The organism is Paenibacillus sp. GXUN7292 (assembly GCF_050864975.1).
GTDB lineage: Bacteria > Bacillota > Bacilli > Paenibacillales > Paenibacillaceae > Pristimantibacillus.
On the sequence record NZ_JBOZWO010000022.1, the window covers coordinates 1 to 57,671 of the forward strand.

A 57,671-nucleotide genomic window follows, 5' to 3' on the forward strand; every position below is an offset into this window, starting at 1 on the left:
ATGCGGACACTTATGACCATTAGAAGAACATTCCGCCGAATTTTCTAGCTTTTTTCCCGCTAACAGACATTTCTGTCCGCTAGAAAGTGGAAGTTGGCGAAACATGAGCGCTAACGGCCATCAGTGTCCGCATTATTAGGATCAATTCAAGCTCGACATACTTATCCACAATTTTATCTGGCTCATAATTTCCTAAAAAATGAACAAAAAGCCTGCCGGATAATTTCCAGCAGGTTTTCCCATTTTATTCTTAACGACACTTCTTTCTTTTTAATTAAATCGTATTGGAGATGATTGTTGCCATTCCGGCAATACTTATCCATACTCCCCAATGATCCCCGCGCCATAAGAAGAAACTGCCGCCCAGCACTCTTCAAAATGATCTCACTTAGAAAATCCAAGATACCCAGTAGCTCAATAAAACTAACGTGACGATAGCGGTAATTGGTATGACGATTATGGTCACCTTCAAATACTGCCCCCAGCTGATTTTTACACCGCCCTTCTTAATAATATGCATCCACATGATCGTAGCTAATGTACCGATTGGCAGCAGAAGCGAGCCGATATCACTGCCGATGACGCTTGCGAGATAGGAAATTTTCAGCGTCAGCGGATCGAGTCCCATATTCGTCAATGTCAGTGTTCCAACCATCAAAGCCGGATGATTGTTAAACAGGTTGGACAATATGCTAAGAAGGAGCCCCGTCAGTACGCTTGCTTGCAGCAGACTGCCGGCGACAAGCGGCTGCATGATCGTAATCAGCCATTCCGTAAGCCCAAGGTTGCTTAATCCGTAAATAATGACATACATAGCAAAAGCAAAGATAAGAATATACCATGGTGTTTTTTTAATCATATCGGTCGGAGGAATCTTCAAGAAAGTCCAGCGCCATGCGAGAAGGAAGGCGGATCCAAGGACAGCCATTATTGAAACTGGGAAGTGAAAGTATGAGGCGACGAATAAGCTGATGCGCACACAGAATACGAAAATAAGCACATTCCGCATAAACTTCGTGTTTATTTCTTTTAAATGGTCCCCTTTTAACGGATGTCCCCCAGGCATTAAGCTCCACTGCGCGACTTCTGGCAATTTTTTTGGCAATGTCTTATAGAAGATTGCAAAAAGGAGCAGCGTCAGCAGCACCAGTCCGAACGATGCGGGTATGAACATCATCGCTGTGTGCATATAAAGATCCATATGAACGATTTTAAGCGCAATTAAGTTAACGATATTGCTTACTCCGATCGGTGCACTGGAAGCTGTCGCTATAAGCGCGCCAGAAAGCAAATAGGGTATTTTTTGATGATTTTTAAGCCCCATGCTTTTAAGCAGCATTAATAAAATCGGTGTAGTAATTAGAATACTCCCGTCATTATTAACAAAGAGCGTCATAAGAAAACAAAAAAAGTTGGTTAACCAGAACAGCCTTATGCCAGACCCGCGTGCTTTCCTTAGTAAAATTTCGGCGGCCCAATGAAAGAAGCCAAAGCTTTCAAGTACAATCGCCATCACGATGGTTGCCATAATCGTAATCGCAGCTCCGCTTATCGTTTCTGTTATTGCCCCCAGGTCGGACAACGATACAGTACCCGTCAGCAGCACGATTAGAGCACCGGCAGATGCCGGTATAGCTTCGTTAATATTAGGTTTCCAGAATATAAATGCAATTGTAAGGAAAAAGGCACAAATAGTGATTATACCCATTAATTCATGCATACTTTAACCTCTCTTCATTTCTCTACTATCTCATTCTCCTTTCAAAGCCATATAATTGCCATGAAACAGGGAGATTTATTTCATAGATTCGCCTCCTTCTAATTTCCGCTAGAGATAAGATGTAATATATAGATATGTGCTGCACAAATAGCTCGTACTGGTCAATAACCCCAATTCTTTGAAAAATCATCTCCTATCATTTATTGATAGATATCCCCTATTGACATTTGCCAGCTATGAAATCTAGCTTTTCGCAGCTGTTGATGCGCGACAAAAACATTGACGCAGAAGCGCCGGTCAATTAACTGCCGACATACTTACAGTGGTGATGTTTGCAGGGTCTATTGCAATGCCCGCTCCCCTTTCTATTTCGCAAAAAAATATACCCCCTAGCGCAGCTTCAGCGGTTCCTTTTACGGGTTTTCCACTGTTTGCTTTAGGGGGTACACTCAATTCAATCTACTCACATAAGTTTTCACATTATTTTAACTAACAAATACAGGCGATATCCATGCAAATTGGTTGTTCGCTTGACGAATTTCTACATGATAAGCATCCGTCTCCAGCTCCTTCTCAGCATCTGTCCATTCTAAATGAACCTTGTACGATGTTTCGGGAACAGCGCGATGAATGAGTATAGCCTCAGAGTTATATGGTTGAATATGCATGGAGCAGGAGCCTTCAAGCAGCTCACCCAAACTAATTTGCTTTTCCATCCCGTTTGCTTCCACAGTAAGCGTAGTATCCTGGCCTCCTTCAATTTCCAGCACAACCGCTGCTGTCGCAGGATGCAGAGTCGAAGGATTCTGGAAGGTGGTGCAGGTCCAGGCAAGCACCGCTTCTGTCTGCTCGACAATTTGATTGCCGAGCTTGTTAATATTCGGATTTTCTCTCATGCCCGGTTCAGGCGCCAAGACGCTTTGACCGCGGAAGCAGCTGTCTGCCGACAGCAGCTTGCCGCCGCTCACTTGAGCTTTGGCGGTCCAGCTGTAGCCTTGCTTGGAATCGCCCCAGCCCAGCTCTACCCTCACTTTATAGGCTTGTTTGCCGCCGCTGTGAGTTGGCTGCTGTAAACTTTCCCCTGCGACTACCTTCCATGGCTTTGCATTTTTGTAGATCGTAACTTTATCAACATAATCGACGCATTCCGCATCCAGCACAATATGTCTTGGCTCAGACGTTTGAATACTGCTGCCCATCTCCGCTCCATTTATTGAAAACTGGCACGCAATTTTATCACCTGTAACCGCATAAGTACGGCCTGCTTTAATCGCTTCCCATATCGCTTCGCGCGTTTTCTCCTTCGCCCAGACAGCTGCACGCCCATCTCCGTATGAGCCTGGATAGCCTGCATGATGATCAGTAGAGCCGACAAAGCTGAACGTTTTGCCTTTCTTAAGACCAGCAATTACAGTATTGCGTGAATCCTTTGGTCCCATCGTATGATAATAGGGATAACTGCTTGAATCCGACATGCCGCAGCCATGCTTGGAAAACACTTCAACGATCGGAGAATAGTCGGAGCGGAACGCCTCCCAATTGATGCCGCGATAGCCTGGCGTATACCCAATGTGATGCGGTACTGCAATCACATCATAGGCAGCGAGCTTCTCCACCAGCTCTTGCGGTGAAGCAGCATATTGTAGCGGCAGCTCATCGTTTGGCGACAAAATATGATGATCGCCAAACTCGCTGGAATGAATTTCATAGCCTTGAAAGGTGACAAACTGATGCGCTTCATTGGCTGCTTGAACCTTGGCGCGAACCGCCTCCCAGTCTGCTTTCAATTTCGCAAATCCCTCGTTATGAAAATCAACCAAAAATGCCGTCGCATCTGTTCGCTCGGGCATATCCGGCCACATCGCATGTCCGATAATTGCGCAAAAGTCCAGCTGGCTTTGGGCTGCTTCAAGAGCATTGTTCAATTCTCCAAACCCATAAGTAATCCCGCAATGATTGTGCAGGTCTCCCCAAAATAACTTCATATGGTTTGCTCTCCTTTTTTCTCCTTAAAAATCTCTTATTTTTTGTCTAGCAATGCTAGTATTAAAACGACAGCTTCCGCACGAGTAGCAAGCTGATTCGGTGCGAATTGATTATTGCCCTTGCCTTTAATCAAACCAGCCTGTACAGCTGCAGCAATATAAGGCTTGGCCCAATCTGCAATCTGATCCGCATCTGCAAAAGTAATATCCGCTCCTTCTTCAAACGGCAAATTCAGCGCTCGAACGATAATAGCCGCAAGCTCCGAACGGGTAATCGCCTTGCCAGGACGGAAGGTTTGATCGCCATAGCCGCTAATAATGCCAGCTTCTATACTTTGGGCAATGTAGCCTTTTGCCCAGCCTGGAACATTTGCCGCATCGTTAAATGGCAATTCCTTATCGTCAGACTGCTCCATTTGCAGCGCTCTGCCCAACATGACCGCGAATTCAGCACGCGATACATTCGCTTGCGGACGGAAAGATTGATCACCGTAACCATTAACAATGCCTAATTTAACGGCGCGTTCAATGTCATCTAGGGCCCAGTGTCCTTTAATATCTTGAAGAATTGGCGGCTTCTCCTCACCGCTATTGTTGCCGTTGTTGCCATTGTTGCCGTTGTTGCCGTTGTTGCCGTTGTTACCATTGTTACCATTGTTACCATTGTTACCGTTGTTTCCGTTGTTTCCGTTGTTGCCGTTGTTGCCGTTGTTGCCGTTGTTGCCTTCGCCATTTCCATTGCCAGGCTGCTCAGGCTCAGTTTTTTTCATTTGATACACGCGAACCTCTGCATAAGAATTCCATTGGTTTACGGAATTGCCGTGGCCTGTTATGCGCACATAACGGGCTTCATGCTGTCTTAAATATGTTTTTTCAATGTCCAGGCTCTCTCCGCTGCTTTGACCCGAATAAGCTTTGTACCAGGTTTCACCGTCTAAAGATGTTTCAATTTCATACTTGAAGCTGCGCTCGTTGCCGCGAATAAAGGCAATGCCGACACTATTCACCGTTTTAGCCTCGCCCAAATCGAGCATAATCCATTGATCGCCTTCCGCTCCCCAATACGTGTTGAAGTCGCCGTCGATCGCTTTATCTTCCGTGTTCCCCTGTTCCGACTGCGATGCGCTCGCAGATACAGCTGCAATCGCCAATTCTATCAGGCTTTCATCCTCGCCGTTGTTCGGAACTAATTTGTAGTTGAATCGATAGACGCTCTTAATTTCCGGACTTTGCAAGGAAGAAACAATTACCTTTGTAACGCCTGGAACTTCAGCTGCCGGCGTAACTTGAACCTGATACAAAGACTCGTCGTACGTAATTGCCAGCTCAGGCACATCTGTATAATCGAGCGGCAAAGCAATATTATAGTTAAATGTCTGTTCCGCAAAGCCTTCTACGCCAGCGCCGTCCACACTCGCGCTTTGAATAACCGGAACGATCAAATCGCCGTCCGCAATATTCCATTCATCAAGAGCTGCAGGCGTCACCGTTGTATCGATATCCTCCGCATCGCCTACGATCGGAATCATCGTTACCGTTAAACGCATTTCCTTCACGCCGTCCAGCTTGACGAACAGCTTGCGGATGCCGTCATTCTGGTGCTGTTTCGCAGGATTTGGAGATTCCGGCAGCGGCTTCGCGTCCATCACTCCGAACCTAGCGGCAACCGGCGCACCGGAAGCATCGCGGGCATCACTATCGAGGCCTACCCACAGCTTTTCTCCACCCTTTGTGAAAATCGCTGATTGGCCGTCATCGCTTACTTCAATCTCGGCCTCTGTATGCATAAACCAATAAGCCGTCGAAGGTGTCAGGAACGTTGCCTCATCCTGAATGGTTGCTCTCATCCGGTTGGATGCCAGCATAACGCCTCGTCTTGCTTCGGATACTTGCTGGTTATAGGCTTCGGTTAAATTAGCAATTGCAAATCCGCCAAGCGGCTTGCTTTCTACCTTTTCGATCTTTGAGAAGGCTTTAATATTTTGCTGCGCGCCTCCGTCCGGGTTAATAACAAGCGTGTTATGGCCCTCCGGATTCAAACGGTAGTAAGTTAATCGCTCTTTTTCATAATTTGAATAACCCGGCAAGTTATAATCATCTTTGCCAAGATCAATCGCCCACTGCTGGCCAAGCGCCTCAAATACAAAGCTGCCGAGATCATAGTGGCCATGGCTCACAACATTATTGCCCGCTTTGAAGCCAAGGAAGCTTGCGGCAGGATCGTCCCATTTGCTTCTGAAGGTTGCAACCTCTGTCCCGCTGAAATATTGATCCGGCTCAAGTGTCTGATTCGGCATATAGAAGCTTGGCTCATACCAGAGCATTTCCAACTCCGAACCGGCATTTTTGTATTTTATTTTGTTGTCCAAATGAATCGAGGCGAGTAGTTTATCCTCATATTTCTTGGCGATCCAAAGCTCCTCCGCAGAGATCACCTTATTGTTTGAAGCATCGCCATAGTTCAGCGAGCCGACAGATCCGCTTAAGTATGTTGGGAAGTAAGCTGTTTTGTTAAAGCCTGGCGTCTGATCATAACCATAGCTTGTCCCTAGCGCCGTTTCCATGGACGCTATAAAGCGAACCATATACTCCAGTGTGTATTTCCAATAGCTAGGCCCCTCTGCCCATGCACCGTCCGGTGTAAATTCCAGCAAAATATAATCTTCTAGCGCATTGAATGCGATATCCAATATTTTGCTGCCGAATTGATGCATCGAAACCGTTTCTTTTGAAGGCAGCATAATTTGCTTATCGATGTCTCCTATAGCCATTAAAGCAAGAATGGTAGAACCGTTGCTTACCGCATTCCAGTTATTTGTTCTTGGATAGGTATGAATCCACCATACATTTTTATTGTAAGCCTCTAAAGATTTCACAAGCCCTTTTTGAATAATCGCGTCTTCAAGCAATTGTCGCTGTTCAGGCATCCACGCGTCATACAACCAGTCATAGGCAATCGCTACGCCTTCCATAAACTCTGCTGTATTCAAAAATTCATTATCTTCATTCCAGCTAGGGAATTGCGATACGGTATAAACTTCATCCCAAATGCGCTGCTTATACTGCTCCTTCTTAGCCGCATCATCACTCAAATGGTAGAGCATACCTAAATTAATGACGAGCGGACCGACCTGTCTGGAGCCGATCATACGTCTGCCGTCCGGCAAATCATCCGTCGGAACTGCCATAGCCAGATGCTTCTCACCCTGCTTTTGAATATCCGCAAACCATTTGCTTATCGTTGCTTCTCCGGCCCCGAGCATCGATTTGATTCGGCTGAAATCCGATGCCGTAGCTATAATTCTTGGATGTTGTGCATTGTTATCGATTAATTTGTCCATTGCCTGCTCGCCGCTTGGACGGTCATAAACGATTTGCTTTACTGCTTCCTCAATATAAAACTTTTCATTATTTTGCGGCTTAATATTTTCATCCACTTTATCCAGCGCGTCATTGAACGGCTGCGCATTGTCGCCTATTACGATAAGCCCTCTGCCTTTATAGTCTGTATAAGCCTGCTTTTGCAAAATGCCTGCAGCTATTTCTAGCGGCACCATAACCTCGCCTGTCATGAACGAGATATTTGAAGATGGATGTTCTACACCCGCGATAACAGCGCGTTCCTTCTCCACCTCATTTTGCACGCCATTAACTTCTACACTGGCGCTCTCACCGTTAATTTGCACATCTACGCCAAACAGCTCGCCAACTTTACGCAGCGGCACGACAATCGTACCTTCCACTTTTTGCGGTTTAGTTTGGTCGTTGAACATACCATTCATTTTGACATTATCCATTAATGCATTCGAATTGTTCAGCATCATCGCCAAAGAGCCAGCCAAGCGATCTGTCACGGAAATGCCCAGGTCATTATCGAAATTCATCAAGGAGTCCGGCTGCTGAAGATCCGCCAGCTCTTCCATCGTCTTCAGCTCCGTGCCTTCATAGACACGCATATTGTCAAGCAGAGTGGTAAAGTGCTTGTCGCCTGCCGCATCTGGCTGCAGGCTAGCTGTAGCAGATCTTTTAGCACGAACTCTGAGATAATTTATACCCGCTGCTTGATTGCTGTTATTGATTGCAATCGAATCCAGCTTTTTTACTCCGTCTACATACACAGATACCGTTGTCGCGCTTGCCTCCACATTCATCGCAAAGGAAAGCCTGTACCATTCATTCGCTTGCAGCGGCACCTTGCCCGTTCCAACCTTCAGCACGCCATCTGCGCCAATGTTTCCAAGTGTGATGCCTTTATTAGCGCTATCCTTTATTTCTATAAACCTGCCGCCATTTGTATCCAGCAGCTTGATATCGAAGTCAAAAATAAGCTGGCCTGTCAAATCATCCGCTCCAAAACGCTTGGCCAAACCTACATCGGGCTGCTCGGCAGCCACGGTTTCTTCAATGCGAAGCGACGCGCTAGTGCCATTCGGAGCCGTACTTTCATTATTCAAGGCGCCGCTTGTGCTCTTCACCTCCGCAATGCCTGTCATTTCAAAGCCGCTCGGCGGAGCCCCTGTTTTCGTATAATCCTCAAAATCCTGATATAAGTGCACTGCGATACTCGCTGCTGAAGCTGCAGGCGGCAAGGCGCCCAAAACTCCGCTGAAGCCTAATGCAAAGCATAGCAGCAAGCTGATTTTTTTTACCCAAGTTCTTTTTTGTCGCATCCTAATTGCTCCTCTCAATCTAGTTTGCTAATGCGCATATCGTTATCCTTTATTGCAACTTGGTAACGCTCACCATACAAAAATTCGAAAATGCCATCTCCCGCTTCGATCATCTGAACATTGGGATGCCCTTCCCCTTGATAAGGAATAAGTACCGTCAGGAACGAAGCTGTGCCATTGTACGAGTCTTGGAAGCGGACTCTAGTAGACGGTCTAGCAATATCGTTAATATCAGACAGCCTTCCCGGCAGAAAATCTGTTTTCCCCTGATCATTCGTTATAATGGCAAGATTTGCGATATCGCTTTTGGCGATAACTGCATCCGAGCACTCCCTAACATCCGTGAAATCAAGATGGAAATAGCGCTGAACGCTATGTCCCTCCAGTCCTTCTACCCAATCCGCCACGACAAGGAAGCGGTTATCTACAAGCGAAATATGGCGGTGGTGGATGACTGGCTCGTAATTCATATGGTAAGCGCTTGCGAGCTGATAGAAGCCTCTGTCTTCTACCTTGTAAATGGCTCCTGTTTTCTGAGGGCCATAGCCAAATGAGCTAATATATTCAAAATGGTCCCGCTCATCGATAAGCAGAGTAGAGTGATAATTGGAGCTTTTAAATTGCTTGCGGTCCTCATCATCCCTGTAGCAGAAAATGCCGGGATCGCAAACCATATCCTTGCCGAGCGCTGTAAAGTCAAAGCTCATTAAATCGATATGGGCGTGAAAATTTTGAATCGGGCTTCTGCACGTGAACAGAAAGCTAAGAGCCTGCGAATCCCAGCCGCTGCGGATAATCGCTTGATGCAAGGTACGATTCCAAAACGTTGTCTGCTTGTCGCACTCAAACTGCTTGCCCTGCAAAGATCGTAAATCCTCCACGAATTGCTGCACATCCAGCGCGCGCCATACATGCTTGCTTGCCTCCTGCATAATCTCGGCCGGATCAATCAAGTTAGTGGCAAGCCCGAGCCAAGTCATATCATCAAGCGCAAAGTATCCATAAACGCCGCCCATAATAGCTAGATTGTTGGCGTGTGAATCCCCGACCGGTACGCATTTTCCTGTAGGCCTTAACGAATAAATCGAATAATCCAAGTTATTCTTGAACCGCTCCGTATACGAATCCGAGAACTGGAAGCCGAAGCGCTTGGCCAGCACTACCGCAAGTCCGAACCAGAACATGCAGCCATTATGATAGGACGGGCAGCCCTCGATTTGTCCGCCATCCTCCGTCAGCTGCGCCTCGCAGCATTTTTCAATGCCATCGATTGCAAAGGCCTTCCATTCATCCGCTTCTTTAAGCTCCGGGAAATAAAGCGCTGTTGTCAAAATGCCCAAGCATTCCATCAAATAATGATTATGATCCGCTTTTGGCCATAACTGCGGCGAAACTTTGCGTAATATTTTAATTTGTTTATAGACAGCGGTTACATATTTCTCCAAAACTTCCTCTGTGAACAGCTCGGTATGCCCCAAATGCTCCAGCAAAAGCGGCCACGTCTTATAAGCGCGAATGCCTAGCTCCAGCGCTCGCAATGGATGGCACTGCGAGTAATAGTCCAGCGGCAGATCGATCATATCTTCCGTAATATTAACGGTCTTAGTCCAATCCAGCATCTCCTCTATTACTTTGCGCCCATACTTTTCTTCCTTCGTCAACGAGTAAGCTTCCAGCAGCTCCTGCCAATAGTTCATGCGGTTCAGCTGCCATAAAAATTCGTTATCATTATGCCTGCGTTCCAGCCAATTTGGCGGATTGCCGACAAATTCCCTTACGCCGCCAGTACCAGGGAGCTTGATCATTCCTTTTAAGGAAAGCTCAGCATTGTCGATCGTCTCCCGTACTAGCTCAGGCATATGGCTGGCAATATAAGCTGCCTTTGCATCCATCGGTTCAAGCCGCGAACGCAAATTGGCCAGCAGCTCCGATGTCGATATCGGCTCCTTCATCCATGCTTGAATGCTCATTTTTTCATCTCCTTATTCGAGGATAAACGGCTCCGCCGTCCTTTGGACAGTCGCGTTTACCGATGAAATATAGGAACATGTATAAAGTGAAAACTTATACTTTCCTACATTTTCAAAAAGACTGCAAACCTTTCAGCATCATTGCTATATTGCTAATGAATCGCCTTAAGTTTGCAGCCCATTCTACTGCCTGTTATTGCTTCATTTCAGCTACGTAACGGTCATAAGCAGCTTGGTTGATTTCTACCAGACGACCCGCGCCAAGCTTCTCAAGCTCTTTTACGAACGCCGCATGGTCTACCGGCTTAGCACCCAAAATCCATTGCTGTCTTGTTTCTACAATATAAGTGTCTACTTTAGGCGTAATCTTCTGGATTTCTTTTTGCTCTTCCTCTGTAAATTTCAGAACAGGATACTTATCCATAAATACATTGTTTTCTTTGTATTGATTAATACCTTCTGTTGCCAAAGGCAGCGTCCATTGCTCTTCATAGAAGTAATCCTGCTGGAATCCAAAATTAGATTGTGCTCCTGTCTCACGAATAACATCCACAGGCGCTTTGTCTGACTTCAATACTTTATCTGTAAAGATCGGCTTGCCGTCTACCATCGTATACGTATCGCCCTCGATGCCGAAGTTCGCCATACGTCGTCCTTCTTCTGAAAACCAGAAATCAAAGTACTTAATCGTTGCTACCGGATCAGGATTGCTGTGGGAAATTCCCCAGCCGTAGTTTTTAGCACGGTCGCGCTTGGACGGCTCTTTCACTTTGCCGTTAATGTCGGCAGGAGGAAGCATAGGATCGAAACGGAAGCCTTCGATTTTGCCATCCAGCTGATCGTTATAGTTGCCTGTAGAAGCAAAGAAATCATGCGTCAGACCACCGACATTGTCAGCAAGCAAAATATCTCTCGCTTTGCTGCCGCGGGTAAAGATTTCCTTGTCGATCAAGCCTTCTTTATACCATTTCGCCATATTCGTCATAGCATCGCCATATTCCGGCTCAAGCGGCCCATAAATGACTTTGCCGTCGAATACGCGGTAATCCAGGAAACCGTTCCAAAGCGCCATCAAGCCTTCAATGCCGATTGACGTATTTCTATGGAAAAAGCCAACCTCGTCTTTTTTGCTATTGCCGTTCGGATCATTGTTTACGAATGCAGTCAGTACATTGTATAGATCTTCAACTGTTTTTGGCTCTTCCAGGTTCAGCTTTTCAAGCCAATCCTTGCGGATAAACCAGCCTTTTTCAGCTTCGCCGTCCGCAATAAAAGGAATGAACCAAATATTGCCTTCATTATCAGACGCCGCGCTCCTTACGTCCGGGTTCTCGTCAAGAAACTTTTTCAAGTTAGGCGCATGCTCATCAATCAGCTTGTTAAGGGATTGAAACGCACCTTCAGGTCCATATTGCAGGAAGTCCTTGGACAATGCCTGCATAATATCGGGAATCGAGCCGGATGCGATAACGATGCTGAACGTCTCGCTGAAATCAGCTACCGTGCTTGGCAGTGTTCCTTCCAAAGTAACATTCGTCAATTCCGCCGCTTTTTTAAAAATCGCCCAATCATTTTTAAATACGCCTGAATCCTTCGTTCCCATATGAACCGTCAGCTTCAACGGCTTTTCAGAAGCCAAATAAGGGTTAGCGTTTTCGCTTCCTTGCACATCAGCAGACTGCGTCGGCTTTGGTTCGGCATTTTTTGGCGTTGACGAGCATGCTGCAAGCGCTCCTGCCAATAATGTTGTTGCTGCAAGTACAATAACTAATTTTTTTATTTTCATATATAACACCCCGTATTTATAATGTAGTTTTCCTTCACAATGGCTTCCTTAATAACGCTAAACAAATTACCGAATCGTCACTTTTGTTATCCTTTTACCGCGCCAACCAGCATACCTTTAATGAAATACTTTTGGATGTATGGATAGACAAGCACGATCGGCAATATTGAAACTATTATCGTAGCATAAGTTACGGTTTCTGCCGAGACAGTAGATGTAAAATCTAGCGCTGCAGCAAACTCCGATTGGATGTCGTTTTCTACGATCATCTTTTTCAATAATACCTGAAGCGGAATTTTATCCATATCCGTCAGCATGATCATCGACCAGAAGTAGCCATTCCATCGCTCAATTGCATAGAAAAGACCAACTGTTGCGAGCGCCGGCTTCACTAGAGGCAAATATACATGCCACAGCACATGCAGATCATTACCGCCGTCCACCTTCACCGATTCCTCCAGCTCGTCAGGCAGCGCTTCAAAGCTTGTACGAAGCAAAATCACTTTAAAGGCGTTGCTTGCAAAAGCGATAATAATGCCCGTTCTTGTATTAAGCAGCCCCAAATCTCTAATTGTCAAATAAAAAGGGATCATGCCCGCGTCAAACCAAAGCGTCAGTGTAACAAAAATCGTAAACCATTTCCGTCCTCTTAACCGTCTTTTTGATAGCGCATAGGCGCCGCATATCGTTAAAAACATCGACACCGCGGTTCCTACAACGGTATAAAAAATCGTATTGCCGTATGCCGTCCATATTTCTGGATTGCCCAGCACCTTCTTATAAGCATCCAATGTGAACCCTTTTGGAAACAGAAGCACTTTGCCTGTTACTACATGATAAGGCAAGCTTATGGATGCAGATAATACATATACGAAAGGATAGAGCGCGGCTATCGCCATAATGGCCAACAAAATATTGTTGACGATTTTAAATGCTTTTTCTCCTCTTGATTCAATCATATCGATCACCTACCATAAGCCTGCATTAGTTACTTTTTTACTCCATTTATTAGCCAATACTACTAATACGAGAGCTACAACAGAGTTAAACAACCCTACGGCTGTAGCAAAATCATATCTTCCGTCAATGAGACCGGAACGATATACATAAGTGCTGATGACGTCTGCCTTCTCATACGTCGCCGGCTGATAGAGCAAAATAATCGTCTCATATCCAACACTTAGCAAACTTCCGATTTTCAAAATAAACATAACGACAATCGTAGGCAGAATGCCCGGCAAAGTAACGTGGATAATCTGCTTGAACTTATTAGCCCCATCCATTTTAGCCGCCTCATACAGCTGAGTATCGATTCCAGCGATAGCTGCAATAAATACAATCGAGGCAAAGCCCGTTTCTTTCCACAAATTCATAATGGTATAAATGCCCCTGAAATAATCCGGATTCGTTAAGAAATATACACTCTCAAAGCCCAGCTTTTCCAGCACTAAATTAATTAACCCGCTTTCCGGTGACAGAAAGGTCGTCACAATTCCCGCAATGACGACAACCGAGACAAAGTGCGGCAAATACGTTAGAGTTTGCACCACTTTTTTAAAGGTATTGCGAGTAACCTCGCTGATCATAATCGCCAAAATAATTTGTGCCGGGAAGCAAATGATAAGTCCATACAAGCTAATGATGACGGTATTTTTAAATACCCGCAAAAAGTATTCGCTTCCAATAAATTCAGTAAAATACTCAAAGCCGATCCATTTGCTGCCGCCTATTCCTTTAAATAAGCTAAAATCCTTAAATGCAATTTGGATTCCCCACATGGGCAAATACTTAAAAACTAAAAACCACAGCAGAAATGGAATAAGTAAGTAGTACAATATTCGGTCTCTAAATATATCTCTTTTCAAATTTCTGAAGTACATGCCAAGCTTTCCGTCAGACCCTCCCTTTTTTAAATTCGGAGATGGTTCAATAGATGCTTCTATTTCGTTTGCGCTGCTCATGCTCATGTCTCACCTCCTGCTGTTTGATTTGCTGCTTGCTCAATCGCTTGCTTATTTGAATCGTATAGGAGAGCGGATGAAAGCGATATCTTTAATATTTGTCATGATCCCTGTTTTATTGATTTACGACCAAAAAAGAGGATTCGCATTCCGTTTTGATGATGAACAAAAAATCGATATACATCGCCGTAAACCGCTCTAAAAGCGCTTTCTGCAAGGGTTTCAGCGAGGTCAAAAAATGAGGATGAGGGCTAATTGTTAGATTATGTTTTTGAAGAAAGGATTAAAGTGATGTAGACTAATTTAGAATTCATACTTAATAAAAATAGAAAGAGAAATAGAGACAGCGACTGATTATGCTAAAAGGGGAGTTCGTGAAATGATAGTAAAGAGGAAGTTTTTGTACAAGATGCTGACCTTTTTTATTATTATTGTTTTGCTTTATTCGATCATCACATCATCGATTATTTTTTACAAAAGCTATCAAATGCTCGACGCGCAGAACAACCACAATCACCAGCTCTACATAGACCAAAACAGCAACTATGCAGACTACAAATTTCGTACTGCAATGGAGTTTGTTTATAAAGCTTCTACCATGCAAAGCGTGATCGATTATCGGTATAGCGATCATACAAACTACCTTAATGTTGCAAACCTTTACAATGACCTGATTGAGCAGCTGCGCGGCTTCGGTCAGCTGGGGTTTACGCTCGGCGTTTCTAAGCTTACAGATGATTTGATCATTACGGGTACAGGAACATTCAGCATTAAACATTACTTGGATGATCTAGGAATTCGGCCTGCTGCCCTTGAACAATTTCAACAGCAGCAAAATGAAGCCTTGGCTACAGGAACCTATGTTGTTCCGCAGTCGCAAATGACAGCACCGGGCAGAATTGTCCTGATCCATCAGACCGTAAACTCCAAGCTCGACCCTCTTTACTTCTTTATCGTTGTTGACAGCGTTTCCTTGCTGCCCAAAACAATCGATCAACCGGAGGGCAATTTTTATTTGTACACAGATGAAATGATTACTTCTTATACAAATAATCAAAATTTGAATCCCGTTATTTTACAGCGGACCGATATGCTGAACGTACCATCTGATCAGCATCATATAAAAATAGGTTCAACGATCAACTATATTCATCATTCCAAGCTGGTACCGAATTTACACTACGTATACATTAGCGAGCTGACTACTTTTAGCACGATCTTTTTTGCTTTATGGAAAACCGCCTTGTTCCCTAGCGTGCTGCTTCTGCTAATCGGATTGATCATTGCCTATATGGCTACCAGATCAAGCTATAAGCCAATCCGGCAGCTGCTGCAATTTTTGGATGAGCATAATAAGGCTAGAGTAAAAACAGGCAGCAAAACATCTGAAGGCAGTGATCAAGCTGCTGCCCTTCCATCTTTGGAGAAATCGCGAAGCCAATTACAAATAAACCAAATTCATGAACTCGCTTACATTCAATCCAGTATTGAACAAATCTATTCTCTTAACCACGCGCTGCAAAATAAACTCGATCATTCTGTCGTGCATTTGCGGGAGGATTTTTTCCGAAAGGTTATTTATGGGATCGCGAGCGAGGAATTTATAAACGATAATATAGCTGCCCTGCAGCTAGAAGCATTTCAAGAGCGGCTGAATATGGTGCTGTTTGAGTGTGAAGGGCTGGAAGCTCTGCATGAAACCGTTCCGGTGCCTAACCTATCGGCTATTTTCCATTCGATAATTAAAGAGAAGTTACAACATGAAGAGCACTTTTTTGTACTGCCGCTGGACCGCAATAAATATTGTGTTATTTTCCATGGTTTGAATGCGGATCAGCTTAAGGAAACGTCCGAGCATATGATAAGCAGCGTCGAAAGCAATTTGGCTTTGGATATCACCGCTTGCCTATCAGAAACCTATTCGCTGACCGAGCTCACATCCGCGCTGCAGGAGCTGCTTCGTTTAAGCAATTATCAATATGCTGCCGTAAGCAAAATCATCACATCAGAAGGTGTAAAGCATGTCGAGGAAGTCGCCTGCTATTATCCGATCGAGGTTGAAAATTTACTTCTTAACTATGTAAATACGAACGACCTGGGAAAAGCCTATGAGCTGCTTGGCAATTTAATAGAAGAAAACGAAAAGCAAAATATGCTGGGCCCGGCCAATCTGTCGAGCTTGAAGCATTCGCTTTTGACTACGTTCAAGCGCTGCTTGAATACCAACAATAAGACATTGAATCAATTTATGAAACAATATCCGAACGCGCTCGACGAGTTTATGGATAGCACTTCAGGAAAGTTTTCGGAGAAAGCTTTCGGCCTGTTCGAACAAATATTCAACTATTGCAACAAAGATAAATTCAGCCTGGAAAGCTCAACTGCGTCGCAAATCTTTATTTATATCCACCAGCATTTTGATAAGGATCTATCCCTTACTGATATCGCGGAGCATTTCAATTTGTCGGAAAGCTATGTAAGCAAGCTGCTGAAAAACTCATTGGACATTAACTTTAAGCAGTACGTAAATACGTTGAAGGTTAAAAGAGCCAAGGAGCTGCTCAACCAAAAGACATACAAGGTGCATGAAGTAGCAGCTATTGTCGGCTGTAATAATACGAATACGTTTATACGAATTTTTAAACAGTATATCGGCGTGTCGCCTGGCGAATATTTGAAAAATTTAGGCTGATGACAAGAAAGAGTGATGAAAGGTGCGCAAAGACAAGCTCGAAAACTATGACTATGAAGTTGAAAAATAATTCTAACGAAGCTGGCAAGCGCTATTTCGACGAAAACAGCTTTTAAATTGTAACGAAGATTAGCTACCCTATATGTGAACAAACCACGTTTTTAGGTAGCTTTTGCCCCAATAAGGCCGTCAAGCTTCGTTAGATTTCTATTCAAGCATTTTTGGTTTAATAGCACTTCTGGTCCCCGCTAGATGGTCAGTCATTCCGCTATTTGGCCCAAAACCGCAGTTTTGAGGAGGTAAAATGACAGACGTTCCGCTATTGGTCAATAAATCGAAGAAAAAGTCCCATTTAGAGACGAATAGCGGAATGTGTGTCCGCGAAATGAAGAAAATGGCGGTTTTTAGGCAAATAACGGAACGTGTGACCATGTACATTCATCTTGGGCAAATAGCCAGCAATTTTGCACCTTTGAGCGTATCACGATTTTTTACGATATATTGATTTTTTGCTATTTTAACGATTTGGCAGGCTGCAGTGTCATTTTTGACGATCATTATAAATACTGGCGATTGTTTGCGCTTCCCTACACCGCTACAATAAAGTCGATCATATCGATACTAGATTGCTAGAGAGGGGTATTTCGTTGACACAAACAATGGAGCAGCAAATGGATTGGATGAATGACGCTTATTCGCAAGCCCTAATCAAAATAAATCGTTTAAACGAAAAAATCGGAGCAAGCTTTCCTCATGTTTGCTTGGATGGCAATTATAACTGCGAGGACGCCTCCTTCTGGACATCCGGTTTTTGGGGCGGTCTGCTATGGCTTGCCTATCGTGAAACGAAGGAAGAAGCCTTGCGGGAAACAGCTGAGCTTATTGAGCAAAAGCTGAATGTGCCTTTGCAGCAATTTTATGACATTCACCATGATGTCGGCTTTATGTATTTGCCAACCTCTGTTATCAACTATCAGCTAAGCGGCAATGAGGAATCCCGCCGGATGGGTCTTATCGCAGCGAGTCATCTTGCAGGCAGATTCAATTTGAGCGGCCAGTTTATTCGGGCATGGACAGACCGCGTTGATCCAAACAGCACAGGCTGGGCTATTATTGATTGCCTTATGAATTTGCCGCTTCTATTCTGGGCGTCGAAGGAAGAGAACGATCCTCGCTTCAAGCAAATCGCAGTCGCACATGCCAATACGGTGCTTAAGCAATTTGTTCGCGACGATTGGACCGTTCCGCATATCGTAAGCTTTAACCCGGAAACTGGAGAGAAAATAGAAAACCTTGGCGGACAAGGTCTCGGACCTGATTCCGCGTGGTCCAGAGGGCAAGCGTGGGCTATTTATGGATTTGCTATTGCTGCGCGGGAAACTGGTGATCAAGCGTATGTAACAGCTTCTAAAAACATCGCCAACTACTTCCTCTCTCATCTGCCTGAGGATAAGGTTCCTTATTGGGATTTCCGTACGGCAGATAAGGACAAGCATGTGCGTGACTCTACTGCTGCCGCTTGTACGGCAAGCGGGCTGATCGAGCTTAGCAAGTTGATAGAGGATGAAACGGAAGCCAGCTTCTACTACGAGAGCGCCATTGCTATTTTGAAAGGCTTGTACGACAACTATGCTGATTTCAGCGATGGACAGGACGCCATTCTGACTAAAGGCACCGTTTCTTACCCGGTGAATCGTCATGTGAACGTGCCGATTATTTATGGCGATTATTACTTCCTTGAGGCTCTAGTGAAGCTGAGAGGGCAGCAGGGCTTGTTCTAGAACTAGAACTGGGGCAATTCACATCTGAGCAGTACTGTTACAGCAAGCAGGGGCTGGTTCACGAGCAAAAGTCGTAATGCCATTTGATTAGAATTGTAACGGAACTGAGAGGCTCTATTTAGCAATAAGAAGGTGTTTTAAAACTGTAACGGAACTGTGGAGCGCTATAGGTGATCTTTTCCCCGTTTAGGTAGTGATTTTGAGTAAATAAGGTCTCTCAGTTGCTTTAGATTTTAAAATAAGCTGATTTCCGTACAATAGCGTGTCTAAGTTCCGTTAGCGTTTTTCAACGGCCCAAATAAGCAATAAGCCCCGTCCATTCGCCTGGCTCTCTCAGCAAATGTACAGGGGCTTTGCTTATCTCAAATTATAACCCGGCCCAAACATCCTTGGCATAGCGTCCTTCCTGCTGCAGATCATTCAGCCATCTGCCGGCTTCTTCTTCGCTCACATGGTGAGTTTCTTGGTAAGATGCTTGCAATACGCGTTCTACATCGGGAGCCATGCGGCTTCCGTCTCCGCAAATGTACAGCTTGCCACCTTGATCCAGCAAAGCAATCATTTCCTGAGCATTTTCGCGCAGCAGATGCTGGACATACGTCTTCTCCGTCCCTTCTGCCCGTGAAAATGCCGTGTGCATCGTTACGAGCCCCTCTTGCTGGAACTGCTCCATTTCATCGTGATAGATTTGATCGAGACTATTGCGGCATCCAAAGTACAAATAGGCTTTACCAAGCGTTTTTCCTTCCTGCTTCATGGAACGCCGAGCCTGCAAAAAACCTCTAAACGGAGCAAGCCCCGTTCCCGGACCGATCATAATAATTGGCGTTTCCGGATTTTCAGGCAGCCTAAAGCCAGAATCTGGCTTGCTAATAAATATAGCGATGTCATCTCCAAGCTTGCGTCCAGCCAAATAATTCGAAGCAACGCCATAGTATTCGCCGCTGCCGCTTTTTGCAGCGCCGCGCACAACGCTTACGGTAATGCTGACCCGCTCCTTGCTTGCCCTAGGAGAGCTTGAGATCGAGTAATACCGTGCTCTTAGAGGCGGAAGCAGCTCTACAAATCTTTCGAACGGCAGCTCGCATGCCGGATACTGCTCCAGCAAATCCAGCATGCTTACCCGTTTTGACAGGATATCGTCGCGGTAAGCCTCTTCATCCAGCAAAGCCTCTAATTGTTTTTTATGAGGCGGACATGTCGTGAAGGCAGCTAACTCGCGAAGCTGGGCACGAGTGGCCGCCTCCTGCAATTCCAAGCTATTGCTGAGCAGGTCATAAATGCTTATTGGACGATCTAGCGGCAAATGCGCAGCGCTGCGCCCGCTGGCGCTAATAATGAGATGATCGCTGCCCTGCAGCCCGTAGCGGTTGAGTACGCGCCCTACTATCGCCGGATTATTTTTGGGAATGACACCAAGATGATCGCCCTCTTCATAATCCGTGCCTTCCGGCAAAGCAATCTCGATATGCCTTGTACTGCGTTCACTGCCTTCGGCCTGCAGTTCCCTGTTATCCGTTACGGTTGCAAGAAAAGCGCCATGGTTCTGTGCGAGCGGGCTGCCAATCAAGCCGCTAACAAATTGCACGCTTAGCGTGCTGCGTTCCTGCTGCGGTACTGCTTGAATTTTCAGTCCTAATGCATGCAGAGCTTCCGGCCATAGCCGCTCATTCCATTCCTCGACCTGCTTCTCGAAATCTCCGCTGGCATCCGACTCTCCGCGAACAGCGATCCGCTCTGCTCCTTTGGCAGCTAGCTGATCATCGATAAATCGCGGAATATGCTGATAGGTGCTGGCCCAATTGTGATCGCCGCAGCCAAATACTGCATAGCGCACGCCTTTCAGCTCGCCTTGCCCGACTCCATCCAGCCATTGCACAAACTCGCGCGCATTGCTTGGCGGCTTGCCGTTATAAGAGGCGCTAACAATAAAGACAGCTCCTGATTTGGGCAGCTTGCCCGTATACTCGTTGAGCGGCGCAACCTCGCTTTGAAAGCCTTGGTAACGCGCTGTATCCGCGATCTCTCTAGCAATCCCTTCAGCTGTGCCCATATTAGAGCCATAGAGCACAAGCAGCGGTGTATTATGAGTTTCTATCGACGGCATCGCTGCCTGCGCCTTATTCGTCTTCTTCGTTTCCTTTACTGCTGTTTCAGCTGGAGAAAACATTAAGCTCTGCGCTCCGCGCGGGCGGACACGCATTTTGAAATCTTCCGGCTTCAACGTCAGCGATTCCTTCACCTTCAGCTGATAATCGGTATGGTCGATAATTTCGAAATATCGAAGCACCATGCCGAGCACTAGCGTCGCTTCCTGAAGGGCAAACTGCTGCCCGATGCAGGCACGTTGACCATTCCCGAACGGCTTGTAAGCATCGTATGGAATAAGACTCGGATCTTCAAAGCGCTCAGGGCGGAACTCCTCCGCATCTTCTCCCCAAACCCCGGTATCCCGATGCAGCTTAGGAATCAGTACGGTTACGCTTTCCCCTTTTTTTAACGGATATTTTCCTGCAAGCAGCGTATCCTCTTTTGCATACAAAGAAAATGCCGGTGCTGTCGGCCATAAACGAAGGGATTCATTAAGAATCATTCGGATGTACTTCAGCTCCCGAACCTGGGTATAGCTCGGGATAGGGTCAGTTAGAACCTGGTCCACCTCTTCATAGGCCTTTTTCAGCTTATCCGGGTTTTTCAGAAGATAATAGAGCGCGAAGGACAGCAAGCCGCTTGTCGTTTCATGACCGGCAATGAGAAAGGTAATAATCTGGTAGCGAATATTTTCATCATCCAACGGGTCTCCCGTTTCCGGATCCTTTCCGCTCAGCATATGCCCGAGCAGATCATCCCCTCCCGTTTCTCCATGAGCCTTTCGTTCAGCAATGATCGTATCAACCAACGAGTACATACCCTCGATGTCATGCTTGAATTGCCGCTTCGTAATAACCATCAGCTTATCTTGAATGCCGAGACGCTGCAATTGATTCATCGCTTCGCTCAGCGCCCGGATCATGCTCGTTATGAAAGGATGAGGCTGTTCGCGGTAAAAGCTGTTAAAGCGATAATTAAAGCCGCAAAGGCCGATCGTGTCCAAGGTCAGACGAGTCATATCCTCAGGCACGTCTATGCTTTCATCGGGATTGAGGCGCGCCCATCTTTGGATGAGCTGAACGGCAATATCCACCATCATGTCATGGTAACCGCGCATGGCGGATTGACTAAAGCTGGGAAGTAAAATATTGTGTGCTTTTTGCCAATTCAATTCACTTGTTTCGCTAGTGAACAAGCCGTCCCCTGCGAAAGCGCGAACCTTCTGCAAGGGAGCCCATATATTTTTGTCAAACCGGGATTCGTCGCATGCATCAGCCACCAAATCATGTCCAGAAATAAACAATTCTGTTCGGCCGGGAAAGTCCATTCGAAATATCGGGCCAAATTCATTCGCCAGCTTAACGATGGATTGAAGCGGCTGATCCAAATCCATTAATGGGAGATTTCCTAATGGTCCATATGTTTTTGGCTGTGGAATCATTGTCATACTAATCATTTCCTCCTTTGGTCATGATTAGTATGAGATTCGAACGGCGTCCTTATCCGCTACTCACATCCACTTTATTGTGCCATATACCATTCATTCATAGCATCAATTGCTGCTTTACCACCTTTTGCGTTGAACTCAGTGACAAATTTCACATCTTTATTAATCGCAAACTCCTCGTCCAATCAAGCCCTCATCATGCCACTTCTTCATTGTTATCAGAAATTGCTTGTATTCAGGCTGCAGCCAGGCAAATTCTAATTTTCCATCCTTCACGATCGTCGTGGTACCGACATCGTAAGTACTGGCAAACACTTGGAACTGTCCCATAAAGCCGCCAGGATTAGAAGCAGCCGCAGTGAATGGAATTATTCCTTCCGCTTTAATTTTCTTCATCGTATCGTACAAATCATCCATTGTTTTCGGCTCTTGCAAATTTAATTTCTCCAATATGTCCCCTCTGACCAAAAGTCCACTGCCAACCTTTTGTGCTACACGAACAGGAAGGCCGTAAGTAACGCCATGACCATATAAAAAACCGTTTTGATTTGAACGATTCTACTGTCTTCGGAGGAAAATTATTTTTTTGGGGAAAGGGAATATGAATATTGCTAACGCAAGAGGAAAATCGATGGAAACTTGAAGAGGGCTTATAGAAACAGAAAAAAGACTGAAAAAATGGTTAAGGAAATCGTTCAACCAGCTTCCAGCCTCAGTGCAGTTAGAGACGGTTATTTTTATTTGCTGAACCCCCGCTGCCGCATCGCTTCAAACAGCAATACCGTGCTGGCCATCGCCACATTAAGCGATTCGGATTGGCCGGCCATCGGAATAATGATCGTCTCGTCCATCATGCTCTCCACCTCAGCAGACAAGCCTTCGGACTCACTCCCCATCAACAGCCATGTATCCTGCTGCCAATCATAGCTGTAGCAAGTATTCGTCGCCTGCAGACTTGTGCCGACCAGCTTTACGCCTTTGGACTTTGCCTGTGTCAGCAGCTCGCTCAAATCCGCTTCTATAATTGGCAAGTGGAATAAGGAGCCCATCGTTGAACGAACGGTTTTAGGATTATATAGATCAACGCAGCCTTTACCTAGAATAACAGCATGGGCTCCAGCAGCATCTGCGCTGCGGATAATTGTGCCTGCATTGCCCGGATCACGTATGCCATCCAATACGACGACGAGAGATTGCTTTGCAAACAATCTGGCGACATCTGCTTTAAGCTTGCTGACTACCGCAAATACTGGCGGAGTCGTATCGGTGCCAGTGCATTTAGCGATAACAGCAGAGGACGCTTTGACCCATTCCACTCCCGCAGCGGATTCTTTATATATTGGTGTAAGCAATTCAGTCGGAATCCCACGATCCGCATCATATACAATGACAGAAATGGACGCGCCTGATTTTAAAGCTTCCTGTAGCAGATGTACCCCTTCAATAATAAATTGACCGGTTCGGTCACGGTATTTTTTGTCCAGCAAGGAGGACCACTGCTTCACCCTCATGTTATGGGGCGAGGCAATATAGGGATGATTATTTATTGACATGCATGCAGCAACCTTCCGTACATATGATCATTAACAAGGAAAAAACGAGCTGTTTTCCCAGTGAAATATTGAGATACGCTTTATATTTTAACATAATCTGTGCCAATGTTTATGGATGAAACGCTTATTTCCAGGGGATATTAAGAAAGTAAATTTGATTGCTTCAGGAGGTCAATATCCATTGGTCAATATTGATTTGCGTCAAGCTATTTTGTTGCGCGTAAAAGACAAATCAAACAGTGAGCTAAGCGAAATTATCGATGGCTCTGTCGACCATGACGAGCTCGCCCTGCCTGGACTTGGAGTGTTGTTCGAGATGATCTGGAAACAAAGCTCCGAGGCGGAGCAAGGGCATTTGGTCCAGACGCTGTACAAGCATTTGCATCCTGAGAAATAATTCAAGGATTCCAAACTTTCCGTGGAGCAGCGCTGTAAACAATTGTTCCATCAACTATTGTTGTCGAAATCCACGGGATACCCTCGTATTGATCCACTACGATCAGATCAGCATATTTGCCAGGAGCAATCGAGCCAATCTCATGGTCCACTTGCATAGCAATGGCAGGATTGAGAGTAACCATTCGAACAGCTGCTGGCAAATCGTTGACTGTCTGTTCATCTGCCAATTTAAACACAGCTGCCAGCATCGAGGAAGGATGATAATCAGAACAAATAATTTGCGCCGCCTGTTCGCTGATTGCGTCTGCTGCCCGCAAATTTTTGTCATGCGATCCGCCACGTACAATGTTAGGCGCACCAACGCATACCTGCATCCCTTTTTCAGTCGCATACTTGGCTGTTTTCATATTAATTGGAAACTCGCTGATTGCAGCTCCTCTGCTAATCGATGTATCTACCTGCTCAGTAGTATCATCATCATGCGAAGCGATAATTATACCCTGCTGTCTTGCCAAATAAGCAAGCTGCTTCAGTTGGCCCCAGTCAATCTGCTCGCGTCGGTCCATTAAATCCGCAATGATTTCCTGAACCTCATTGACATCCACTCCTTGATTTTTCATTACATATCGCTCGAAGGAACCAGGAGCTCGATATTGTCCCTGGCCAGGAGAATGATCCATAAAGGAAAGCAAATCAATTGTGCGCTCCTTTAAATACTTCTCAACAATAGGCAGCCCGGATAAATAAGAAACCTCGTAGCGTAAATGGATACGGTTGCGTACCATCGAGCGCTGCTTGCGGTATTCGGTAATCGTTTCCACCATTTGAGTCAGCAAATGCTCTCCCCGCACACTTAATCCAACACCAAGCGATAAAGAATGATACATCGTTGTAATGCCGTATAAAGGAAGCTTTCTTTCAAACTCCATCAGCGCCATTTGCAAAGGAAAAATCGTATTGGGACGAGGCTCAACCTCTTTCTCAATCGCATCGCAATGAATATCAATCATGCCAGGCATAACTAATTGATTATGTACGTCAATAATTTCTGCTTCAGGATGCTGATGCAGCCATTCGTCTACTGCGTCCTGATCTTCAATAATACGCTCGATTACTCCGCTGTTGATTGCGATCGCTGCATGTACAACGTCTTGCTCCAATATTAGCCGGCCATTCGTAATTAATACATTTGGGCGTTCTGAATCCATACTCATCCTGCAACCCCCTCCATACAAGAGTTCTAAACTAACTTAAAATGGTCGGTGCCACCTCTATATGGCCATTTGTATATGAAATTTCATACACATTATGCTGAAACGCCTCGAAAATCACAATTGTATATGAAAAATCATACAGAATCGGTCGGTGCCACCTCTAAACGGCCAATTGTATATGAATTTTCATATACATTACGCTGATATGCCTCGAAAATCACAATTGTATATGAAATTTCATACAGAATCGGTCGGTGCCACCTCTATACGGCTAATTGTATATGAAATTTCATACACATTACGCTGAAACGCCTCGAAAATCACAATTGTATATGAAATTTCATACAGAATCGGTCGGTGCCACCTCTAAACTACTTTTAGTCGGCACTTTTCAAGATAGAAGGTTTTTCAACAGTCCGATAAATATTTATATTTTAAATAAGTTTATCATATATGATCATGAATGAAAGCTGCAATATATTACTCTGTTCAAATATAACGATTTCAATTAAAACTGTCGATTATTATGGGCAAGCGTGTGGATTGACTGCCTTCCAATTTTATACTATCGCGAAAAAAAAGCCTGAACAAAAATGTTCGGGCTTTATCTATGCTAAATAAGTTACACCGCTATTTTTCGCTGGTTTCCTTCGGAATAAAGTTGAAAATATCACCTGTCTCAAATGATTCGATCAAGCGCTCCAGCCAGTCGTAATATTTGAGTGCATCTTCAATTTTAGCTTTATCATGCTGAAGGACAGCAACAAAAGAAGCATCGGCGGAATAGTCCTCCATCATCTGATCAATTTCATTGCGGGAGCGTTTAAGAGCTGACATATTTTGCTCAACCGCTTTTCTCCAGCGTATAGAAAAATAATCAGAAAAGTTCTGATGCCAATCAGGCACTACCTCATATAAGTCCTTGCGCGAGCCTTTTCCCCATACTTTGTTAATTAATTTAAGATTTTGCAGGGTACGCATGCCAGTGCTCATTGAGGTTTTGCTCATCCCCATCGTTTCGCTCATCTCGTCGAGCGTAGCAGGATGCTCATTAAAGTACATATGACCATATAAATGTCCAATTGATAGCGTTATGCCGTATAGATCCATATTTTTGCCAATGGAATCAATGACTCTGCTTCGCGTATGCTGCAGCCTTAATAGCTGCTCCTCTGTTAAATTCGCAAGTTCCTTCATGATCTTCCTCCTGAGCCAATCCTTCTTCCTTCCCCATTGTAAGCTACCTTGCACACATAGTAAAGATGGCGTCACTGGTGAAAAAGGGAGTTATCGGGAGCATACTGTACATATAGTACGTAAAGTTAAAACTGTACAAAGTATACGCTCACTCACGCACTTTGACCATTTTCAACCAAATCTTTTACACTTAGGAAGTTGAATTTTTCCACAAGGGGGGAGCAAGAATGAGCATTATTGAAGCCAAGAAGCTGACCAAAATTTTTGGATCCGATCCAAAAAGGGCTATCCCGCTGCTGGATAAAGGCTTATCCAAAGAGAGAATATTAGCAGAAACAAAATTAACAGTAGGAGTAAACCAAGCCAGCTTTTCTATAGAGCCTGGTCAGATCTTTGTCATAATGGGCTTATCTGGAAGCGGTAAGTCTACCCTTGTCCGATTGCTTAATCGCTTGATTGAGCCGACAAGCGGACAGCTTCTATTTAATGGGAAAGATGTTTTGAAAATGTCTTCTGAGCAGCTAAGACAGTTCAGACGCAAAAATGTCGGTATGGTATTCCAAAAATTTGCGCTGTTTCCACATCGGACTGTTATCGAGAATATCGAATACGGTTTGGAGGTGCAGGGCATTGCCAAAAAAGAACGCAGAGAGATGGCGATGCGCTCGCTTGAGCTTGTCGGATTGAAGGGCTGGGAAAACAGCTATCCGGATCAGCTTAGCGGAGGCATGCAGCAGCGTGTCGGCCTTGCTCGAGGGCTAGCCAACGATCCAGAGGTATTGCTGATGGATGAGGCGTTCAGCGCACTTGACCCGCTTATCCGCAAGGATATGCAGGATGAGCTGATCGAGCTGCAATCAAAAATGAAAAAAACGATTGTATTTATTACACATGATTTGGATGAAGCGCTTCGTATTGGCGATCAGATCGCATTGATGAAGGATGGCAGCATCGTTCAAATCGGCACGCCTGAAGAAATCTTAATGAATCCGGCCAACAAATATGTGGAGCGCTTTGTCGAGGACGTAGATTTGTCTAAAGTTTTTACAGCCTCGCATGTCATGGCTAAAGCCGAGACGATAACGCCCGACCGAGGTCCTCGCGTCGCTCTGCAATTTATGCGGGAACGCGGCGTTTCAAGCTTATATGTCGTCGACAAGTCGATGAAAATGCTTGGAGTCGTTACGGCTGAGCAAGCTTCAACAGCAGTAGCGCACAATAATAAGCTAGATGAGGTTATGATAACCGGCGAGGAAATTCCAAGCACCTCAATGGATACGGCTCTAAATGAGCTATTTGAAATAATGGGACAAAAGCTTAACAAGCTGCCTATTGCGGTTGTCGATGACGACGGCAGGCTGCGCGGCGTAGTTATTAAAGGTGCTGTATTCGCTGCACTTGCTGGAAATCAAGATACAGAGGCTGGTGATCATAATGAACCTGCCTAAAATTCCAATCGCTAGCTGGATAGAAGCTTTGGAAAATTGGCTGCAAAGCAATTTTGGGCCATTATTTGATGTATTTCGCATTGCGATCGGCAAAACGGTCAACTCCATTGATGCTGCGCTAAACTTTTTACCGCCTATTGTCATGATTGTATTGTTTGCACTATTAGCGTGGTATCTGGGCAAATGGAAGATGGCGGTGCTCACTGCGCTTGGCCTCCTGCTCATTGAAAATCTGGGGCTTTGGAGCCAAACGATGCAGACGCTTGCGCTCGTAGTAACCGCAGCTTTTATCTCCGTCCTGATCGGAGTTCCGATCGGCATACTATGCTCCCGGAGCAGCAAGGTGCAAAAGATCGTTACGCCTATTCTGGACTTTATGCAGACGATGCCTGCTTTCGTATATTTGCTGCCTGCTATTACCTTCTTCCGGCTTGGCGTCGTACCGGGCGTTATTTCATCGATAATTTTCGCTATTCCGCCAACAATCAGGCTTACCAATCTCGGAATAAGACAAGTGCCTGATGAGCTCATCGAAGCTGCCGATGCATTCGGCTCAACGCCTTCACAGAAGCTGTTCAAGCTGCAATTGCCGCTTGCCATGCCAACCATTATGGCTGGTATTAACCAGACGATTATGCTCTCGCTGTCGATGGTTGTTATTTCCTCCATGATTGGCGCGCAAGGCGTCGGTGCGCTAGTATACCGTTCTGTTACACAAGGCAAGACAGGCGTAGGCTTTGAGGCTGGTCTTGCAATAGTCATACTCGCCATTATTCTGGATCGCATGACACAGAAGGTCATTACGAAGACGAAGGCTCAACGATAACAGCTTCGCCGTTCTCATCTGAGCGGAGAAGGCGCGTTTATCCAAAAAATAATGCTTAACAGGAGTGATCGATTATGAAAAACAAAAAGTGGATAATTTTAATTAGTGCGATTATGGTGCTGGCTTTAGTTGCAGGCTGCTCCTCCTCTGGAGGCGGCGGTTCAAAAAAGGAAATTACACTTGCCTATGTTGCATGGGATTCTGAAATTGCCAGTACAAATGTCGTAAGAGAAGTGCTGGAGCAAAAGCTTGGCTACAAGGTAACGATGCTTCAAGTGGATGCAAGCCCAATGTGGGCAGGTATTGCCAACGGTAGTGCAGATGCGATGGTCGCAGCCTGGCTGCCAACTACGCATGCTGACTTTGCAGAAATGAATAAAGGCAAGTACGAGGATTTAGGAGTTAACCTGACAGGCACGAAGCTGGGCCTAGTTGTTCCTCAATATATGGATATCGACAGTATTGAAGATTTGAAAAATGATGATGTTGCCGCATCATTGAATCATACGATTACAGGTATTGAACCAGGCGCGGGCATGATGGCAACGACTGCTGTTTTGATGGATGAATACGGCCTAACAGACAAATGGACGCTATTGGAAAGCTCCTCCGCTGCTATGACCCAAGAGCTTGAAAGAGCTTATGCGGCTAAAGAACCGATTGTAGTAACAGGCTGGACACCACACTGGAAGTTTGCAAAGATGGATTTGAAATACTTGGATGACCCAAAAGAAATTTACGGTAAAGCCGAAGAGATTCATACTATTGCGCGATTGGATCTCGAAAAGGATCAACCCGAGGCTTATAAGTTTTTGAAAAACTTTAATTGGGAGCCAGCAGATATGGAGAAGGTTATGATCGATATCGCTGATGGTGCAACACCTGAGGCTGCTTCTAAAAAATGGGTCGACGAAAACACAGACAAAGTGGATGCATGGTTGAAATAATGGATAGACAACACTAAACAGCTTTGCCGCTTTAGTCAAAGCGAGCGCTTAGAGTACTTCTCCTAAGCGCTCGCTTTTTTGATTATTTTCAGGCTGTTGAAAAGCTCGTTTGGATTATCTAACGAATGCTGGTTGCGCTATAATACCGATAAAGCTTGTATTAAATTTGTAACGAATCACAGCGTGCTTATTGGCTGTAAAATGCTGCCCAAATGAGCATTTGTTCACAGATAGCGTCTCTACGATGTGTTAGAATTTCAAAACGTGCATTTTATGCGAAATAGCGCCTTCAGAATTCGTTACAAAATGAATGGCTTCTCGAGCTCCGCTCTAAGTCAGTTATCAAAGCTATTAAGCAGCGGCAGAGTTTTTCAACAAGCTCTTATTTATACTTAGTCCAAGCAAAATGGCCGTAAACCAAGCGGCAGCGCTGCCGGTCTCTCGCAGCTGCTCTTCATCGTGTAGTGCGCGCCGCTGCTAGCTGCATCATGAAAGCCATGCATAGCTTCCAGCACATGGTAAGCAAGCTGTCCATTCGCGCGGTGCTTGCGGCCCGTCACAATTGCCTTGGCCATATCCGCGGCGCCAATGCCGCGTGCATTTTCAGTATTCGGATACGCGTAAGGGATTTCCGACCAATCGCTAGCACCAGCACGCTTCACACGAATCTCGCCGCCAAAGCGGTTAGGGTCGGGCACAATAATCGTACCTTCGCTTCCATACACTTCAATGCGCGGCAAGGTAGAGCCTCCCTTTACATCGAAGCTCGTCAGCAAGGTGCCGATTGGTCCGGCAGCAAATTCAATGATGCCCGCTATATGCGTAGGCACTTCTACTTGAATCGTTTGCCCCAGCTTTGGCTCGCTCGTAATCGTTCTCTCCGGGAATGAAATACGTGTCATGCCAGTTACGCGCTTCATAGGGCCAAGCAGCGCCACAAGCGCCGTCAAATAATAGGGTCCCATATCAAACATAGGCCCGCCGCCTGCTTGATAATAAAACTCTGGAGCCGGATGCCACGATTCATGACCGCCGCTCATCATAAACGCCGTTGCACCGATCGGCGTTCCGATCCAGCCATCCTCTATCAGCTTAATACATGTTTGAATGCCGCCGCCGAGGAATGTATCAGGAGCACCGCCGACATAGAGCCCTTTTTGCTCCGCCAGCTTCAGCACCTGCTCTGCTTCCTCGCGAGAAACGGCAAATGGCTTTTCCACGTACACATGCTTGCCTGCTTCCAGCGCTCGCAAATTCACTTCGGCATGGGCCTGAGGAATTGTTAAATTAATAATCATTTGAATTTCAGGATCAGCCAGCAGCTCGTCAACGGAGCAGCCGCGAATGCCATGCTCCTCTGCTTTTTGCTTTGCCCTTGCTACGTCGAGATCAGCGCAGGCTGCAACCTCCATTGCATCAAAGCTGCTTCCGTTTTTAAAGTAAATGCCGCTAATGTTTCCTGTACCGATAATGCCTGCTTTCAATTTCGTCATATAGCTCGCCTCGGATTCTATTGATTATGTTTCTACAATTGATTGTCAGCCATGCCAGTGTATGCTTCGCTTGCTGCTGTATGCTTTTGCGCCTCTGACTTGCCTTCCGCGCACCAGAGGAAGCCGCGCTTCATTAATTCTTTAACTGTTGCAATATCCATAATATTGGCCTGATGGCCCAAGGAGTTGTAGTAAACGCGCCCTACACCCCAGCGTTTTGTCCAAATGACAGGCATATCAACTGCTTTATTTAAGGAGTGCGGACCAGGTACAGTAGGAAAGCGTGTCGTGGCAAGCACTTCTACCGCAGGATCGACATGCAAGTAATACTGCTCCGATTTTACAGAAAAATCTTCAATGCCTGCTGTAAGCAAGCTCGATGTATTACTAATATTAACTGTATATTCTACACCGTCATTGCCCGGATGAGCTACCCATTGTCCGCCTGTCATAAACTGCCAGTCCACATTTTCCCGGAACGCATCGCACATCCCGCCATGGCAGCCTGCAAGCCCCACGCCGCTTTGCACAGCCGCAGATACGTTTTTGACAAGCTGCTGATCGATTTTGCCCATCGTCCATAACGGAATAATTAAATCCAGCTGCATTAATTTATCCGCGTTCGCGAAAGCTTCCAGCGTATCTGATACTTCGACCTCAAAGCCTTCCTCTATAAGCTGCTGGCGAAAAATTTCTGCTACCTGCTTCGGCTGATGGCCATCCCAGCCGCCCCATACGATAAGTGCTTTTTTCATATTGTAGCTCCTGCCTCTCTCATGTTTTTCAGCCTTCCTGGGCCTACTCCATCTCGTCAATTGAAATCCAGCGCCGCTCAGCGATAGATTTGTCGACTGCTTCAAGCACTGCTTGGCATTTCACGCCGTCAACAAAGTTCGGAACAGGCTGGCGATCCTCCGCGAACGCCTGCATCAGCTCATGCACCTCATGCGTAAACGTATGCTCATAGCCGATCGTATGCCCTGCCGGCCACCATGCATCCATGTAGGCATGCGCAGGATCAGTAGCAAGCACACGGCGGAAGCCCTGCACATCCTCTGCATCATCCGTAAAAAACACCTGCAGCTCATTCATCCGTTCAAAATCGAATTTTATGCTGCCTTTGCTGCCGTTAATCTCGAAGCTATTCGTGCAGCGGTGACCGGCTGCGAAGCGCGTTGCTTCGAAGCTGCCCAGCGCGCCATTGTCAAAGCGGGCCATAAACAGCGTAGCATCATCGACGGTTACGTCGCCCTTCGGCCCCCCGCCGCCGCCTTTGGCGCTAAGCCCCGTCATTGCCTCGGCAATTGGCCGCTGCTTAATAAACGTCTCGCTCATGCCGATCACTTCCTTGAATTCACCAACGAGAAAGCGGGCCATATCAATAACATGCGCGCCAAGATCGCCATGCGAGCCTGAGCCGGCAATTTCCTTCTGCAAGCGCCATACGAGCGGGAAGCTAGGATCGATGATCCAGTCCTGCAAAAACCAGCCGCGGAAATGATATATTTCGCCTAGCCGGCCTTCAGAAATGATTTTTTTAGCAAGCTGCACTGCAGGAGCAAAACGGTAATTGAAGCCTACCATATGCTTTACCCCTGCTTTTTCCGCTGCTGCCAGCATTTCTTTGGAATCCGCAAGCGTAAGGGCTAGCGGTTTTTCGCAAAACAAGTGCTTGCCTGCCGCAGCAGCTGCTAAAGCAATTTCCTTGTGGGCATCGCTCGGCGCATTGATATCGATAAGGTCAATATCCTCTCTCTTAATCAGCTCACGCCATTCCGTCTCCGAGCTTTCCCAGCCGAATTGGGCACGAGCCTGCTCCAGACCATCCGGATTGCGGCCGCATATCGCTTTCATCTCCGGCTTGATCGAGTCAGGAAAAAACATCGGCAGCGCGCGATATGCATTACTATGTGCCTTCCCCATAAACTTGTAGCCAACCATACCAACTCTAACGCTTTTCATTGCTCCAACATCCTCTCATCCCTATTTATAATAAATGACGACGTTTCTCTTGGAATTAATTGAATCGGCAATGTTAGCTGCTTCGAATCAGCCTCATTATTACTTTCTATCCCCTGAAGCAGCAGCTGAGCAGCCTGCCTGCCCATTTCATAAAAAGGCACTGCGACCGTAGTAAGCGGCGGAGTAACGATTCTGGCGCCATCGGAATCATCGTAGCCTGCTAGGCCATAATCCTTGCCTGCAACAAGTCCATGCTCCTTAAGTCCATTCAACAAGCCAATCGCCATCCTGTCATTAGCTGTAAAGACAGCATCGATCTGGCCGCTCTTAATACGCTCAGCAATGAATTGTGCCGATTCATAACCGCTCTTCCGACTATAATTGCCCCAAAAAACCAGATTTTCATCCGGCTTTTTTTTCGCCTGCTCAAGCGCAAGCAAATAGCCTTTATAACGATCAATACTATTCGAAAATTGCAAGGGTCCATTCAGAAATGCGATGCGGCGGTATCCCCTCCCAATAAGATGCTCTGTTGCAAGCCTGCTGCCTTCTACATGATCAGCATCTACCGTACAGTAGCTTTCATTTTCAAAGCGCTGATTAACCAGACAAAATGGAAAGCCTTCCTTATGCAGCACAGCGAGCGCTTCTCTCTCTTCCGGCACATCCTGCGAGCCAAGCATAATGCAAGCGTCGATTTTTTGTGCGCGGAACAGCTTGCTGTAATCCCTTTCTACAGACGGCTCCCGATAAATAAGCAATAAATTGTATCCATAGCTTTGGGCCGCCTCGCCTATGCCGCTTAAAATTTCTGAGAAATAATACGTAGAGAACAAGCGGACCTTGGGAACAAAAGGCAGGATCACGCCTATATTCCCGCTTTTTCTGCGGGCAAACTGCTGCGCCAGCGCACTTGGGACATAGCCAATCTCAGCTGCTGCCTTCAAAACCCGCTCCTTCGTTTCCGGCTTAATCGGACCTACATTATTCAACACTCTGGACACGGTTGCTTCTGATACGCCTGCCAGTTTAGCTACTTCCTTCCTGCTAATGACACACAGCCTCCTAACATCAAAATAATCAATAACCCAAAACTATGTACACGCGTACATTGTTGCATAGAATGCAGGCTTCGTCAACCATTTTTTTGCAAAACTAGCTTCAGGGATTTACCATACAACAAAAGGCAGAACTTTTGGCTACCATATATTGCTCTAACGGTTATCAGAGCTGCTATTTCGATTAATTGCTCATTTGAGCATTTAAAGGTTGCCACGAGCGCTATTGTACCATTTATCGAGAAAAATCAGTGCTTTTTGGGAAAATAAGCGCAATAGCATCCGTTAGAAAATTCAAACTGTCATTTTTACACGAATAACGCTTATGGCAACCCTTAGAGTTCATCATTGTTATATTAAGGATAAACGGCTCCGATGTCCTTTGGCCAGGCACAATTACCGATGAAAAAAATATAAAAACAGATATAAGATCACAAGAACTTATACTTTCTTATACTTTCTAATATTTTTTAAAAAAAAGCGGCAAGCAAAGACTGCTCTTTGCTCGCCGCTCTTCATATTTAAGGTGCTGTGTCCAAAAATTTAAAATCAGGGAATTTCTCCACCGCTGTACGCATTGCATACTCATTCTCAAACAAAACGACGAAGTTTTCCTTTTTATCCTTCACAAGCGTTGTATTAATTCTAAATTTAGCCGGGTCAATTTTATCCCCGATAATCCAGCGGGCAAATTGGAACGGCATACGCTGTAAAATAACATCTACGCCATATTCCGCCTTCATCCGATGCTCAAACACCTCGAATTGCAGCTGTCCGACAACGCCAAGAATCGTTTCATCAAAGCCCGTTGTCGACTGGAACACCTGAATCGTGCCTTCTTCCGTAAGCTGGTCGATCCCCTTCTGGAACTGCTTATATTTCAAAGCATTTTTGATCGTTACCTTCGAGAAAATTTCTGGAGAAAATGTCGGAAGCTCATTATAAATAATACTGGAGCCTTGCGATAAGGAATCGCCTATCCGGAAAATGCCCGGATCAAATAATCCAATAATATCTCCCGGATACGCCTCATCTACAATATCCCGGTCTTGGGCAAGAAATTGCTGCGGCTGAGCCAGCTTGATCTCTTTGCCGTTGCGGACATGGCGTACCGCCATACCGCGCGTAAACTTGCCGGAGCAAATTCGGAAAAACGCAATGCGGTCACGATGCGCAGGGTTCATATTGGCCTGAATTTTGAATACATATCCGCTGAACTTTTCCTGCTCAGTCGGATCAATAATCCCCTCCGAGCTATCGCGCGCAGACGGTTGAGGCGCCAGCTGCAGGAAGTTTTCGAGAAATGTTTGCACGCCGAAATTGTTAACTGCGCTGCCAAAGAAAATCGGAGTGAGCTCGCCGCGCAGCACCTTTTCCAAATCAAACTGGTCGCCGGCAACGTCAAGCAGCTCCAAATCCTCGATCAGTTGGTCCGTCAAATAATCGCCAGCCATTTCTCTAATAGCTGGATCGTTATAATCGCTTACCTTTTTAACCTCGATTTTGGAATGATCATCGCCTTGGAACAGCTCTACTTGCGTCTTCATGCGATCGTATACGCCGCAAAGCTCGCGCCCCATGCCGATCGGCCAGTTCATAGGCACGGAACGAATGCCAAGCACCTGCTCCAGCTCTTCCATCAGCTCAAACGGATTTTTACCTTCACGGTCCAATTTATTAATAAATGTAAAGATTGGAATTCCACGCTGGCGGCATACCTGGAACAGCTTGATCGTTTGCACCTCGACCCCTTTGGCGACGTCAATAAGCATAACTGCGCTGTCGGCGGCAGTAAGCGTGCGGTACGTATCCTCACTGAAATCCTGGTGACCCGGTGTATCCAAAATATTGACGCGGTGTCCATTATAATCAAATTGCATAACGGATGAGGTTACAGAAATACCGCGCTGCTTCTCGATCTCCATCCAGTCCGAGGTAGCATGCCGATTCGCCTTGCGCGCTTTAACCGAGCCTGCCAGGCGGATTGCGCCGCCAAATAACAGCAGCTTCTCCGTTAGTGTTGTTTTACCGGCATCGGGGTGAGCTATAATTGCAAAGGTGCGTCTTTTTTCTACTTCATGCTTTAATTCTTGCGATAAAGATTGACTCATACTTGCCTTCCTTCCCTTAAAAAAGAGTGAAACAGCGGCATTACTTGCCGCTGTTCGTTACCCATATTACATTATCTTCATCCTGGCCATTAACCGGCCACCAGTGGAAGCCATCCTGAGCAAGCAGCTGATCTGCTTCCTTCGGCCCCCATGATCCCGCTGGATAATGAAGAAGATCGCTGCTGCTTTCCTTCCAGGCTTGTGCAATACGATCAACAAACGACCACGCCTGGGCAACCTCATCCCAACGTGTAAAGTAAGTGGAATCGCCGCGGGCAGCATCATAAATGAGACGTTCATAAGCTTCCGGCGTATTCAAGCCAACGAGACAGCTTTGACAAAATTCCATCGCAACGGGTTGAATCGTGCTGTCAGCCCCTGGTGTCTTCGCATTCACTTTAATGTAGATGCCTTCCATCGGATTAACGCGAATGACTAGCAGGTTAGGAGCCAGGTCTTGCTTCTTTGCAAACAGTACATTTTGCGGCATAGACTTGAACTCAATAACGACCTCCGTCGTTTTGACCGGCAGCCGCTTGCCCGTTCTTATGTAGAAAGGAACGCCTGCCCAGCGGAAATTATCTACAAAAACTTTAGCTGCAAAATAAGTTTCTGTCGTAGAAGCTTCTCCTACAGAATCCTCTTGACGATAGCCTGGCAGCTGCTTATTGCCAAGTGAGCCTTCGGCGTACTGCGCGCGAACGACATTGCTGCGGACCTCACCGCTGTTAGCGTAATTGCGCAGTGAACGAAGCACCTTCACCTTCTCGTCGCGAATATCCTCGCCGTGCAGCCGGCTTGGCGGCTCCATCGCGATCATGGTCAGCATTTGCAGCATATGGTTTTGTCCCATATCGCGCAGTGCTCCCGATTTGTCATAATAACCGCCGCGCTCTTCAACCCCGACCGTCTCGGACAGCGTAATTTGCACGTTAGCGATATAGTTATTATTCCAAAGCGGCTCGAAAAAGGCATTGGCGAAACGAATCATTTGAATGTTTTGCACCATTTCCTTGCCAAGATAATGGTCGATGCGATAAATTTCCTCTTCCTTGAACACTTGGCCCAGCTGTTCATTCAGCGCTTCTGCTGAAGGCAGATCATAGCCAAATGGCTTCTCGATTACTAGGCGGTGCCAGCCTCGCGATTCCAGCAAGCCTCCGTCACGCAAATTCAAAGACACAGGACCGAACAAGGATGGCGCCAGCGCCAAATAAAATAAACGGTTGCCTTGAATATTGAATTTTTGCTCCAGCTGCTCCGATAGGCTGTTTAGCTCTTTAAAGCCATCTACATTATTAATGTCAAGCGACATATAAACGAAATGCTCCGTAAATCGCTTCCACAGTTCAGAATCTTGAGCTTTATAACGACAAAACTCATTGATGGATTCGAATAAATCTTCTCTGAATTGCTCGTTCGTGCGTGGACGGCGGGCTAATCCTACAACTGCAAAATTATCGGCTAACTTACCTTCCTTATATAAACTGAACAACGCCGGGAACAGCTTGCGCCGCGCCAGATCTCCTGTTGCTCCGAACAAATAGTATACAGCGCCTTCAGCAGCTGCAGATTCTATTGAAATTGTATTGTTGTCGGTCATTTGCCTCATTCTTTCTTATAAATTTTGGTTCAACCCACCCACATGTTATGTAGTTTAGCATATTCATTCCTTTTACGCCATTAAGAAGCCTATAAAAAAAAGTGATTGATGTACCAAAAATTACAAATTGGTTAAAGCAAAATGACAGACAGCTTCATTATCAAATTACGCATTGTTACCCGCAATTCGTTAAAATTCTCCGCTAATAGCCGGCACTCCTAGCGTCAGCTTATATGTATCAGATTCTGTATGTTTTTTAAGCGCGACTTGCATATTGGCTTTGTAGCCTTCCTTCATCCAAGCATAGCTTCTAAGATTGGCCGAGTAGTAAAGCACGCTTTTAATTCCGTCTTCCTCGTAGGATTGAAGAGTTTCTGCTTGTGTTAGTCTGTCCCAATCCTTTTTGATCCAATCCGAATGAGCATTTCCTTGCAGCTTTACTGCAATCGCAGGTGCAGATGAATACGGGGTTATCGCCTCACTGATCATTGCCGCAGCTTTAAGCAGCTTTTCTTCTGTTAACGCCTCTGCCTGCTTGCCCGCATAAGACCAGACGATCATATATTTATTGCTGTACTCAGTTTCTTCCAGATCATGAATGGCGATTTGTCCCATGCCTTCAATGATGCCAGTTATCGTTTTTCCGTCATTCGTTATCCGCTTTGGAACGGGGCCTTCATATTTATCATTCGGCAGCAGCGCTTCAATCAGCTTATTTTTGGCAATCAAAGACTGTGTCGTAAACTCCCAGCGAATCGACCATTCTGCATCCTTCACGCCTGCTGCAAAATATGAGGGGGTCATAAGCCACAGCTGCTTTAAATCATAATTAAGCTGATTATCGATGCTGTCCGTTGATGCTGCCTGATCAGCCTGCCACCAAGCAGTAACCATTAATACGGCCAGCAGCAAAAGGACGGTTCGAATGCGAATTCTTCCTCGAGCAGCCTTCTCTTTACGGTTTTTTTTTGGAGCCGGCACCAACGTACTTGTCTTGCAATACATACGAGCATGAGACATAGACACATTACTCCCTTCCAAATATACCTAGGAGCTTCATTATGTCTGAATTTTGCCCGTATTTCTACCTATTAGTGGAAACTTCTAAAAACTAGTGAAAACTAGTGATAATGTCTTTTTTTTCTTAAAAATACGCTACATTTCGACTGCCGGCTGAAAGAGGATATGGAACGCGTTTATGACAGCATCAGCAAGCAATTGACATCGGCATCAAATGCTGTCAGTTACTCTGCAATTCCTTGCTTATGCGCATATATTGCCGCCTGAGTGCGATCCTCGACCTGGAGCTTGTTGAATATATTCGTAATATGAAATTTAACTGTTTTTACACCAATAAATAGCTCATCCGCAATCTCTTGATTGGACATCCCCCTGGCCAGGCGCTTCAGAACATCCATCTCGCGATCCGTCAGATCATCATGAAGACGCACCTGCTCCTGCGCCTTTGGCTGGCGAATACGGTTCATCATTTTGGCTGCGACCTGCGATTCCAAAACAGATTGCCCCCTTGCTGCTGCGCGAATCGCTTCGGCAATTTCTGTAGCACGCGACGTTTTTAACAAATAGCTGAAAGCTCCAGCTTCAATAACTGGATACAGCTTGCTGTCATCCAAATAGCTGGTCAGCACGATAACCTTGCAGTCAGGCAGCTGCTCCATCAGCTTAGCAGTTGTCTCTACGCCATCCATGCCTTCCATTACTAAATCCATGAGCACTACATCCGGCTTATAAGCAAGTGCTAGCCTTATACCGTCCGCCCCGTTGCTGGCCTCCCCTACTACCTCCAAGCCATCCTCCGTATCCAGCACCGCTGCAAGTCCGATACGAACCATTTCGTGATCGTCCACTAAAAGTACTTTTACAACTTGATTTTCCCCATCGTTCGCTTTCATCGTACTATTCCGCCTTCCTTATCCCCATGCATGATGCCCGGCACAGGAATCCACAAATGAATAGTTGTACCAACGCCAGCCTCCGACATGACCTGAAAAGCGCCTCCGAGCTCATTTACACGCTCTTCCATCGTAAGCAGCCCGTAGGAGGATTGCTTCTTCAGCTCGACATCAAATCCGACTCCATTATCCTGAATGGTCATATGCACCTTATTATCATAATTTAACAGCTTAATGAGCATGCGATCTGCCTTGGAATGCCTAAGCGTATTAGACAGCGCCTCCTGCGCTATGCGGAACAAATGATCCTCAGCCTGCGGCAGCATGGAAATCGATTCGTCAACCTCAAGCTGGATCGCCATTGGTATTTTTTGCTTCAGCTCCTCTACTAGAGAAGCAAGAGCTTGGCCCAGGCTTTTTCCGTCCAAATGAACAGGGCGAAGATGCAGCAGCAGCGCTCTCATCTCTGATTGCGCAACAGCAGCCATCTCTTCAATTAGCTGCACCTGCCTTTTGGCTCTTTCCCAGTCCTTCTCAATCGTTCTGCTTACAGCAGTTGCCGTCATCGAAATAGCGAATAATTGCTGGCTGACAGCATCATGCAATTCTCTCGCCAGACGCTGGCGTTCTTCAATAACAGCTGTAAATTTAACCTTTTCCGTCCACATGGGATCCGCTTCGGCCGTCTCTGCCCGCTGCCCCGTCTCACCTTCCGCATGAGGCAAAGTAACTGCAAAAGTTCTCTTTTTTTGCTGATCCTTCATTCTTTCAATGGCGGCCTTCAGCCTAGAATTTTGCAAATAGCTGTTAAAGGTGGCCGCAGCAAGGCCGAGGCCAACCGCTGTCAAGCCGATAATCGGCCATTTCCCTTGCAAGGTTACAATTTGAACTAGTCCAGTCGCTTGCAAGACAATAACTGATAATCCTATTATAATAAGCAGCCACAATACTGTCTCCTTGTAGTTTTTTCTTCTTTCCAGCATTTGCTCCTGCTTCGTTTTATTCATCTGGTTCGATTGCACAACAGTCACAGCTCCTTGCTAGTGAACAGGTATATTTTCAAGAAATTTCTGTAGTCAGCATGAAGCAGCAGACCGTATACGGCCTGCTACTTCAGCAATTCACCATTTATTCAGCTTCTGTTTTTGAACCATTCAATTTATTTTTCAATGCTTCAAGCTGAGCGTCAACCTTCATTTGCTTTTCCAAATCAACCGGGCTTACTTGGCTGGACGAAGATTTGCTATAGGAGTATGGCATTCTGAATACGTCTGCCTCCGCCTCCATCTGCATAATTTTTTCTTCCATGCGCTGGAAGCCTCTCGATGCAGTGCCATTGTCGATCGAGTGATTGCTGGACAACTGCGCCATTTGCTTTTGCGCTTTTGCAATTTGTGCGCGGGATACCAGCTCATTGCGCTTGTTGCGCATTTGATAAAATTCTTCCTTCATGCCGTGCAGCTGCTGCATAAGCTCGTCTGCCTGTGCTTTGGTCTGGCCATGAAGCTCCATATACTCATTAGCTTTTTGCTCAAAATATAGCTTTTCTTCAAGCATTTGACGTGCAAGCTCTTCTTGTCCTGCTCTCAGAGCTGCCTCTGCCTTCGATTCGCGTTCTGTTACACCGCGAACTGCATCGTCAAGGCGCTGCTTCATGCGGCGCTCATTCGCCATTTGCTTGGCTACTGTAACCTCAGCCTGATGAATCTCCACTTCCATGTCTCGCAAGTATTGATTAAGCATAACTACAGGATCTTCAATTTTGTCCAAAACCTCATTCACCGATGCTTTTGTCATATCCTTCATACGTCTGAAAATACCCATTTTATTATTCTCCCTTCTCGTACTTCTCAATTTTTGATTTTAATTGTTCAATTTCACGCTTTAACGCTTTTTTCTCCAAATCATCCATCATACTATCGAACTGCTTATCTACAGCAGGGTCAGCTTTGTATGCCGGTTCAGACCAGTCTGGTTTAGGCGGCGTTTGATACATATTGGTTTGATGCTGTGTTTTGTAGCGGTAAGGATCATATCCTCCAGGTCCCGGGCCTGGACCTGGACCTGGTCCTGCTCCGTATGGCGGAACATAATTATTATTGGAATGATGATTCGGTCCAAAATCTCCGTAATACGGCGGTTCTTTCGGTACAACTAACGCTGCAATAATATAAACCGCTATAATCGTTCCTCCAGAGAAGGCAGTAACTACGACCAGCAATATGCGCAGCAATGTAGCATCGACATTCAAATATTCACTCAATCCACCGCATAGGCCAGTAATCTTTCTATCTCGACTAGAGCGGTATAATTTATTCACTGTTATCAACCTTCTTTCTGAAGCTTTTTCTTAAGCTCAGCTAGCTCGCGTTCGATTGTCGACTGAATCGTTTCACCCAAGCCTGAAAAATGCTGCTGAGTGCTTTGTCGAACATCGCGCAGGCTTCGCGCCTCAAGCTCCATATCGCTAATGCGGTCTTCCATTCTGCGGAACATAGTGCCTGGCTGGTTGCCGTTCATCCCTTGACCGTAGCGATGATTCATTCTTTGCTGCAAGCGCAGCGACTCCATTCGAGCCGCATAGTACTCACGCTTGTCATACACCGTTTGGTACTCGCTTCTCATTTGGCGAAGCTGATCCTCCAGCTCCAGCATTTGTCCGTTGCTTTGCTCGTACAACTCTCTATATTGGGCCGCTCTCTCTTCCGCTCCTGCTTTTTCTTGCAATGCAATTCTGGCCAAATTTTCTTCGCCAGCTTTCAAAGCCGTTACCGCTTGCTGCTCGCGGCGCTCCTTCTGCTGCTCTGCCTGCAGCCATTGCGCTTTAAGATGATTGCTGTGAGCAGCATATTGCTGGTAAAGCCTTTCGGCTTGTATAATTTCTTCTCTCGTTGACCAAAGGAATTGATCGATCATTTTAACAGGATCTTCGGCTTTTTCCAATCTTTCATTTAAGGTTGCAACTGTAATGTCGCGAACTCGTTTAACAATGCTCATTCATTTCTTCCTCCTAACGATACGTTCTGCGTCCGTTATTTTTGATTACTGAATATCCGGCGACTACTAGGCCGATTGCGATAATCCACATGAACAAGCCGCTTAGTTTGGCTAGTAGCATCAAGGAGCCTAATACGATAAGTATACCACCAATCACCTTCTTCTGATTAGCCCATCCTAGTATTCCTAAGCCGATCATAATAACCGGCATAAACATTCCTATAATTGCTCCGAGTTTAATGCCTAGAAGATTCAGGACGGCTAGTGCTCCGATAGCAATTAACAACGTTCCAACTGCTGTTTTCCCATTCATATCCAGTTCATTCTCCTTTCTATTATTAGAATTTACTCATTTAGCTGCTTCGTTTTGAACCGATGTTTCTCTTGCTTATGTACTTAGTATAGATCGTTCAAACCCTTTTCAAAACGGACTTCGGACGGTTTTATACACTAGACCAAGGTCGAGTGGATAACCCGTCTGCAGTGCCATATCAAGCTTTTCTTCCATATATTTCAGCTTAAAAACGCTATCATTCCTATGTTACGGTAAGTTCATCAAACAGGAGGTGCATCACTAACATGAAGAAAAGCCTATTCACTAAAACGATTGTTGCAAGCATCATTGCAGTAACGTTGCTCATAACTGGAATTGTTCCGATCCACACTGACGGACATGCGTATGCAGCATCAAGCACATCTTCCAAGATCGAGAAAACGATCTCGCTGGGTATGAAATATAAAGGAACACCATATGAGTTTGGCTCCAACCGCAGCACGACCAGAACATTTGACTGCTCTGATTTTGTAAAACACGTATTTAAGCAAGCAGCAGGCATTACACTGCCAGGCAACTCCAGAACGCAAGCAAGCTACGTTAAAAAGCATTCAACAATCAAAAGAAGCTTGTCCAGCCTAAAACGCGGTGATCTTATCTTCTTCATGTCCTACCGTGGAGCTTCAAAATCTAACTATTCCAAACTTAATAAAGATAAGCAAAGAGTTACCCATGTCGCTATTTATCTAGGCAATAATAAAGTTCTTCACACCTACTCTAAAAAGAGCGGCGGCGTACGCGTTGACAACATCAAAAATACGTCTTGGGAATATCGCATGATTTTTGGCGGCAGCGCACTTTAATACTTCAACGCTTTAATTAAAGATATTATCGATAAAAAAGAAGCGGCAGCTCGTATGACGGGCTGCCGCTTCTTTCTTCCTATATAAGCACCTATATAAGCACCTATCTATCCTTCACAATTTCAACCCACATATCAGGCTTGGCAATTGCTTGCTTGCCCGCTTCAATTAAAGCCATAATTTCCAGCGTCTCTGCCCTCGGAACAGGAGATTTGCCTCCCGTTTCGAAAAAATCAAGCATGCTGTCGATCAAACGTTCAAAAATGTGGCTCATTTCACAAACGCATACGCTGCTGCCATCGGATAGCTGCATATTCAATTGAAATGGCACTTCACTCATTTGCTGCATGGAGGCTTGCCTGCCATCTTCATATTGAATAATAAGCAATCTGCCATTAGCTGTAGGGAAGCTTTTTAAGCGATTCGCACCAGTCCCCATCATTGCAACGATCATTTCAAACTGATGAACAGAATAATTATCGAATTGCCCTGGACCGGTAGATGCAATATATTCAATCGACTGCGCATTGATCTTCTCGTTCGGATAGGATGCCAGCTGTTCAGCAAAGCGCAAGGCTGAGCTGGAAAACAGAGGCGTGGCATATTGCTCTGCGCGATCAAACATTCTTATGCCGGCAGCCAAATCCGGCGAAAATGTTTTATCCATATAGATCGGTTTGCCTGCTTGAAGCGGAAGCTGAGCCAGACGCTCATGATGCTCAGGATGATCCGGTGAAAGTATAATCAAATAATCCGATTTGTCGACAAGCTCTTCTATAGAAGAAACGGCTTCAAGTTGATGCTGCTCGCACCACTGTCCGGTAGTCAGACCGCCAGCCTTATCGATTTCGGCATAGGCATACGCCAGCTCCACCTGTCTGTTCTTAGCTGCAATATTGTTTCTGATCCATCCCGGATAATTGTTAGCATGCCACTCGTCTAAAAAGAAATCGAGAAAACCTATCTTTTTCATAGCTTAATCTCACTTTTCAATTCAGAGGATTTATAAATCGCATCCATCACTTCGGTAATTTGGATGGCGTTGTCGATATGATTGCGCGACTTCACGCCAGTTGAAGCGGACTCGATGAAATCCTTCATTTCCTCATAGAAGCCGTCGGCTTTCTCATAGGCAGGAGTGGTCTCCAGCAGCACTTTTCCTTTGGACGAATATACTTTGAAGTTGCCTCCATACTCCAGCTTAATGCCGGCTTTGTCGCCAAGCAGCTCGATAAACATCGCCGACTCGCCAATATTTTGCGCCCATGCGCCATTAAGGCTTATCGTAGGACCTTCGGTGCGAAGCAGTCCTGTAACAAAATCCTCTACATCATTAACCCCATCGTATACAGGCGGACCAGCCCACATATTTTGATAAGCGTAATCCTCCATATTTTTGGCCATTTCACTATATATTGCGCCATTTACCGATTGTACCTTCACATCACCGAGGCAATAGAAAATAATATCAAGGAAGTGAACTCCCCAATCTACAAGCACGCCTCCGCCTGCTTTTGCTTTTGTCGTAAACGGACCGCCAAGGCCGGGAATCGAGCGATGTGAGCGGAATGAACAATACACATGATAAACATTGCCCAATTCACCTGCATCAATCATGTTTTTAATTAAATTAATCGATGTATTAAAACGATTGACTACGCCAATATTAAGCATGCAATTGTTACGCTCAGCTGCAGCTTTCATTTCCTTCGCTTGCTCCAGATTCAGAGCGGCAGGCTTCTCGCAAAGCACATGCTTGCCAGCATTCAAAAAAGCAATCGAAAGAGGAGCATGCAAATCGTTAGGCGTGCATATCGAAACCGCTTTCACTTCCTCGTCCGCAAGCACGACATTATAGTCAGCAACAGCGTTAGGTATATTGAAATCAGCAGCAACCTTCTGCGCTCTTTCCAGCAATGGATCTACGATATATTTAATTTCAACCTTATCATTCTTCAAATAGCTTGGAATATGAGCGGTCTGAGCAATCATCCCGGAACCGATAACCGCAATTTTCATTTTTGACATCGTCAATATCATCCCTTCATCATCAAATTTTAAATAAGCGCTATACTGCTTACTTTAACAAATTGTGTAAAGAGAGGATTTAGCCTAGTTATACATTTCATTGTTCCTTATTTGTGATGGTCTCAGCAACCTTGGTCATCGTTTGATATTCGGAGGGCGATAAGCCGAAATTTTTGCGAAACGCCTTGCTGAATGTATGAATCGACTGATAATTCAGTTTTTCGGCAATAGATGTAATATTCATCGTTCCTTCCTTCAGCCATTGCACAGCTTTTTCGAATCTTTTGCGATTGTAATATTCCTGGATGGTCAGGCCAATTTCCTTGGAAAAGCAGTTGGACATATAAGAGTAGTTATAATGAAGCTCTTCTGCAATTTGGGAAAGCTCCGTTATTCTTTGCAAATGAACATCAATATAATTAATGACCTCATAGACCATACTGGAGGCGCCTGCTTCCTTCAGCTCCGGCTTATAGCCCAGGTCCCAGTTTTCATGAAAGCTGCGGTAAGCGATTACGATCAATTGACGCAAATACATGCCTACCATTACCGAGGAGTAGCTATTCAAATGAACCAGCTCATTAAAAATACCTACAAATGGCACATCGATTTGCAGCCTGTTTTTGACGATAGGGTATTGGGTTTGATCAAGCATTTTTTTTATATGTACAAAAGCAGGACTGCCTTCATTGCTGGCATCAAAATTAAAGCCGGCATAATAGTACCGCATTGGCTGCTCGTCATCGGTGCGGATATAATGCGTTTCTCCGGGAACATTCAAAATAATATCCCCTTCTTCAACCTCGAAGCGCCTGTTATCCATATGAAATTCACCTTTACCGGATACAACATAGCTGATCTCGTAGCAATATTGGCGATGATCCGTGACCGTATATCCCTTTTTGCAGCTCAAATCGCCAATCTGATATAAAATAATCGATTCATGCTGCTGCGGATTTTCAAAATACATATTATCAAAATGAAAATAAGCCTTGCTATTTCCATTATTGCCGCTTAGCTTCTTCATCTCGCCACAACCTTTAATTTAATCGTCCTGGTTAGACGGCTTCTCCGTTCTTCCCATCCTAATACAAGGGGAGCGCCTTGTCCACGGCAAAATAGTAAGCCCCGGCATACGAAATAATGCCAGGGCTATTTGCTCAATCTACTTCAAAATGCCTTCCAAACTTCCGCCGCTCGCAAATAATCGCTTTATGTTTTCTTCTACCTCTTCATCCGGCAATAGCGGCGGCGCATGATGGGGCTTCCTGCGCGCATCAATAATTACATTATCACAGCCCCAATGCTTATAGTCCATCGTACTGTTCACCCCGTAAATATCGTGGGAAGGATTGCTTCTCGTAAAGGTCGCCCATAAGAAATTGCTGAGCGACTCACTGACAAAACGGCTGTCATCACATACGATGATGAGCGGGCAATCCGGCAGCTTGCCTGCTGCGTTAATCGCCTCACATAACGATTGCACATCTTCCTCGCCCTTGAAGCGGCTAGTATAAGCAGGTGCTTCTATTGCGATAACGCCCGGCATGACATAGCTTGGCTGCGAGAAGCCGGCGCTGCGCAATTTATCCAAAGCTGGATCGTTTGAATCTAGAGGCTGCTGGTCAACAAGCTGCTCCAGCAGCCGCGGAACCTGGCGGCAAAGCTCTCTGACCGGCTCTCCTACAGCAGCAAATATAACTTTGCTTCCTTTATTAAGACCCATGCCTGTGTAATCTAGCGTATCGATTGTTGTGTTCGTCTGAAAATGAATGTCGCGCTGCAAATCTATTCTTTCTAATATATATGTGAAAAACTCCTCAACACGATATGTGCTTAAAGCTGGCTTTTGGTTGTTATGAGCAGCAGCTTTCTGTTCACTGCTGTATGCATCCTCAGCAGCGATAAATAAATATTTGGCAAGGCTTAGCTGGCCCGTACCCAATATGCGATTCGCTATCGTGAGCAGCTCGGCCGGCTGCTTCGTCTGCTGAAATGGCGTGTAGCGCTCGCTGCCAATCGCAAGGAGCAGCGGGTGAACGCCGGCAGCATCAACAGCCTGCACTTCCTTAACGCCAGGTATTTCCTTGTTGACCGCACCGCCGGTCAGCTCATGAATCAGCTCGCCGAAGGAAGTATCCTCTTGCGGCGGCCGGCCTACTACCGTAAACGGATAAATCGCATTGCGCCTTGCGTATACCTTATGAACACGCATAACAGGAAAAGGATGAACGAGACTGTAGTAGCCAAGATGATCACCGAAAGGACCTTCCGGCTTCGTCTCGCCGGGATATATTTCCCCGGTAATGATGAAGTCGGCATCATGGCTAATACAATAGCCGTCTACATAGCTGTAACGGAAATGGCGCCCTGCCAGCAATCCCGCAAACGTTAGCTCACTCATGCCTTCCGGCAGCGGCATGACCGCTGATAGCGTATGAGAAGGCGGGCCGCCTATAAAGCAGCTGACCTTAAGCGGCTGGCCCAGCTTATTAGCCTTGGACTGATGAACTCCTATGCCGCGGTGTATTTGGTAATGAACGCCTACCTCTTTATTGAGCTCATATTCATTGCCGTCAAGCTGAATCCGATACATGCCCAGATTGGCATTCATAATGCCCGGCTTCTCCGGATCCTCGGAATAAACCTGCGGCAAAGTAACAAAGGCGCCTCCGTCGTTTTTCCAGCTTTTAATAAGCGGCAAATCAGAAATTTGAATCTCCTCAAAATGAGCAGGCAGCTTATTCTTTTTAATTGGCAGCGCCTTTCTTGCCGCGAGGCCTGTACCTATATAACGAAACGGCTTCTTAAGCGCTTTGGCTGGATCATTGCGAAGTGCAATGACCTCCTGTGTTTTCTCTATCGTATCTCGAAAAATAAACTTGCTGCGCTCCATCGTGCCAAATAAATTAGAAACAGCTTGATACTTGGAGCCCTTTACCTTTTCAAATAATAACGCTGGTCCGCCTGCTGCATATACTTTTAGCTGTATGGCGGCCATCTCCAGATAAGGATCAACCTCTTCCTTTATTCGAATCAAGTGGCCATGCTTCTCCAGATCAAGGACGCACTCTTCCAGGCTAGCATATTTCATACCAAATCTCCGATCCTCTATTAATAAGCACCATTGCCTGCTTCTTCTAATTTGTAGTCAAGAAAATGGAAGGAATGGTTGCGATTAGTTTTTAAATTGCTGCTTGCTTTTCACGAATATACGTTCTGTTTAATTATACCATTTCCTATATAGGAAAGGAAGGTCATATCCGGCTTGTAAGAATAAAATCGAGCTCGATTGAGAAGCTCGATTTCACCAAATTTAGATGGATTAAAATTGTAACGAAGATCAGCAGTCTTAGCAAGCAATCGAAAGGGATGTTACTACGATCAAGTTTGGGATTCCGACCGCTGTTGTAGTCCGATTTTTTTGATGAAATAACCCCTGTAAAGGATAAAATTGGCCTACAAAGGCGGACGCTGCCACTTCTCCATTCCCAATCTTGCTCTTCGTTCCTCCTTACATTCGTTAAAATTTTTCGTGCACAATTTCGCGGTCAGACATTCCGCTATTTGCATCAAACTCGCCATTTTTACATTTTCGCGGTCACACATTCCGCTATTCAGCTCTAAATGGTCATTTTCGGTGATTTATTGCTCAATAACGGAACATCTCATCTGTCACTTTGCTGCCTCAAAACTGTGATTTTAGGCGTAATAGCGGAACGTCTGACCGGCTAGCTTTCGAGCTCACTTCGGCACAATTTTAAGTCCATCATACGCAGGCATGTCCTCGCTCTTTTCTGTTTCCAATATGCCAAAATCCCAAAACTTCCACACGCCGTCAACAAGCTTCATCCGCGCCTCCAAGTGCGCAGCGAGTCCAATCGCATACCAAAGATTCAATGTATAGGTTACTTTTATTTCGTCAGGTCCCGCCCACTTCGCATCGATCGGCTGCCAAGCGAAGGCTCTCGATGGCATTCCTTCCTTTTTGCTTTTGGCAAAATCGCGCTTCAAATATTGAAAGCCGGCATTATTCCACGCCTTATCGGTAAATAAATCTCGCAGCTGCTCCTCATCCATTCTTCCATCCGGCAAAGCGATATCCTCAAGCCCCAAAGCCTGCTCTAAAAATTTGGCATAGCGATCCGCAATATGCTGCAGCTCCTTGTATTCAGCCGTCCGATCCGTTATATCGGCCACCGTCAATGTCTGATTGTCCAAGTCAGCTTTCAAAGTAAGCTCATAACGCCCATCGCCGAGCATCGATTGAACAATAAGCTGACCGTCTGCCGCCTGAATAGCTGCTTGGTCATTTATTGTAATTGATTGATTACGTTCCATCCCAGCGCCCGCCGCATATTGAAACATCAACGGGAATGCCGTCCCCTCTTTCGTAATCGCATATGCTAAAACCCTTTTCACATTGCCATCGAGCCCTTTGCTGAAACGATAACTGTCCGGTTGAAGCAGCAGCACATCATATCCGTCAAACGCATAGCTGATCATGTTAGAGACGGTCTCCTCTTGCCGCAAGCCGAAATCAGAAAGAGGCTCCAAAAGTGTTTTTTGACCGGCGCGATCGGTCATTTCTACCTGATAAGATCCATAGTAATTATGTTGTGCGCCATTGCGCATCATCAGTTCACCCGGCTGAGCCTGCAGCTGTATGGATCCATAACGGGACTTTCCTATTGCGCGGACAGTTCCCCGGCTATGCTTGACGCTGCGGGAACTACTATAACTGTCATTGCTCCACCACTCATCGCCTGTCCGCTCGTCTGCAAACGCCGTAGGAAGCACAGGCAATCCGTCAGCATTGCGTTTAACCTCGCTGCTCATGAATATATAATCGATACTTTTACTTTTAAAATGGGGGGAGATCAGCCATTGGTCCTTAAAAAGATGCGTAGCTGTGAAATAATAAGGATCATTGTTGTAGTTTTCAGTTTCTGATGTCATCCATGACCATGAACGGCTTTTAGCATCCCAACGCTGAATATGGGCAGCTTCCTCAGCCATAAGCTGAATATACAAATAATCATCTCCATATTTCGCATGCGCTCCCAAGGGCGGCACCCACACAAGTTTATTTTTGTAATCAACCATCAAAAACGGCGCTGCTCCATAGCTTATATCCCTTTTAACAACGACAGGGTCTGTCAGCTTATCCATATCACTCGTTTTATTGAAGCTAGTTAGTTTACCCGACTGAACATCATACAGTTTGTATGAAATATCACCTTTCCGCCATACCGTCTCCTCGGATCCCTCAGGTTTGAAGTATTCGACCCACAGCCTGCCATCTTCCTGCCAGCCAAATGCGTTCAAGCGCTGGCCAGAATTTTCAGGTATAACCAAATCTCTTAGCACATTCCCTTTTTTATCAAAAAAACGAATCCCTTCTGCGAAGACATAATGCCCATTATCAAATGTCTCTCCGATAAAATCCTTGGCGTATTCCAAAATAAACATTTCGCTTGTGTTATCCCATTCGATCCCCGGACTCCTCAATATAAGCTGCTCATCCATTTCAAACGATGCAATCAATTGATTTCCGGCTGTATGTCGCAGTTCAAACTGGTTGCTAATCATAATTTGGTTCTCATCGACATGCTGATAGACCAGGCTTTGCAAATCTGGCGATGGAAAAACCAGCTCGCGCGGCGGCTTGCTGCCAGGGTCGCCATAAGCAGGGTAAGCAGCCTCGCTGCTAGACTTTACCTGGCCACTGGCCAGATCAATAAGCAGTACCTGCCCTTTAAAAGTAGAAAGCAGCAGTTTTTCAGGGTAATTGCCTGATGCTTTTTCCACATGAGCGCTTAGCCAAAAGTCTTCAGCATGTATATTATCATGCTTGCTAATCTCCCATATACGAGGAGAAATAACCGAGACAGCACCGGTTTCAATATTGAGCGAGGCCAAATCATAAACAAAGACGTCCTGCTCAAAGGCAGGTTCAACAAAAATTATCGTCCGCTCATCGATAAATTCAAATAAAGAGCTGTTACTATGATGCTGAGTCTTAAGCTCATACAGAGGAAATACTTTTACTTCTTGAGTATCCGGCTTAACAACTACGGCGTCTAAGCGGTCCCCGCCTTGTCCATTTTCGCTTTCCTCAGATTTATAGCGGGCAACCCCATGCACAACGTAATCCGTCGTACTCACTGTTCGAAACGGATAATCCCCCCCATACAACTTCAGCTGGAACCCTCCATCTGCCGAAGCAAGCTGAACCACCAATTCGTCAAACAGCTCTGGAAGGCTGTTCGCAGAGGTTTGTCCGTTTATTGGTGCTGTCATATGTTCTGTTAAAGGTTTCGTCGAAGGTTCGCTCGAAGCAAGCACGCCAATACTAAGCGTCTCATCAACCTTGCTGCCTCCTGTTCGTTCTCGCTGCAAGCCTGGCATAATGAGTAAGCCTACGATAATTAATGAAATAATAGAAATCGCCGCGAAAGGTTTCATGCCTCCGACTCTCCTTCTAATAATACTACTTACATAGACGAACAATTTTGCAATATGTTTCCTAAATGTTTTTTTCTTTACGAATTGCGCTCCTTCTCCATCCTGCTAATGTGTGACCTTTTTGAGTATCTGACGTATCATATATAAATAAGAAGCTTGCCAGCAATTGGAGGGTTACGTTATGCAACTGAAACTGCAGCAAATAACTAAGCAATTTGATTCCAAAAAAGTACTGCAAGGTGCGGAGTTTACTTTTGAAAAGGGAAAAATATACGGATTGCTAGGCCGCAACGGCGCTGGTAAAACAACGCTGTTCAACTGCCTGAGCGGAGAAATGGCCATGGACGGCGGACAAGCACTCATCCGTACAGAATCCGGAGACAAGCCGCTTCAAGGCGAGGATGTCGGCTACGTTTACTCGCTTCCGATATTGCCGGAGTTTTTGACAGGCTATGAGTTTGTGAAATTTTTTATCGATATTAATAAGGACAAGCTGCACATCGATAAATCTGTTGATGAGTACTTCGAGCTAATGAGCATGTCGGTTGAGGATCGGCATAAGCTGATCAAAGGGTACTCCCACGGCATGAAAAACAAGCTGCAAATGCTGCTTTTCCTAATTACAAAGCCGCCTGTCATTTTACTGGATGAGCCGCTTACTTCCTTTGACGTTATCGTTGCGCTGGAGATGAAAAAGCTGCTGCGTGAAATGAAAACGAACCATATTCTTATTTTTTCTACACATATATTGCAACTGGCATCCGATCTTTGCGATGAGCTGGTCGTGCTTCATAAAGGGGAGCTGTCCTCTGTTCCTGCGGAGCTGCTGCATAGCGCTGATTTTGAACAGAAAGTCATACAATTATTGAAGGATGATAGCCATGCTGAACAGCTTTAGAACACTGCAGTCCATCAAAACCTCAACTGCTATTAATATATTTATATACTATTTGCAAAAGCTTCCTTTCATTAAAAGACTCGTTACGGATGAGCTCTATGCCAATCTATCGGCGAAGCAGGCGCTAACTATTGTAGTTTCTATTATAAGAATAATTTGGAACGTCTTGCTGCGCCTGCTCTATATCGGTCTAATCGTCTATCTTCCTGCCGTATGGCTTGGGGAAGGCTTGCCTAAGGACGTGCTGTGGCAGTATTTCGTTCATATTTTCTTTGTTATCAGTTTTATTGTTTCCGGCACGAGCAGCGCAGTTATACTAGAGCCAAAGCGCGAGAAATATGTGGCTATCAAGCTGTTTAGAATTCATCCCAATTCCTATATGCGTTCGTCATTAACTCTGCGTTATATTGCTTTTTTTGTATACCTGCTGCCTGTCCTGCTGTTGTTCGGGCTTTTACTGAAAGGCTCATTCATACAAATCCTACTGCTTTGCTTATCCGTCACACTGTGGAGAATTGCAGTGGAATACTTGCATCTTAAACTTTATGAAAAAACGAATATTATACTTATTAAACAGCAAGCCATCGTCTGGCTCGTAATTGGATTAGGTTATATCGCTGCTTTCCTGCCCCTTTACCTGCATTATGTGCCTACTACAAGCAATCTGTTGCTTCATCCACTTGCCGTTATTTTGATAGGTCTCATGGGCCTTGCGGCAGCTTTTCAGTTGCGACGATACCGAGACTACAGAGCGATTACCGATGCTGCAACAAGACGCGATGACCCTTTGCTTAATCTAGGGCGAATGATAACGGAAGCGCAGCAAACTAGTGTAAAGACAAAGGAAAGCGACTATGCCAAACAGCCCGCCCATAGCGAGCAGCTGGAGCGCAAAGAAGGGTTTGACTACTTAAATGCGCTATTTTTCGCGAGACATCACAGCATCGTGACAAGCCCTTATTACAAGCGGCTCGCCATCATAGCGATAGCTGGCGTAATCATCATTGCCGGATTACTGCTGTTTCAACAGCAGCTTGCCGATATAAATATAGAGACTCGGATCATATTGCCCTTCTTATTTATGGTGATGTATTTCCTAACAATTGGAGAAAAGCTTTGCAAAGCTATGTTCTATCATTGTGACATCAACTTGCTCCGATACGGATTTTACCGCCATGCGGCATATCGCCATTTCCGTATTCGCTTTTATAAAATATTAGTTCAAAATACGGTTATTTCCGTTTTGCTTGGCCTAGTACTGACTATTGCTCTTATGCTTGCCGGCACTAATCTTTGGAATGAGGATATTGCTTATTTATGGCTGAGCGTATTGGCGTTAGCGCTGTTTTTCTCGGTTCATCATCTATTTTTATATTATATATTCCAGCCTTATACGACCGAGCTTAATATTAAAAATCCGTTCTACTATTTTATTACCAGCTTTGTATCGGCTTTGAGCGCTATTGCCATCGTTATGCGCCCCGAACCACTGGGATTTGCTATTTTTATCGCACTGCTGGCAATTGCTTATACGATCATCGCGCATTTCCTTGTGCGAAAGCGTGGACATCATACGTTCACTTTAAAATAGCAGCTGCAGCAAATGACAATTACTATTAAAGGAGCGTTACATATGTCTATTGATATTTTGCAGCGCAATTATGTACAAACCTGTGGATCAGGTGATCAAGCGATTGTTTTTGCACATGGCTTTGGCTGTGACCAAAATATGTGGCGATATATCGTCCCTCATTTTTCCAAGCAATATCAGGTTGTTTTATTTGATTATGTCGGTTCAGGCCGCTCTCAGCTTGATCAGTATGATCCTGTCAAATATAATGATTTGCAAGGCTATGCGACCGATGTCATTGAAGTGTTGGAAGCTATGCAGCTTAATCAGGTTATATTCGTCGGCCATTCCGTAAGCGGCATGATTGGCCTGCTTGCTTCCATTCGAAAGCCGGAGCTGTTTAAGCAGCTTATTATGCTTGGACCTTCTCCGCGCTACATGAACGATCTGCCTGATTATTTCGGCGGCTTTGACAAGAGTGATATTGAAGAGCTGCTAACGATGATGCAGATGAATTTTATCGGCTGGGCCAGCTATTTGGCTCCAATCGTAATGCAGAATGCAGACCGCAAAGAGCTGGCAGAAGAGCTGGAGCGCACATTCTGTTCAAGAGACCCGCATATTGCAAGGCAGTTTGCTGAGGTAACCTTCATGTCGGATTGCCGTGCCAGCCTGCCGTTGGCTACCGTGCCGACGCTTATATTGCAATGCTCGGATGACAGCATCGCGCCGGTTGAGGTCGGCAACTATTTGCATAAGCAGCTGAAGCACAGCTCGCTTGCCCAGATGGAAGCCAAGGGGCATTACCCGCAGCTGAGCCATCCGCAGGAAACGATTGCGCTTATTTCACAATACTTAGCCAAATGCGGATAAGCTGGAGGAACGTCAAATGGATACCCAACTAGATACAGCACCATGTGGATACTTTTCGCTTTCTAACAAAGGAATTATACAAGCTGTTAATTATACCTTACTTCAAATGCTGAACTTTGAGCGCGATGAACTGCTGAACAAGCATATTGAAACGATTTTGTCTGTTACGAACAAACTGTTTTTTCATACGTATTTCACACTGCATATCGAGCTCTATGGACAAGTGGACGAAATGTACTTTTCGCTGCGCTCAAAGGACAAGCAGGATATTCCGGTTCTACTCAACGGCATTCGTCAGGAGCGCGATGGCATCAGCTGCATTGATTGCGTAGCTGTCGCCATACGCAAACGAATCGAGCATGAAAAGGATGTTATGCAAAGCAAACTAAAATTGGAAGAGCTGTATACGGCGACGAACGAGGCGAATAAACAGCTTGAGCTGCTGCATGCAGAATATGAACGCAAGCAGCAGGAGCTGATTCAAATCAACAGCGAGCTTGAATCATTTGCAAATACCGATGCTTTAACGGGACTAAAAAACCGCCGCTACTTCAGGGTGAAGCTGCTGGCAGCGTTTGCCGAGTTTCAACAGGAAGGCACACCGCTTTCACTGCTCATTATCGACATCGATTACTTTAAAAAAATCAACGATACGTATGGGCATCCAACAGGCGATCTTGTGCTTGCCGGCTTGGCCCAATTGCTGCAAGAAACGTCACGTGAGCAGGATCTTGCCGCACGCTTTGGCGGTGAGGAATTTGTCATTATGCTGCCGGGTGCCACCGCGGATGAGGCGGTCCGAATCGCAGAGCAATATCGTATAGCGGCTGATATGGCTCAATTTGGCGGATACAAAATTACAGTCAGCATTGGAGCAGCTACCGCTGTGCAGGACGATACGAAGGAAAGCCTGCTGGAAAAAGCCGATCAGGCGCTCTATGCCTCAAAAAGCAATGGCAGAAACCGGGTTACACATGCGGACGAAGCAGACTGTAAACAATAGGCATTATTTATGCGTTGCAAGCAGAAACGGCGTCTTCGACTGAAGACGCCGTTTCTTTTCCGGGGCAATTAACGGAACGAGTGTCCTCCTAAAGCAAGGGAAGCAAAGCTTGAGCAAACAACGCAACAACCTCGGCTCGAGTCGCATGCTGCTGCGGGCGGAAGTTCCCGTCAGCATAGCCGTTGACAATGCCATGTCTTGCAGCAAGCTGCAAAGCATCCTGCGCCCATTATGACACGTTCGACTCATCCTTGAAAGGTGCGGCTTCTTGGTACCTGACAATGACTTAATGTACTCGCAGGCGTTACTTTTCAAACGATGCGTCGCTATTTGCGGTGCGGTCATCAATGACCGTTAGAACCAAAAAGCAGTCTTTTTGTTGCATATGCGGACACTTATGACCATTAGAAGAAAATTCCGTCGAATTCTCTAGCTTTTTTCCCGCTAACGGATATTTCTGTCCGTTAGAAAGTAGAGATTGGCGAAAAATGAGCGCTAACGGTCATCATTGTCCGCATCATTAGGAACCATTAAGAGCACATCAGCCTTATCGTACGCCAAACATACAGAACTACGCCATCATCATCCCTGTTGCACCGTATGCATACTTCATGTTACGGCCTGGCATCTTGTATAGCAGATTACAGATGATTAATTGTGATGAGGCTCGGCCTTGCTCATCTCTACGCACATTAGAATAAAGCCGCCTGCGCCATGCAGATCGTTCTCGCTTGTTGGACGGGCAATATAGTGCGCGTAATCGCCAATACCTGTACCGATACAAATATTTCCGATAATGACATGCCCATTCTCATCAAGCTTAAGCGTATCAATTACGCCTTGATAGCCTTTCCAAGCATACTTCATATA

General features: G+C 45.5%; 43 protein-coding genes and 1 pseudogene (1 of these 44 running past the window's edge). 12 read left to right on the forward strand and 32 right to left on the reverse strand.

What is annotated here, in order from left to right; all coding sequences use genetic code 11:
* Positions 1–388: 388 nt before the first annotated feature.
* The 7 genes from ACRRU2_RS17570 to ACRRU2_RS17600 form a co-directional block, all read right to left on the reverse strand.
* Entirely contained in the window at positions 389–1,720 is a 1,332-nt protein-coding gene (locus tag ACRRU2_RS17570; RefSeq protein ID WP_432503623.1) for an arsenic transporter, read from the reverse strand.
* 485 nt (positions 1,721–2,205) lie between these two features.
* The gene (locus tag ACRRU2_RS17575; protein WP_331697275.1) at positions 2,206–3,705 is read right to left on the reverse strand and encodes a DUF3604 domain-containing protein; all 1,500 of its coding nucleotides are present in this window, start codon (positions 3,703–3,705) and stop codon (positions 2,206–2,208) included.
* Between the two features lie 35 nt (positions 3,706–3,740).
* Positions 3,741–8,375, reverse strand: a complete 4,635-nt coding sequence (locus ACRRU2_RS17580; protein ID WP_432503625.1) for an S-layer homology domain-containing protein — start codon at positions 8,373–8,375, stop codon at positions 3,741–3,743.
* Positions 8,376–8,389: 14 nt separating this feature from the next.
* Positions 8,390–10,345: an alginate lyase family protein gene (locus ACRRU2_RS17585; RefSeq protein ID WP_331697277.1), complete on the reverse strand. Its 1,956-nt coding sequence runs from the start codon at positions 10,343–10,345 to the stop codon at positions 8,390–8,392.
* A gap of 193 nt (positions 10,346–10,538) precedes the next feature.
* Positions 10,539–12,131: an extracellular solute-binding protein gene (locus tag ACRRU2_RS17590; RefSeq protein WP_331697278.1), complete on the reverse strand. Its 1,593-nt coding sequence runs from the start codon at positions 12,129–12,131 to the stop codon at positions 10,539–10,541.
* Positions 12,132–12,217: 86 nt separating this feature from the next.
* A complete protein-coding gene (locus tag ACRRU2_RS17595) occupies positions 12,218–13,090 on the reverse strand; it encodes a carbohydrate ABC transporter permease (protein WP_331697279.1) in 873 nt (290 codons plus the stop codon).
* A 9-nt stretch (positions 13,091–13,099) separates the two neighbouring features.
* Positions 13,100–14,098, reverse strand: coding sequence for an ABC transporter permease (locus ACRRU2_RS17600; protein WP_331697280.1), 999 nt, complete (start codon positions 14,096–14,098; stop codon positions 13,100–13,102).
* On the opposite strand from ACRRU2_RS17600, the gene ACRRU2_RS17605 reads away from it, so the two are divergent.
* The 3 genes from ACRRU2_RS17605 (at position 14,097) to ACRRU2_RS17615 (ending at position 18,565) form a co-directional block, all read left to right on the forward strand.
* The gene (locus ACRRU2_RS17605; RefSeq protein WP_331697281.1) at positions 14,097–14,294 is read left to right on the forward strand and encodes a hypothetical protein; all 198 of its coding nucleotides are present in this window, start codon (positions 14,097–14,099) and stop codon (positions 14,292–14,294) included. The genes ACRRU2_RS17600 and ACRRU2_RS17605 overlap by 2 nt on opposite strands.
* 177 nt (positions 14,295–14,471) lie before the next feature.
* Complete coding sequence (locus tag ACRRU2_RS17610; RefSeq protein WP_432503629.1) at positions 14,472–16,784, forward strand: helix-turn-helix transcriptional regulator; 2,313 nt, start codon at positions 14,472–14,474, stop codon at positions 16,782–16,784.
* 647 nt (positions 16,785–17,431) lie between these two features.
* A complete protein-coding gene (locus ACRRU2_RS17615; protein ID WP_432503631.1) occupies positions 17,432–18,565 on the forward strand; it encodes a glycoside hydrolase family 88 protein in 1,134 nt (377 codons plus the stop codon).
* A 367-nt stretch (positions 18,566–18,932) separates the two neighbouring features.
* Here the strand turns inward: ACRRU2_RS17615 and ACRRU2_RS17620 are convergent, their stop codons facing one another.
* The 3 genes from ACRRU2_RS17620 to ACRRU2_RS17630 all read right to left on the reverse strand — a co-directional run bounded on the left by ACRRU2_RS17620 (position 18,933) and on the right by ACRRU2_RS17630 (position 23,656).
* Positions 18,933–22,112: a bifunctional cytochrome P450/NADPH--P450 reductase gene (locus ACRRU2_RS17620; RefSeq protein WP_432503633.1), complete on the reverse strand. Its 3,180-nt coding sequence runs from the start codon at positions 22,110–22,112 to the stop codon at positions 18,933–18,935.
* 153 nt (positions 22,113–22,265) lie between these two features.
* On the reverse strand, positions 22,266–22,553 hold the full coding sequence (locus ACRRU2_RS17625; protein WP_432503635.1) for a hypothetical protein: 288 nt from the start codon (positions 22,551–22,553) through the stop codon (positions 22,266–22,268).
* Between the two features lie 287 nt (positions 22,554–22,840).
* Positions 22,841–23,656, reverse strand: coding sequence for a TrmH family RNA methyltransferase (locus tag ACRRU2_RS17630; RefSeq protein WP_432503638.1), 816 nt, complete (start codon positions 23,654–23,656; stop codon positions 22,841–22,843).
* A gap of 181 nt (positions 23,657–23,837) precedes the next feature.
* Here ACRRU2_RS17630 and sspI point away from each other — a divergent pair, with 181 nt between their 5' ends.
* Positions 23,838–24,053: a small acid-soluble spore protein SspI gene (gene sspI, locus ACRRU2_RS17635; protein WP_432503640.1), complete on the forward strand. Its 216-nt coding sequence runs from the start codon at positions 23,838–23,840 to the stop codon at positions 24,051–24,053.
* Between the two features lies 1 nt (position 24,054).
* On the opposite strand, the gene ACRRU2_RS17640 is transcribed toward sspI, so the two are convergent.
* Positions 24,055–25,269 (reverse strand): alpha-D-ribose 1-methylphosphonate 5-triphosphate diphosphatase, encoded by a 1,215-nt coding sequence (locus ACRRU2_RS17640; RefSeq protein WP_432503642.1) that lies wholly within the window; start codon positions 25,267–25,269, stop codon positions 24,055–24,057.
* Between the two features lie 630 nt (positions 25,270–25,899).
* Positions 25,900–26,466, reverse strand: a complete 567-nt coding sequence (locus ACRRU2_RS17645; protein WP_331697289.1) for a GbsR/MarR family transcriptional regulator — start codon at positions 26,464–26,466, stop codon at positions 25,900–25,902.
* Between the two features lie 227 nt (positions 26,467–26,693).
* Here ACRRU2_RS17645 and ACRRU2_RS17650 point away from each other — a divergent pair, with 227 nt between their 5' ends.
* The 3 genes from ACRRU2_RS17650 to ACRRU2_RS17660 all read left to right on the forward strand — a co-directional run bounded on the left by ACRRU2_RS17650 (position 26,694) and on the right by ACRRU2_RS17660 (position 29,687).
* On the forward strand, positions 26,694–27,914 hold the full coding sequence (locus ACRRU2_RS17650; protein ID WP_331697290.1) for a quaternary amine ABC transporter ATP-binding protein: 1,221 nt from the start codon (positions 26,694–26,696) through the stop codon (positions 27,912–27,914).
* On the forward strand, positions 27,901–28,740 hold the full coding sequence (locus ACRRU2_RS17655) for an ABC transporter permease (protein WP_331697291.1): 840 nt from the start codon (positions 27,901–27,903) through the stop codon (positions 28,738–28,740). The genes ACRRU2_RS17650 and ACRRU2_RS17655 overlap by 14 nt, the downstream gene beginning before the upstream one ends.
* Positions 28,741–28,814: 74 nt before the next feature.
* A complete protein-coding gene (locus ACRRU2_RS17660; RefSeq protein WP_331697292.1) occupies positions 28,815–29,687 on the forward strand; it encodes a glycine betaine ABC transporter substrate-binding protein in 873 nt (290 codons plus the stop codon).
* Between the two features lie 392 nt (positions 29,688–30,079).
* On the opposite strand, the gene ACRRU2_RS17665 is transcribed toward ACRRU2_RS17660, so the two are convergent.
* From ACRRU2_RS17665 to ACRRU2_RS17725, 13 genes are all read right to left on the reverse strand, one after another.
* Positions 30,080–31,180, reverse strand: a complete 1,101-nt coding sequence (locus ACRRU2_RS17665) for a Gfo/Idh/MocA family protein (RefSeq protein WP_331697293.1) — start codon at positions 31,178–31,180, stop codon at positions 30,080–30,082.
* 32 nt (positions 31,181–31,212) lie between these two features.
* Positions 31,213–31,935 carry a ThuA domain-containing protein gene (locus tag ACRRU2_RS17670; protein WP_432503647.1) on the reverse strand — a complete coding sequence of 241 codons (723 nt, stop codon included), beginning with the start codon at positions 31,933–31,935 and terminating at the stop codon, positions 31,213–31,215.
* 43 nt (positions 31,936–31,978) lie between these two features.
* Positions 31,979–33,142 (reverse strand): Gfo/Idh/MocA family protein, encoded by a 1,164-nt coding sequence (locus ACRRU2_RS17675; protein ID WP_432503649.1) that lies wholly within the window; start codon positions 33,140–33,142, stop codon positions 31,979–31,981.
* Entirely contained in the window at positions 33,139–34,203 is a 1,065-nt protein-coding gene (locus ACRRU2_RS17680) for a LacI family DNA-binding transcriptional regulator (RefSeq protein ID WP_432503741.1), read from the reverse strand. Before ACRRU2_RS17680 ends, ACRRU2_RS17675 begins: the two co-directional genes overlap by 4 nt.
* A gap of 518 nt (positions 34,204–34,721) precedes the next feature.
* Entirely contained in the window at positions 34,722–36,311 is a 1,590-nt protein-coding gene (locus ACRRU2_RS17685; protein WP_432503651.1) for a peptide chain release factor 3, read from the reverse strand.
* A gap of 40 nt (positions 36,312–36,351) precedes the next feature.
* Positions 36,352–37,914 carry a glucose-6-phosphate dehydrogenase gene (gene zwf, locus ACRRU2_RS17690; RefSeq protein ID WP_331697337.1) on the reverse strand — a complete coding sequence of 521 codons (1,563 nt, stop codon included), beginning with the start codon at positions 37,912–37,914 and terminating at the stop codon, positions 36,352–36,354.
* A 189-nt stretch (positions 37,915–38,103) separates the two neighbouring features.
* Positions 38,104–38,934 carry a YwmB family TATA-box binding protein gene (locus ACRRU2_RS17695; RefSeq protein WP_432503653.1) on the reverse strand — a complete coding sequence of 277 codons (831 nt, stop codon included), beginning with the start codon at positions 38,932–38,934 and terminating at the stop codon, positions 38,104–38,106.
* A gap of 224 nt (positions 38,935–39,158) precedes the next feature.
* Positions 39,159–39,827 (reverse strand): response regulator transcription factor, encoded by a 669-nt coding sequence (locus tag ACRRU2_RS17700; RefSeq protein WP_331697298.1) that lies wholly within the window; start codon positions 39,825–39,827, stop codon positions 39,159–39,161.
* The gene (locus tag ACRRU2_RS17705) at positions 39,824–40,849 is read right to left on the reverse strand and encodes a sensor histidine kinase (RefSeq protein WP_432503657.1); all 1,026 of its coding nucleotides are present in this window, start codon (positions 40,847–40,849) and stop codon (positions 39,824–39,826) included. The genes ACRRU2_RS17700 and ACRRU2_RS17705 overlap by 4 nt, the downstream gene beginning before the upstream one ends.
* A 106-nt stretch (positions 40,850–40,955) precedes the next feature.
* The gene (locus ACRRU2_RS17710; protein ID WP_331697300.1) at positions 40,956–41,651 is read right to left on the reverse strand and encodes a PspA/IM30 family protein; all 696 of its coding nucleotides are present in this window, start codon (positions 41,649–41,651) and stop codon (positions 40,956–40,958) included.
* Between the two features lie 4 nt (positions 41,652–41,655).
* On the reverse strand, positions 41,656–42,147 hold the full coding sequence (locus ACRRU2_RS17715) for a PspC domain-containing protein (RefSeq protein ID WP_331697301.1): 492 nt from the start codon (positions 42,145–42,147) through the stop codon (positions 41,656–41,658).
* A gap of 5 nt (positions 42,148–42,152) precedes the next feature.
* On the reverse strand, positions 42,153–42,824 hold the full coding sequence (locus ACRRU2_RS17720; RefSeq protein WP_331697302.1) for a PspA/IM30 family protein: 672 nt from the start codon (positions 42,822–42,824) through the stop codon (positions 42,153–42,155).
* A gap of 13 nt (positions 42,825–42,837) precedes the next feature.
* Positions 42,838–43,137 (reverse strand): LiaF transmembrane domain-containing protein, encoded by a 300-nt coding sequence (locus tag ACRRU2_RS17725; protein ID WP_331697303.1) that lies wholly within the window; start codon positions 43,135–43,137, stop codon positions 42,838–42,840.
* Positions 43,138–43,403: 266 nt separating this feature from the next.
* On the opposite strand from ACRRU2_RS17725, the gene ACRRU2_RS17730 reads away from it, so the two are divergent.
* The gene (locus ACRRU2_RS17730; RefSeq protein ID WP_331697304.1) at positions 43,404–43,961 is read left to right on the forward strand and encodes a C40 family peptidase; all 558 of its coding nucleotides are present in this window, start codon (positions 43,404–43,406) and stop codon (positions 43,959–43,961) included.
* 103 nt (positions 43,962–44,064) lie between these two features.
* On the opposite strand, the gene ACRRU2_RS17735 is transcribed toward ACRRU2_RS17730, so the two are convergent.
* From ACRRU2_RS17735 to ACRRU2_RS17755, 5 genes are all read right to left on the reverse strand, one after another.
* Positions 44,065–44,934 carry a Gfo/Idh/MocA family oxidoreductase gene (locus tag ACRRU2_RS17735; protein WP_432503662.1) on the reverse strand — a complete coding sequence of 290 codons (870 nt, stop codon included), beginning with the start codon at positions 44,932–44,934 and terminating at the stop codon, positions 44,065–44,067.
* A complete protein-coding gene (locus tag ACRRU2_RS17740) occupies positions 44,931–45,989 on the reverse strand; it encodes a Gfo/Idh/MocA family protein (protein WP_331697306.1) in 1,059 nt (352 codons plus the stop codon). The genes ACRRU2_RS17735 and ACRRU2_RS17740 overlap by 4 nt, the downstream gene beginning before the upstream one ends.
* A 97-nt stretch (positions 45,990–46,086) precedes the next feature.
* The gene (locus ACRRU2_RS17745; protein ID WP_432503665.1) at positions 46,087–47,016 is read right to left on the reverse strand and encodes a helix-turn-helix domain-containing protein; all 930 of its coding nucleotides are present in this window, start codon (positions 47,014–47,016) and stop codon (positions 46,087–46,089) included.
* A 138-nt stretch (positions 47,017–47,154) separates the two neighbouring features.
* Positions 47,155–49,083, reverse strand: coding sequence for a UbiD family decarboxylase (locus ACRRU2_RS17750; protein ID WP_432503667.1), 1,929 nt, complete (start codon positions 49,081–49,083; stop codon positions 47,155–47,157).
* Between the two features lie 650 nt (positions 49,084–49,733).
* The gene (locus tag ACRRU2_RS17755) at positions 49,734–52,457 is read right to left on the reverse strand and encodes a hypothetical protein (protein ID WP_432503669.1); all 2,724 of its coding nucleotides are present in this window, start codon (positions 52,455–52,457) and stop codon (positions 49,734–49,736) included.
* Positions 52,458–52,638: 181 nt separating this feature from the next.
* Here ACRRU2_RS17755 and ACRRU2_RS17760 point away from each other — a divergent pair, with 181 nt between their 5' ends.
* From ACRRU2_RS17760 to ACRRU2_RS17775, 4 genes are read left to right on the forward strand one after another with little or no spacing between them, the layout of a single operon-like run.
* A complete protein-coding gene (locus ACRRU2_RS17760; RefSeq protein WP_432503671.1) occupies positions 52,639–53,355 on the forward strand; it encodes an ABC transporter ATP-binding protein in 717 nt (238 codons plus the stop codon).
* A complete protein-coding gene (locus ACRRU2_RS17765) occupies positions 53,339–54,946 on the forward strand; it encodes a hypothetical protein (RefSeq protein WP_432503673.1) in 1,608 nt (535 codons plus the stop codon). Before ACRRU2_RS17760 ends, ACRRU2_RS17765 begins: the two co-directional genes overlap by 17 nt.
* A 42-nt stretch (positions 54,947–54,988) precedes the next feature.
* Positions 54,989–55,798, forward strand: a complete 810-nt coding sequence (locus ACRRU2_RS17770; protein WP_432503675.1) for an alpha/beta fold hydrolase — start codon at positions 54,989–54,991, stop codon at positions 55,796–55,798.
* 16 nt (positions 55,799–55,814) lie between these two features.
* Complete coding sequence (locus ACRRU2_RS17775; RefSeq protein ID WP_432503677.1) at positions 55,815–56,801, forward strand: sensor domain-containing diguanylate cyclase; 987 nt, start codon at positions 55,815–55,817, stop codon at positions 56,799–56,801.
* Between the two features lie 88 nt (positions 56,802–56,889).
* Here the strand turns inward: ACRRU2_RS17775 and ACRRU2_RS17780 are convergent.
* Positions 56,890–57,018: pseudogene (locus ACRRU2_RS17780) on the reverse strand (S-layer homology domain-containing protein); the annotation flags it as partial.
* 434 nt (positions 57,019–57,452) lie between these two features.
* Positions 57,453–57,671: the 3' end of a glycoside hydrolase family 88/105 protein gene (locus tag ACRRU2_RS17785; protein WP_432503679.1), read on the reverse strand. 885 nt of this gene lie beyond the right edge of the window; the window shows 219 of its 1,104 coding nt (coding positions 886–1,104); the start codon falls outside the window, past its right edge — the gene reads right to left on this strand; the stop codon is at positions 57,453–57,455.

Coding starts and splice junctions, on each gene's coding strand:
- ACRRU2_RS17570 (WP_432503623.1), bottom strand. CDS start 1,720: ATGCATGAATTAATGGGTATAATCACTATTTGTGCCTTTTTCCTTACA.
- ACRRU2_RS17575 (WP_331697275.1), bottom strand. CDS start 3,705: ATGAAGTTATTTTGGGGAGACCTGCACAATCATTGCGGGATTACTTAT.
- ACRRU2_RS17580 (WP_432503625.1), bottom strand. CDS start 8,375: ATGCGACAAAAAAGAACTTGGGTAAAAAAAATCAGCTTGCTGCTATGC.
- ACRRU2_RS17585 (WP_331697277.1), bottom strand. CDS start 10,345: ATGAGCATTCAAGCATGGATGAAGGAGCCGATATCGACATCGGAGCTG.
- ACRRU2_RS17590 (WP_331697278.1), bottom strand. CDS start 12,131: ATGAAAATAAAAAAATTAGTTATTGTACTTGCAGCAACAACATTATTG.
- ACRRU2_RS17595 (WP_331697279.1), bottom strand. CDS start 13,090: ATGATTGAATCAAGAGGAGAAAAAGCATTTAAAATCGTCAACAATATT.
- ACRRU2_RS17605 (WP_331697281.1), top strand. CDS start 14,097: ATGTCTCACCTCCTGCTGTTTGATTTGCTGCTTGCTCAATCGCTTGCT.
- ACRRU2_RS17600 (WP_331697280.1), bottom strand. CDS start 14,098: ATGAGCATGAGCAGCGCAAACGAAATAGAAGCATCTATTGAACCATCT.
- ACRRU2_RS17610 (WP_432503629.1), top strand. CDS start 14,472: ATGATAGTAAAGAGGAAGTTTTTGTACAAGATGCTGACCTTTTTTATT.
- ACRRU2_RS17620 (WP_432503633.1), bottom strand. CDS start 22,112: ATGATTAGTATGACAATGATTCCACAGCCAAAAACATATGGACCATTA.
- ACRRU2_RS17630 (WP_432503638.1), bottom strand. CDS start 23,656: ATGTCAATAAATAATCATCCCTATATTGCCTCGCCCCATAACATGAGG.
- ACRRU2_RS17640 (WP_432503642.1), bottom strand. CDS start 25,269: ATGAGTATGGATTCAGAACGCCCAAATGTATTAATTACGAATGGCCGG.
- ACRRU2_RS17645 (WP_331697289.1), bottom strand. CDS start 26,466: ATGAAGGAACTTGCGAATTTAACAGAGGAGCAGCTATTAAGGCTGCAG.
- ACRRU2_RS17650 (WP_331697290.1), top strand. CDS start 26,694: ATGAGCATTATTGAAGCCAAGAAGCTGACCAAAATTTTTGGATCCGAT.
- ACRRU2_RS17655 (WP_331697291.1), top strand. CDS start 27,901: ATGAACCTGCCTAAAATTCCAATCGCTAGCTGGATAGAAGCTTTGGAA.
- ACRRU2_RS17660 (WP_331697292.1), top strand. CDS start 28,815: ATGAAAAACAAAAAGTGGATAATTTTAATTAGTGCGATTATGGTGCTG.
- ACRRU2_RS17665 (WP_331697293.1), bottom strand. CDS start 31,180: ATGACGAAATTGAAAGCAGGCATTATCGGTACAGGAAACATTAGCGGC.
- ACRRU2_RS17670 (WP_432503647.1), bottom strand. CDS start 31,935: ATGAAAAAAGCACTTATCGTATGGGGCGGCTGGGATGGCCATCAGCCG.
- ACRRU2_RS17675 (WP_432503649.1), bottom strand. CDS start 33,142: ATGAAAAGCGTTAGAGTTGGTATGGTTGGCTACAAGTTTATGGGGAAG.
- ACRRU2_RS17685 (WP_432503651.1), bottom strand. CDS start 36,311: ATGAGTCAATCTTTATCGCAAGAATTAAAGCATGAAGTAGAAAAAAGA.
- zwf (WP_331697337.1), bottom strand. CDS start 37,914: ATGACCGACAACAATACAATTTCAATAGAATCTGCAGCTGCTGAAGGC.
- ACRRU2_RS17695 (WP_432503653.1), bottom strand. CDS start 38,934: ATGTCTCATGCTCGTATGTATTGCAAGACAAGTACGTTGGTGCCGGCT.
- ACRRU2_RS17700 (WP_331697298.1), bottom strand. CDS start 39,827: ATGAAAGCGAACGATGGGGAAAATCAAGTTGTAAAAGTACTTTTAGTG.
- ACRRU2_RS17710 (WP_331697300.1), bottom strand. CDS start 41,651: ATGGGTATTTTCAGACGTATGAAGGATATGACAAAAGCATCGGTGAAT.
- ACRRU2_RS17720 (WP_331697302.1), bottom strand. CDS start 42,824: ATGAGCATTGTTAAACGAGTTCGCGACATTACAGTTGCAACCTTAAAT.
- ACRRU2_RS17725 (WP_331697303.1), bottom strand. CDS start 43,137: ATGAATGGGAAAACAGCAGTTGGAACGTTGTTAATTGCTATCGGAGCA.
- ACRRU2_RS17730 (WP_331697304.1), top strand. CDS start 43,404: ATGAAGAAAAGCCTATTCACTAAAACGATTGTTGCAAGCATCATTGCA.
- ACRRU2_RS17735 (WP_432503662.1), bottom strand. CDS start 44,934: ATGAAAAAGATAGGTTTTCTCGATTTCTTTTTAGACGAGTGGCATGCT.
- ACRRU2_RS17740 (WP_331697306.1), bottom strand. CDS start 45,989: ATGTCAAAAATGAAAATTGCGGTTATCGGTTCCGGGATGATTGCTCAG.
- ACRRU2_RS17745 (WP_432503665.1), bottom strand. CDS start 47,016: ATGAAGAAGCTAAGCGGCAATAATGGAAATAGCAAGGCTTATTTTCAT.
- ACRRU2_RS17750 (WP_432503667.1), bottom strand. CDS start 49,083: ATGAAATATGCTAGCCTGGAAGAGTGCGTCCTTGATCTGGAGAAGCAT.
- ACRRU2_RS17755 (WP_432503669.1), bottom strand. CDS start 52,457: ATGAAACCTTTCGCGGCGATTTCTATTATTTCATTAATTATCGTAGGC.
- ACRRU2_RS17760 (WP_432503671.1), top strand. CDS start 52,639: ATGCAACTGAAACTGCAGCAAATAACTAAGCAATTTGATTCCAAAAAA.
- ACRRU2_RS17765 (WP_432503673.1), top strand. CDS start 53,339: ATGCTGAACAGCTTTAGAACACTGCAGTCCATCAAAACCTCAACTGCT.
- ACRRU2_RS17770 (WP_432503675.1), top strand. CDS start 54,989: ATGTCTATTGATATTTTGCAGCGCAATTATGTACAAACCTGTGGATCA.
- ACRRU2_RS17775 (WP_432503677.1), top strand. CDS start 55,815: ATGGATACCCAACTAGATACAGCACCATGTGGATACTTTTCGCTTTCT.